The sequence below is a fragment of the Gryllotalpicola kribbensis genome (assembly GCF_039538245.1).
Classification (GTDB): domain Bacteria; phylum Actinomycetota; class Actinomycetes; order Actinomycetales; family Microbacteriaceae; genus Gryllotalpicola; species Gryllotalpicola kribbensis.
Map to the genome: position 1 here is coordinate 54,505 of NZ_BAABBX010000002.1, position 55,199 is coordinate 109,703.

The 55,199-nt window shown below is 71.1% G+C and carries 56 protein-coding genes (2 of these 56 only partly in view); 23 read left to right on the top strand and 33 right to left on the bottom strand.

Annotation, left to right across the window (positions count from 1 at the left end; all coding sequences use genetic code 11):
- From ABD716_RS01510 to ABD716_RS01525, 4 genes are all read right to left on the bottom strand, one after another.
- Positions 1-391 carry the start of an aldo/keto reductase gene (locus ABD716_RS01510; RefSeq protein WP_344773067.1) on the bottom strand. The gene continues 731 nt to the left of window position 1, outside the view, so 391 of the gene's 1,122 nt are visible here — the first part of the coding sequence; the start codon lies at positions 389-391; the stop codon falls past the left edge of the window.
- Positions 392-604: 213 nt separating this feature from the next.
- Positions 605-2,863, bottom strand: coding sequence for a polyribonucleotide nucleotidyltransferase (locus ABD716_RS01515; protein ID WP_344773069.1), 2,259 nt, complete (start codon positions 2,861-2,863; stop codon positions 605-607).
- 232 nt (positions 2,864-3,095) lie between these two features.
- On the bottom strand, positions 3,096-3,872 hold the full coding sequence (locus tag ABD716_RS01520; RefSeq protein WP_344773071.1) for a fructosamine kinase family protein: 777 nt from the start codon (positions 3,870-3,872) through the stop codon (positions 3,096-3,098).
- Positions 3,873-3,891: 19 nt separating this feature from the next.
- Positions 3,892-5,097, bottom strand: a complete 1,206-nt coding sequence (locus ABD716_RS01525; protein ID WP_344773073.1) for an MFS transporter — start codon at positions 5,095-5,097, stop codon at positions 3,892-3,894.
- Between the two features lie 90 nt (positions 5,098-5,187).
- On the opposite strand from ABD716_RS01525, the gene ABD716_RS01530 reads away from it, so the two are divergent.
- Positions 5,188-6,090, top strand: a complete 903-nt coding sequence (locus tag ABD716_RS01530; RefSeq protein ID WP_344773075.1) for a LysR family transcriptional regulator — start codon at positions 5,188-5,190, stop codon at positions 6,088-6,090.
- Here ABD716_RS01530 and ABD716_RS01535 read toward each other — a convergent pair.
- From ABD716_RS01535 to rpsO, 3 genes are all read right to left on the bottom strand, one after another.
- Positions 6,072-6,569 (bottom strand): VanZ family protein, encoded by a 498-nt coding sequence (locus ABD716_RS01535; RefSeq protein ID WP_344773077.1) that lies wholly within the window; start codon positions 6,567-6,569, stop codon positions 6,072-6,074. The two genes, ABD716_RS01530 and ABD716_RS01535, sit on opposite strands and share 19 nt — an antisense overlap.
- Positions 6,569-7,177: a hypothetical protein gene (locus ABD716_RS01540; RefSeq protein WP_344773079.1), complete on the bottom strand. Its 609-nt coding sequence runs from the start codon at positions 7,175-7,177 to the stop codon at positions 6,569-6,571. Before ABD716_RS01540 ends, ABD716_RS01535 begins: the two co-directional genes overlap by 1 nt.
- Before the next feature lie 137 nt (positions 7,178-7,314).
- Positions 7,315-7,584 (bottom strand): 30S ribosomal protein S15, encoded by a 270-nt coding sequence (rpsO, locus tag ABD716_RS01545; protein ID WP_344773081.1) that lies wholly within the window; start codon positions 7,582-7,584, stop codon positions 7,315-7,317.
- A gap of 162 nt (positions 7,585-7,746) precedes the next feature.
- Between rpsO and ABD716_RS01550 the strand changes: the two genes are divergently transcribed.
- Positions 7,747-9,741, top strand: a complete 1,995-nt coding sequence (locus ABD716_RS01550) for an acyltransferase family protein (protein ID WP_344773083.1) — start codon at positions 7,747-7,749, stop codon at positions 9,739-9,741.
- A gap of 9 nt (positions 9,742-9,750) precedes the next feature.
- Entirely contained in the window at positions 9,751-11,097 is a 1,347-nt protein-coding gene (locus ABD716_RS01555; protein WP_344773085.1) for an MFS transporter, read from the top strand.
- Positions 11,098-11,153: 56 nt separating this feature from the next.
- Here the strand turns inward: ABD716_RS01555 and ABD716_RS01560 are convergent, their stop codons facing one another.
- From ABD716_RS01560 to ABD716_RS01570, 3 genes are all read right to left on the bottom strand, one after another.
- On the bottom strand, positions 11,154-11,528 hold the full coding sequence (locus ABD716_RS01560; protein ID WP_344773087.1) for an FKBP-type peptidyl-prolyl cis-trans isomerase: 375 nt from the start codon (positions 11,526-11,528) through the stop codon (positions 11,154-11,156).
- Positions 11,529-11,714: 186 nt separating this feature from the next.
- Positions 11,715-12,887 carry a PrsW family intramembrane metalloprotease gene (locus ABD716_RS01565; RefSeq protein ID WP_344773089.1) on the bottom strand — a complete coding sequence of 391 codons (1,173 nt, stop codon included), beginning with the start codon at positions 12,885-12,887 and terminating at the stop codon, positions 11,715-11,717.
- A gap of 7 nt (positions 12,888-12,894) precedes the next feature.
- Positions 12,895-14,277 carry an FAD-binding oxidoreductase gene (locus ABD716_RS01570; RefSeq protein ID WP_344773091.1) on the bottom strand — a complete coding sequence of 461 codons (1,383 nt, stop codon included), beginning with the start codon at positions 14,275-14,277 and terminating at the stop codon, positions 12,895-12,897.
- 51 nt (positions 14,278-14,328) lie between these two features.
- On the opposite strand from ABD716_RS01570, the gene ABD716_RS01575 reads away from it, so the two are divergent.
- Positions 14,329-15,123: a glycosyltransferase family 2 protein gene (locus ABD716_RS01575; RefSeq protein WP_344773093.1), complete on the top strand. Its 795-nt coding sequence runs from the start codon at positions 14,329-14,331 to the stop codon at positions 15,121-15,123.
- On the opposite strand, the gene ABD716_RS01580 is transcribed toward ABD716_RS01575, so the two are convergent.
- The 5 genes from ABD716_RS01580 to ABD716_RS01600 form a co-directional block, all read right to left on the bottom strand.
- Positions 15,110-16,015: an alpha/beta fold hydrolase gene (locus ABD716_RS01580; protein ID WP_344773095.1), complete on the bottom strand. Its 906-nt coding sequence runs from the start codon at positions 16,013-16,015 to the stop codon at positions 15,110-15,112. The genes ABD716_RS01575 and ABD716_RS01580 overlap by 14 nt on opposite strands.
- Positions 16,012-16,908, bottom strand: coding sequence for an alpha/beta fold hydrolase (locus tag ABD716_RS01585; protein ID WP_344773097.1), 897 nt, complete (start codon positions 16,906-16,908; stop codon positions 16,012-16,014). Before ABD716_RS01585 ends, ABD716_RS01580 begins: the two co-directional genes overlap by 4 nt.
- 93 nt (positions 16,909-17,001) lie before the next feature.
- Positions 17,002-18,396 (bottom strand): aspartate ammonia-lyase, encoded by a 1,395-nt coding sequence (locus tag ABD716_RS01590; RefSeq protein ID WP_344773099.1) that lies wholly within the window; start codon positions 18,394-18,396, stop codon positions 17,002-17,004.
- A gap of 19 nt (positions 18,397-18,415) precedes the next feature.
- A complete protein-coding gene (locus tag ABD716_RS01595; RefSeq protein ID WP_344773101.1) occupies positions 18,416-19,834 on the bottom strand; it encodes an aldehyde dehydrogenase family protein in 1,419 nt (472 codons plus the stop codon).
- Between the two features lie 10 nt (positions 19,835-19,844).
- Positions 19,845-21,260, bottom strand: a complete 1,416-nt coding sequence (locus ABD716_RS01600) for a serine hydrolase domain-containing protein (protein ID WP_344773103.1) — start codon at positions 21,258-21,260, stop codon at positions 19,845-19,847.
- A gap of 39 nt (positions 21,261-21,299) precedes the next feature.
- Here ABD716_RS01600 and ABD716_RS01605 point away from each other — a divergent pair, with 39 nt between their 5' ends.
- Together ABD716_RS01605 and ABD716_RS01610 are read left to right on the top strand one after the other, a co-directional pair.
- Complete coding sequence (locus ABD716_RS01605) at positions 21,300-22,607, top strand: uracil-xanthine permease family protein (protein ID WP_344773105.1); 1,308 nt, start codon at positions 21,300-21,302, stop codon at positions 22,605-22,607.
- Positions 22,608-22,704: 97 nt separating this feature from the next.
- Positions 22,705-24,618 (top strand): APC family permease, encoded by a 1,914-nt coding sequence (locus tag ABD716_RS01610; protein ID WP_344773307.1) that lies wholly within the window; start codon positions 22,705-22,707, stop codon positions 24,616-24,618.
- On the opposite strand, the gene ABD716_RS01615 is transcribed toward ABD716_RS01610, so the two are convergent.
- Positions 24,587-25,522 (bottom strand): alpha/beta hydrolase, encoded by a 936-nt coding sequence (locus tag ABD716_RS01615; protein ID WP_344773107.1) that lies wholly within the window; start codon positions 25,520-25,522, stop codon positions 24,587-24,589. The two genes, ABD716_RS01610 and ABD716_RS01615, sit on opposite strands and share 32 nt — an antisense overlap.
- 43 nt (positions 25,523-25,565) lie before the next feature.
- Positions 25,566-25,982, bottom strand: coding sequence for a hypothetical protein (locus ABD716_RS01620; protein WP_344773109.1), 417 nt, complete (start codon positions 25,980-25,982; stop codon positions 25,566-25,568).
- 161 nt (positions 25,983-26,143) lie between these two features.
- Here ABD716_RS01620 and ABD716_RS01625 point away from each other — a divergent pair, with 161 nt between their 5' ends.
- Entirely contained in the window at positions 26,144-26,596 is a 453-nt protein-coding gene (locus tag ABD716_RS01625; RefSeq protein ID WP_344773110.1) for an Hsp20/alpha crystallin family protein, read from the top strand.
- 68 nt (positions 26,597-26,664) lie between these two features.
- Here ABD716_RS01625 and ABD716_RS01630 read toward each other — a convergent pair whose 3' ends face one another.
- Positions 26,665-27,621 (bottom strand): NADP-dependent oxidoreductase, encoded by a 957-nt coding sequence (locus ABD716_RS01630; RefSeq protein ID WP_344773111.1) that lies wholly within the window; start codon positions 27,619-27,621, stop codon positions 26,665-26,667.
- A gap of 97 nt (positions 27,622-27,718) precedes the next feature.
- Here ABD716_RS01630 and ABD716_RS01635 point away from each other — a divergent pair, with 97 nt between their 5' ends.
- Entirely contained in the window at positions 27,719-29,869 is a 2,151-nt protein-coding gene (locus ABD716_RS01635) for a S9 family peptidase (protein ID WP_344773113.1), read from the top strand.
- Between the two features lie 34 nt (positions 29,870-29,903).
- Positions 29,904-30,560: a hypothetical protein gene (locus tag ABD716_RS01640; RefSeq protein WP_344773115.1), complete on the top strand. Its 657-nt coding sequence runs from the start codon at positions 29,904-29,906 to the stop codon at positions 30,558-30,560.
- Positions 30,561-30,776: 216 nt separating this feature from the next.
- Here ABD716_RS01640 and ABD716_RS01645 read toward each other — a convergent pair whose 3' ends face one another.
- Positions 30,777-31,802, bottom strand: a complete 1,026-nt coding sequence (locus ABD716_RS01645; RefSeq protein ID WP_344773116.1) for a 6-phosphofructokinase — start codon at positions 31,800-31,802, stop codon at positions 30,777-30,779.
- Positions 31,803-31,842: 40 nt separating this feature from the next.
- A complete protein-coding gene (locus ABD716_RS01650; protein ID WP_344773118.1) occupies positions 31,843-32,478 on the bottom strand; it encodes a CYTH domain-containing protein in 636 nt (211 codons plus the stop codon).
- Positions 32,479-32,558: 80 nt separating this feature from the next.
- Between ABD716_RS01650 and ABD716_RS01655 the strand changes: the two genes are divergently transcribed.
- Complete coding sequence (locus tag ABD716_RS01655; protein WP_344773120.1) at positions 32,559-32,795, top strand: hypothetical protein; 237 nt, start codon at positions 32,559-32,561, stop codon at positions 32,793-32,795.
- Positions 32,796-32,807: 12 nt separating this feature from the next.
- On the opposite strand, the gene ABD716_RS01660 is transcribed toward ABD716_RS01655, so the two are convergent.
- The 5 genes from ABD716_RS01660 to ABD716_RS01680 all read right to left on the bottom strand — a co-directional run bounded on the left by ABD716_RS01660 (position 32,808) and on the right by ABD716_RS01680 (position 37,578).
- The gene (locus ABD716_RS01660; protein ID WP_344773122.1) at positions 32,808-34,973 is read right to left on the bottom strand and encodes a DEAD/DEAH box helicase; all 2,166 of its coding nucleotides are present in this window, start codon (positions 34,971-34,973) and stop codon (positions 32,808-32,810) included.
- Between the two features lie 201 nt (positions 34,974-35,174).
- Positions 35,175-35,510 (bottom strand): DUF6804 family protein, encoded by a 336-nt coding sequence (locus ABD716_RS01665; RefSeq protein ID WP_344773124.1) that lies wholly within the window; start codon positions 35,508-35,510, stop codon positions 35,175-35,177.
- Between the two features lie 74 nt (positions 35,511-35,584).
- On the bottom strand, positions 35,585-36,025 hold the full coding sequence (locus ABD716_RS01670; protein WP_344773126.1) for an RbsD/FucU family protein: 441 nt from the start codon (positions 36,023-36,025) through the stop codon (positions 35,585-35,587).
- A 116-nt stretch (positions 36,026-36,141) separates the two neighbouring features.
- Entirely contained in the window at positions 36,142-36,660 is a 519-nt protein-coding gene (locus ABD716_RS01675) for a GDSL-type esterase/lipase family protein (protein WP_344773128.1), read from the bottom strand.
- Between the two features lie 69 nt (positions 36,661-36,729).
- A complete protein-coding gene (locus ABD716_RS01680) occupies positions 36,730-37,578 on the bottom strand; it encodes a LysR family transcriptional regulator (RefSeq protein WP_344773130.1) in 849 nt (282 codons plus the stop codon).
- A 96-nt stretch (positions 37,579-37,674) separates the two neighbouring features.
- Between ABD716_RS01680 and ABD716_RS01685 the strand changes: the two genes are divergently transcribed.
- Entirely contained in the window at positions 37,675-38,979 is a 1,305-nt protein-coding gene (locus ABD716_RS01685) for an MFS transporter (RefSeq protein WP_344773132.1), read from the top strand.
- Between the two features lie 31 nt (positions 38,980-39,010).
- A complete protein-coding gene (locus ABD716_RS01690; RefSeq protein WP_344773134.1) occupies positions 39,011-39,964 on the top strand; it encodes an ROK family protein in 954 nt (317 codons plus the stop codon).
- 22 nt (positions 39,965-39,986) lie between these two features.
- On the opposite strand, the gene ABD716_RS01695 is transcribed toward ABD716_RS01690, so the two are convergent.
- From ABD716_RS01695 to ABD716_RS01715, 5 genes are all read right to left on the bottom strand, one after another.
- A complete protein-coding gene (locus ABD716_RS01695; protein WP_344773136.1) occupies positions 39,987-40,919 on the bottom strand; it encodes a bifunctional riboflavin kinase/FAD synthetase in 933 nt (310 codons plus the stop codon).
- Positions 40,916-41,425, bottom strand: coding sequence for a hypothetical protein (locus tag ABD716_RS01700; RefSeq protein WP_344773138.1), 510 nt, complete (start codon positions 41,423-41,425; stop codon positions 40,916-40,918). Before ABD716_RS01700 ends, ABD716_RS01695 begins: the two co-directional genes overlap by 4 nt.
- A gap of 111 nt (positions 41,426-41,536) precedes the next feature.
- Positions 41,537-41,899, bottom strand: a complete 363-nt coding sequence (locus ABD716_RS01705) for a hypothetical protein (RefSeq protein ID WP_344773140.1) — start codon at positions 41,897-41,899, stop codon at positions 41,537-41,539.
- Positions 41,900-42,826: a tRNA pseudouridine(55) synthase TruB gene (truB, locus tag ABD716_RS01710; protein WP_344773142.1), complete on the bottom strand. Its 927-nt coding sequence runs from the start codon at positions 42,824-42,826 to the stop codon at positions 41,900-41,902.
- Positions 42,823-43,434 (bottom strand): TetR/AcrR family transcriptional regulator, encoded by a 612-nt coding sequence (locus ABD716_RS01715; RefSeq protein WP_344773144.1) that lies wholly within the window; start codon positions 43,432-43,434, stop codon positions 42,823-42,825. The genes truB and ABD716_RS01715 overlap by 4 nt, the downstream gene beginning before the upstream one ends.
- A gap of 73 nt (positions 43,435-43,507) precedes the next feature.
- On the opposite strand from ABD716_RS01715, the gene ABD716_RS01720 reads away from it, so the two are divergent.
- From ABD716_RS01720 to ABD716_RS01730, 3 genes are all read left to right on the top strand, one after another.
- Complete coding sequence (locus ABD716_RS01720; RefSeq protein WP_344773146.1) at positions 43,508-44,959, top strand: DHA2 family efflux MFS transporter permease subunit; 1,452 nt, start codon at positions 43,508-43,510, stop codon at positions 44,957-44,959.
- A gap of 72 nt (positions 44,960-45,031) precedes the next feature.
- Complete coding sequence (locus ABD716_RS01725; protein WP_344773148.1) at positions 45,032-46,021, top strand: ketopantoate reductase family protein; 990 nt, start codon at positions 45,032-45,034, stop codon at positions 46,019-46,021.
- Between the two features lie 10 nt (positions 46,022-46,031).
- Positions 46,032-46,562 carry a DEAD/DEAH box helicase family protein gene (locus ABD716_RS01730; RefSeq protein ID WP_344773150.1) on the top strand — a complete coding sequence of 177 codons (531 nt, stop codon included), beginning with the start codon at positions 46,032-46,034 and terminating at the stop codon, positions 46,560-46,562.
- Here the strand turns inward: ABD716_RS01730 and ABD716_RS01735 are convergent.
- Entirely contained in the window at positions 46,559-46,975 is a 417-nt protein-coding gene (locus ABD716_RS01735; protein WP_344773152.1) for a TIGR03668 family PPOX class F420-dependent oxidoreductase, read from the bottom strand. The genes ABD716_RS01730 and ABD716_RS01735 overlap by 4 nt on opposite strands.
- A gap of 234 nt (positions 46,976-47,209) precedes the next feature.
- On the opposite strand from ABD716_RS01735, the gene ABD716_RS01740 reads away from it, so the two are divergent.
- Positions 47,210-47,464 (top strand): hypothetical protein, encoded by a 255-nt coding sequence (locus ABD716_RS01740; protein ID WP_344773154.1) that lies wholly within the window; start codon positions 47,210-47,212, stop codon positions 47,462-47,464.
- On the opposite strand, the gene ABD716_RS01745 is transcribed toward ABD716_RS01740, so the two are convergent.
- Positions 47,448-48,017: a nucleoside/nucleotide kinase family protein gene (locus ABD716_RS01745; RefSeq protein WP_344773156.1), complete on the bottom strand. Its 570-nt coding sequence runs from the start codon at positions 48,015-48,017 to the stop codon at positions 47,448-47,450. The genes ABD716_RS01740 and ABD716_RS01745 overlap by 17 nt on opposite strands.
- 77 nt (positions 48,018-48,094) lie before the next feature.
- On the opposite strand from ABD716_RS01745, the gene ABD716_RS01750 reads away from it, so the two are divergent.
- From ABD716_RS01750 to ABD716_RS01780, 7 genes are all read left to right on the top strand, one after another.
- Complete coding sequence (locus ABD716_RS01750) at positions 48,095-48,970, top strand: HhH-GPD family protein (protein WP_344773309.1); 876 nt, start codon at positions 48,095-48,097, stop codon at positions 48,968-48,970.
- Positions 48,971-49,056: 86 nt separating this feature from the next.
- Positions 49,057-50,013 carry a J domain-containing protein gene (locus ABD716_RS01755; RefSeq protein ID WP_344773158.1) on the top strand — a complete coding sequence of 319 codons (957 nt, stop codon included), beginning with the start codon at positions 49,057-49,059 and terminating at the stop codon, positions 50,011-50,013.
- 67 nt (positions 50,014-50,080) lie between these two features.
- Entirely contained in the window at positions 50,081-51,073 is a 993-nt protein-coding gene (locus ABD716_RS01760; protein ID WP_344773160.1) for a siderophore-interacting protein, read from the top strand.
- Between the two features lies 1 nt (position 51,074).
- Positions 51,075-52,079 (top strand): FecCD family ABC transporter permease, encoded by a 1,005-nt coding sequence (locus ABD716_RS01765; protein WP_344773162.1) that lies wholly within the window; start codon positions 51,075-51,077, stop codon positions 52,077-52,079.
- Positions 52,076-53,131 carry a FecCD family ABC transporter permease gene (locus ABD716_RS01770; protein WP_344773164.1) on the top strand — a complete coding sequence of 352 codons (1,056 nt, stop codon included), beginning with the start codon at positions 52,076-52,078 and terminating at the stop codon, positions 53,129-53,131. The genes ABD716_RS01765 and ABD716_RS01770 overlap by 4 nt, the downstream gene beginning before the upstream one ends.
- Entirely contained in the window at positions 53,128-53,967 is an 840-nt protein-coding gene (locus ABD716_RS01775; protein WP_344773166.1) for an ABC transporter ATP-binding protein, read from the top strand. Before ABD716_RS01770 ends, ABD716_RS01775 begins: the two co-directional genes overlap by 4 nt.
- Entirely contained in the window at positions 53,964-54,986 is a 1,023-nt protein-coding gene (locus ABD716_RS01780) for an iron-siderophore ABC transporter substrate-binding protein (protein WP_344773168.1), read from the top strand. The genes ABD716_RS01775 and ABD716_RS01780 overlap by 4 nt, the downstream gene beginning before the upstream one ends.
- A gap of 149 nt (positions 54,987-55,135) precedes the next feature.
- Here ABD716_RS01780 and rbfA read toward each other — a convergent pair whose 3' ends face one another.
- Positions 55,136-55,199, bottom strand: partial view of a 30S ribosome-binding factor RbfA gene (gene rbfA / locus ABD716_RS01785; RefSeq protein ID WP_344773170.1) — the final stretch only. It continues 377 nt past the right edge of the window; the window shows 64 of its 441 coding nt (coding positions 378-441); its start codon lies beyond the right edge, outside the window; the stop codon is at positions 55,136-55,138.

Genomic DNA, 55,199 nt, shown 5'->3' on the forward strand with positions numbered 1-55,199 from the left:
CGCCGTCGCGCTGCAGGGACGGCGTGAGCATGGTGATGATCTTGTGCGGGCGGTTCGCCGCGAGCCAGCCGCCGACGAGCTCCTGGCTGCGCCCAGAGCCGTCGTCGTCGCCGACGTCGTAGAGGCTGCCGCCGCGTGTCACGAAGCGATGCAGGATGCGCGCGGCGGTCACCTCGTCGACCGTCGCGAGCCGGGCGGTGCCGAGCGTGAGGGGAAAGGCCGAGAGGTCGGTCTCGCCGATGAGCCGCTCGGCGATGATCGGCACGGGGCGCGTGGCCGCCGTGTCGTCTGCCTGGAACAGCGCGTCGGAGTCGGGCTCTGAACGCCCCGCCGCACCGCGCGAGGAATGGCCGAGGTGCTCTCGCGCGGCCACCGGCGAATAGTCGCTCACGCGCACCCCCTTCCCCTCTGGGAAGAGTGCCCCCGCACCGCCCCCATGCGATGAGGTTATGTCACGCCGCCGACATCGGGAGGGCGGAATCGCGCAACCGTTATGAAAAGTTCCCCAGCCGGACAGCGCAGTGTCGCAGCGCAGGGTGAGACGGCGGATGCCTGCCCCGAGAGTCTCGGGGCAGGCATCCGTTCGTCAGTGGATCGACGCGCCTTACTCGGCCGCGGCGGCCGCCTCTGCGGCCGGCGCCTCAGCCTCGGCCTCGGCGACCACCGGGGCGAGCGAGAGCTTGCCGCGGTCGTCGATCTTCGTGATCTCGACGAGGATCTTCTGACCGACGCCGAGCACGTCCTCGACGTTCTCGACGCGCTTGCCGCCGGCGAGCTTGCGCACCTCGGAGATGTGCAGCAGGCCGTCCTTGCCGGGCAGCAGCGAGATGAACGCGCCGAAGGTCGCGATCTTGACGACCGTGCCCAGGAACTGCTCGCCGACCTCGGGGTTGGTCGGGTTCGCGATCGCGTTGACCTGCGCACGCGCGGCCTCAGCGCTCGGCCCGTCGGTCGCGCCGATGTAGACGGTGCCGTCCTCTTCGATCGAGATCTCAGCGCCGGTCTCGTCCTGGATGGCGTTGATCGTCTTGCCCTTCGGGCCGATCAGCTCGCCGATCTTGTCGGTCGGGATCTGCACGCTGATGACGCGCGGAGCGGTCGGAGCCATCTCATCGGGGCCGTCGATCGCCTGGTTGATGACGCCCAGGATCGTGATGCGGGCGTCGTGCGCCTGCTGCAGGGCGCCGGCGAGGACCGACGACGGGATGCCGTCGAGCTTGGTGTCGAGCTGGATCGCGGTGACGAACTCGCTCGTGCCGGCGACCTTGAAGTCCATGTCGCCCAGCGCGTCCTCTGCGCCGAGGATGTCGGTGAGAGCGGCGTACTTCGTCTCGCCGTCGACCGTCTCGGAGATGAGGCCCATCGCGATGCCCGCGACCGGCGCCTTCAGCGGCACGCCCGCATTGAGCAGCGACAGCGTCGAGGCGCAGACCGAGCCCATCGAGGTCGAGCCGTTCGAGCCGAGCGCCTCGGAGACCTGACGGATCGCGTAGGGGAACTCCTCGCGCGACGGCAGCACCGGGACGAGCGCGCGCTCGGCCAGGAAGCCGTGGCCGATCTCGCGTCGCTTCGGGCTGCCCACGCGGCCGGTCTCGCCGGTCGAGTAGGGCGGGAAGTTGTAGTGGTGCAGGTAGCGCTTGCTCGTGACCGGGGTCAGCGAGTCGATCTGCTGCTCCATCTTCAGCATGTTCAGCGTGGTCACGCCCAGGATCTGGGTCTCGCCGCGCTGGAAGATGGCCGAGCCGTGCACGCGCGGGATGACCTGCACCTCGGCGTCCAGCGGGCGGATGTCGCGCAGGCCGCGGCCGTCGATGCGGACGCCCTCGGAGAGGACGCGCCCGCGCATGACCTTCTTCGAGACCGACTTGTAGGCGGCCGAGACCTCACCGAGGGCCGACTCGGGCAGCTCGCCCGCCTCGACCTTGGCGGCGATGCCCTCCTTGACGCGCGCCTTGAGAGCGTCGTCGGCGTTCTGGCGCTCGATCTTGTCGGCGATCTGGTAGACCGGGCCGAGCTCGGCGAGGGCCAGCGACTCGACGGCCGCATAGGTCTCGGCCGTGTAGGGCAGGAAGACCGGGTAGTCCTGGACCTCCTTGGCGGACTGCGTGGCGAGCTTCGCCTGCGCCTCCACCAGGGTGCGGATGAACGGCTTGGCGGCCTCGAGACCCTGCGCGACGACGTCCTCTGAGGGCTTGGTCGCGCCGGCCTTGATGAGGTCCCAGCTGTGCTCGGTGGCCTCGGCCTCGACCATCATGATCGCGACGTCGTCGTTGCCGGCGGCATCGGTCACGACACGGCCCGCCACGACGATGTCGAACACGGCGTTCTCAAGCTGCGAGTGCTTGGGGAAGGCGACCCACTGGTCGTCGATGAGCGCGAGGCGCACACCCGCGATCGGCCCGCTGAACGGCAGGCCGGAGATCTGGGTCGACGCGGAGGCCGCGCTGATCGCGAGCGCGTCGTAGAACTCGTCGGGCGCGATCGAGAGGACGGTGATGACGATCTGCACCTCGTTGCGCAGCCCGTCGACGAAGGAGGGGCGCAGGGGGCGGTCGATGAGACGGCAGACGAGGATCGCCTCGGTCGAGGGGCGGCCCTCGCGGCGGAAGAACGAGCCGGGGATCTTGCCCGCGGCGTACGAGCGCTCTTCGACGTCGACGGTCAGCGGGAAGAAGTCGAACTGGTCTTTGGGCTGCTTGCTGACGCTCGTGGCGGACAGCAGCATCGTCTCCTCGTCGAGGTAGGCGGCGACGGCGCCCTGCGCCTGCTGCGCGAGGCGGCCGGTCTCGAACCGGACGACGCGCTTGCCGAACTTGCCGTTGTCGAGCACGGCTTCGGCGAACTTGATTTCGGGACCTTCCATTGAGGTCGTACTCCTTTGAGTTTTCCGCGCCGCCGTGTTGCGGACGCGGGCGTACACGAGGAGCAGGGATCGGACAGGAGTGAGCGCGGGGCTGTGTTCCTCACACCCGTGCTGGCCACCAGTAGAAGAGCGCGGATGCCTCGCCAGCGCGCGAGATCTCCGAAATCCACCACCGAGGACCAGCTTCCTGTCGGCCTGCCCCTACACGCGGGATCCTATCAGGAGGGCCGAATCAGACGCCGGGAAGGGCGAGCACCGCGCGCGCCGCCGCGGCGAGCTCGACGCCGTAGCCGCGACCGTAGCCGGCCGCGTGCACCGCCAGCGGGTGCAGCTGGTGCACGGGAATCCGATCGCGCCAGCCCGCGCGCAGCGGGTGGACGGACTCGTAGCCCGCGACGATCTCGCCGAGGTGCGGCGCGCCGAACAGGGCGAGCATGGCGAGGTCGGTCTCGCGGTGGCCGCCGTGGGCGGCAGGGTCGATCAGCACTCCCCCGGCGTCGTCCCACAGCAGATTGCCGTTCCACAGATCGCCGTGGATGCGCGCGGGCGCCTCGTCGTCGTCGAACGCTCCGCTCGCCACCCGCTCGCAGGCCTCGCGGATGCCGCGGGCTTCGGCGGCCGTCACGCTGCCGGCTTCCTCGGCGAGGTCGAGGAACGGCCGGACACGCTCGCGTGCGTAGAAACCGCCCCAGCTCGACTCGCGCGCGTAGAGCTGCGGCCGCCGGCCGATGAACCCGGGGCCGTCCCATCCGCGCGGGGGCGCCCCGAAGGCATCCGCCCCCGCACCGTGCGTGCGCGCGAGCGCCGCGCCGAATGCGCGCGCCGCCTCCGGCGTGGCGCGCGCCGGTCGGATGCGCTCGAGCTCGATGCGCCCCGGGGAGACGGCGATGACGGCGGCGACGCGCGCGCCCCCTGTCGCCGTCGCCTCGGCCAGCCACCGCAGCCCGGCCGCCTCCGACTCGAAGAATCCGTCGGGGGCGGCCGGGTCCTGCTTGACGAGCGTGTCCATGCGCCCAGTCTCGCGCGCCTCAGCGGCGGCGCAGCAGAGGCACCGCGGCGAGCACCACGATGACGAGCACGGCGAGCGCGAAGACGACGAGCACCCGCGAGATCGGGAAGAAGGCGAGCGCGACACCCACCGCGATCACCGGAGCGCTGAGCCCGGCGTAGGCGGCGAGGAACATTCCGGCGAGCACCTCGCCGCGGTTGTCGGGGCGTGCGGATGCCGCGGCCACCCCGATCGACGAGGCGAAGACGAGCCCGACCCCTGCGCCCGCGACGATGCCGCCGACCAGCAGCAGGGCGAGCGACGGCGCGATCCCCACGACGGCGACGAGGGCGAGACCGACGACCATGAGCGCGATGCCGAGCTGCAGCTTGCGGCGGCCCTGAACGCGCGCGAACGCGAACTGCGAGGCTGCGCTCGCGCCCATGACGCCGAAGACGACGAGCCCGGCGATCAGGTGCCCGCCGAGGTGCAGCAGCCCGATCACGATGCTCGCGGTGAGCGCGGTGAAGAAGCCGAGCGCGCTGAAGGCGGCGGCCGCGCCGATCGCGGCGGCGACGAAGGTCGCGCGGGCCTCGGGCGGGACGCTGACCCGCTGCGGTGCGTAGCGGCGGCGCGAGCTCGCCACATCGACCGTCTCGGGAACGAAGATCGCGAGCACGACAGCGGCGACGAGCAGAACGAGGAAGACCACGAAGGGGGTGACGATCGGGGCAGGCAGGAACTGCGCGATCAGGCCGCCGAAGAGCGGCCCCAGCGCCAGGCCGCCCGTGTTGATGACCGTCGCTGCGGTCGCGGCCTTCGCGCGCTCCTCGTGGGGGTGCGAGACGGCGCGCAGCTCGGCGAGATAGGCCGTCGCCGTGGCGGTCAGCGTGCCGACGCCGACGCCGGAGACGAAGCGGGCCACGAGCAGGCCCGGCAGATCGTTCCACACGAGGAACAGCACGGCGGCCACCGCCTCGATCGCGACCGAGGCGATCAGCAGGCGCCGGCGCCCGAGCCAGTCGCTGACGTGCCCCGCGAGGTACAGCGCCACCATGACGCCGATGGCGTAGGCGGCGAAGACGAGTGTCACGACGAAGCCGCCGAAGCCGTCGCGCTGCTCGTAGATCGGGTACAGCGGCGTGGGCACCGTCGTGAAGGCCATGGAGAAGAGAAACGCTCCGGCGACGATCCAGAAGCCGGTGTGGTGCGCGGTGCGCGTGGCGGGCGCGGTCAGTGTGCTCATGCTCGCGACAACCATCGGGCAGAGCGCAGTATTCATCATCAGGAGCGAAGATTCTTGGACAGACAAATCGCCATCTTCGATAATGCAGCTATGGACGCCCGCCAACTCGAGATCTTCGCCGCCGTCGCCGAGGAGCGCAGCTTCACGCGGGCGGCCCGCCGCCTCTTCGCTGCGCAGTCGACGGTCTCCGCCGCGATCCGCGCCCTTGAGACCGAGCTGGGCGCGCCGCTCTTCGAGCGCTCGACGCGCTCCGTCGAGCCGACCGCGCTCGGCGAGGCCACGCTCGCCGACGCGCGCGCGGCGCTGGAGGCCATCGACCGGATCCGGAGCGCGGCGGCGCCGGGTGCGGCAGGGCTTCGCGGCCGCGTGCGCCTCGGGATGTTCTCGAGCCTGGAGTTCTTCGACCTCCCCGGCCTGCTCGGGCGCTTCCACCGCGAGAATCCGCTCGTCAACCTGCGACTGACGGTCTCGCCCACGGGCTCGACCGGCCTTCTCGACGATGTGCGCCGCGGGCGCCTCGATCTCGCCCTCGTCGGCATGCCGCCCAGCGAGCTGCAGGGCCTCGATGCCGTCCGGCTCGGCGAGACCGGCTTCGTCGCGGTGCTGCCGACGGCGCATCCGCTCGCCGACCGCCGCACGATCACGCTCGAAGCGCTCGCCGACGAGCGCTTCGTGGACACGCCGCCCGGCTTCGGCAACCGCGTCGTGGTCGACCGCGCGTTCGACGCCCTCGGCCGCCCACGGGCCGTGATCGCGGACGTGCCCGAGCTGCCGGCCGTGCCGCGCTACGTGGCGGAAGGGCTCGGGATCGCCGTCGTGCCGACCCTGACTCCCGTCGCCGTGCCCGGCGTCGTGGCGGTGCCGCTGCGCGGCGGCCCGACCTGGACGCTGTCCGTCATCGCCGCGCCCCGGCGGGGCGACGCCGCCGACGCTCTGCTCGCGCTGCTGACGACCCGGCGCGGCACCGTGACCCCTCAGACCACGTTGCGATAGCGCGACAGTTCTGCCTCGAGCTCGCGGATGCGGTGCCGATCGCGCTCGCGCCGATAGGCGGGGATCGTCACGATCAGAGCGACGACGACGCCGAGCACGCCGCCGATGCTGTTGGAGGCGAGATCGCGGACGTCGGACACGCGGCCCGGGATGTAGCGCTGCGCCGTCTCGATCGCGCCGGTCATCGCGACGCACAGCAGAACAGCCGCCCACCAGAAGCGGCGCCCGAGTAGCAGCACGAGGAACAGGCCGATCGGCGCGAACATGGCGACGTTCGCCGCGAACTCGACATGGTTGTAGGTGATCGCGTCTGCCACAGAGGGCCAGTGCTGGCGGGTGATCGTGCGCGCGGCCCGGATCGCGAGCACCACCCACTGCTGCCGCTGATTGTCGAGCGGCTGCGGCCCCAGCGTGACCCAGGCGACGACCGCGAGGTAGACGATCGTCAGCGGCGCGAGAATCGGGTGGCGGCGGAACATCAGGCGGCGACCCCCTGGCGGCCGGCGCGCAGCCCTTCGAGGCGCACATCGAGCGCGAACGAGCGCTCGGCGCCCGACACCACCGCGGGCACGACGGCGTAGCGCCCATGGGCGCCCAGCTCGTCGAGCTCGCTCTGCCACGCGACCTGGGCCTGGTCGCCCAGCCGGCCGACATGATGGAACCCGTCGTCGGAGAGCAGATAGACGGCGACGTCGCAGCGCAGATTCCACCAATTGCCGGCGCCCGGCACGAGCAGGGCGCGCAACTCGCCCGACGTGCGCGCGATCGCGGCGCCGATGCCGATCTGATGCCGGCGCACGTCGGCGACCGTGATCGGATGCCCCATGGCGGGCACCTCGACGAGGTCGAGCCCCTCGAGCGTGGCCAGGTGCCCCTCTGCCGTGAAGTTCGGCCCGCGCCGACGCGCCGAGACGACGACGCCGACCACGAGCGCTGCCGCGAACAGCACGGTGACGACGATGCCGGCGACGTAGGCGGCATCCGCGCCCATGTCGTGCAGCGAGCCGGTGACGAGCATGAGCAGCAGCAGGGCGACCCACGGCAGCGGCGCCCAGCGCAGGAAGGGCTTACGACGGGGCCGAGGCATCCTGCCAGGTTAGCGGCGCACGGCTGGGCGAGCGCCGCACGGCACGTGTGAGACCGGTGGCCGAGAGGAACGAGAAAGGCCGCCGCCCCAGAAGGGGCGGCGGCCTTTCGAAGCCATGAGAGGCGGTCGGTCGATGCTTATCGACGCAGACCCAGCCGCTCGATCAGCGCGCGGTAGCGCGCGATGTCGATCTCCTGCAGGTAGCTGAGGAGACGGCGGCGGTGACCGACGAGGATCAGCAGACCACGACGCGAGTGGTGGTCGTGCTTGTGCTCCTTGAGGTGCTCGGTCAGGTCCTTGATCCGCTTGGTGAGGATCGCGACCTGGACCTCAGGGGATCCGGTGTCACCGGGGTGGGTAGCGTACTCGTCGATGATCGCCTTCTTGGCCTCTGCATCAAGCGCCATGGATGGGATCCCCTTTCTCTCGCTGCGCGGTGCCCGGGGCGGGATGCCTGAGCTCTCTTTTTCCGCGGCCGTTGGACGGCAACCTTCACAGTCTAACAGAGTGCATGACCGCCTCTCGATGCGGCCGGCGGGTTCACGTTCGAGTCACCTCGCGTTGGCATGATGCCCGCCGTGCAGGCGATGCGGTGGGACATCCAGGGGCTTCGGGCCGTGGCGGTCACGGCTGTCGTCCTCGATCACGCGGCGATGCCCGGCGTCGGCGGCGGCTACGTCGGGGTGGACGTGTTCTTCGTCGTCTCGGGCTTCCTCATCACCGGCCAGCTGGTCCGTCGTCTCGACGAGACGGGTCGCGTCGGCTTCGCCGACTTCTACGCGCGCCGTGCCCGCCGCATCCTGCCCGCGTCGCTCGCCGTCCTCGCCCTCACGGCGCTCGGCGTCTTCCTGTTCGTGCCGCCCACCCTGCGCGCGCAGGCGATGGCGGATGCCGCCGCCGTGGCGCTCTATGCACCGAACTACGTCTTCGCCGCGCGCGGAACCGACTACCTCGCGAACACGACGCCCTCGGTGTTCCAGCACTACTGGTCGCTGGGTGTCGAGGAGCAGTTCTACCTGATCTGGCCGGCCCTGCTCGCCGCAGGCTGGCTTCTGCTGCGCCGCCGGCGGGGCGCGGTCGCCGGCGCGCTCGGCCTGTTCGCCGCGCTCTCGTTCGCCGCCGGGCTCGTGCTCACGCAGACGGATCAGCCCTGGGCGTTCTTCGCGCTCTGGCCGCGCGCGTGGGAGCTGGCCACGGGCGGCGTGCTGGCGCTCGCCGCTCCGGCGGTGAGGAGGGTGCTGCGACCGCGGGTCGCGACGCCGCTCGGCTGGGCAGGGCTCGGCGGGATCGTGTCGGCCTGCGCGCGGTATGGCGCCGACACGGCCTTCCCCGGCTCTGCGGCGCTGCTGCCCGTGCTCGCCACCGCCGCCGTGATCGCGGCGGGAGAGGTGCCGGCGCACGGCGGCGTCGGCTCGCTGCTGTCGCTGCGGCCCGTCGTGTTCGTCGGCACGATCTCGTACTCGCTGTATCTCGTGCACTGGCCGCTCGAACAGCTGCCGCAGGCCGCCGTCGGGTACGAGCGGCCGCTGCCGCTCGCCGTGACGCTCGCGCTCGCGGCGCTCGCGGTGCCGATCGCATGGCTGCTGCACCGGCTGGTCGAGCACCGCGTGCGGCATGCGGCCGTGCTCACCGCGGCGCGCCCGCGCCGCAGCCTGCTCGCGGCGCTCGCCGGCAGCGGGGTGCTCGCTGCGGCATCCGCCATCGCGGTGCTCGCTGCCGCCGACCCCGTCCTGCATTCCGGCCGCGACGTCGCAGAGCAGCCGCCCACCGTTCCCGTGCATGCGACGCCGTTCGTGCCCGCGAATCTCAAGCCGACGCTCGCCGCCGCGCCCGACGACAACCCGTCGCTGTATGCCGACGGCTGCGAACTCGACTTCTCGGCGTCGCGGCCGAAGCCGTGCTCCTTCGGCCCGGCCGGGGCGCCCACCGTCGTGCTCTGGGGCGACTCGGCCGCGGCACAGTGGGCACCCGGGCTGCAGAAGGCCGTCGAGTCATCCGGCGACCGCCTGGTCACACAGACCAAGAGCGGCTGCGCGTCGACGCTCGTCGTGCACGTGCGGGCGGGCGCGCCGTACCCGTCTTGCGACGCGTGGCGCGCGAACGTGCTCGCGCAGCTCACGGCGCACCCGCCCGCCGTGATCGTGCTCGCCGACTACGCGAACGAGGAGCTGCCGAAGGGCTCGAGCGCCGAGAAGGTATGGGCCGCGGGCCTCGAGGACACGATCGCCCGGCTCCCCGCGCAGTCGCGGGTGCTGCTGCTGGCCGACAGCCCGGACTTCGGCACCAGCCCCATCGACTGCCTCTCTCAGCACCTCGACGACGCGACGGCCTGCGCGCGGCCCGCCGCCGAGGCGCTGAGCTCGCCCGGCCGGGTCGCGGCGTTCCGCGCCGCCACGACGACGCGGGCCAGGCTCATCGATCTGACACCCTATTTCTGCGCCGACAGCTGCCCCGCCATCGTCGGCGACTCCCTCGTCTACCGCGATTCGCACCACCTCACAGCGAGTTACGCGCGCAAGCTCGCGGCGCCGCTCGCAGCACGGCTCGCGCCCTATCTGCCATAGCCTTGATCGGTGAGCGACCCGGACCATCCCGCCCCCGTCACCGCCGTCGAGAAGCCGCGCCGCTCACTGTTCGTCGACCTCACCCCGCTCAGGGAGAGCCCGCCGTTCGCACGGCTGTGGGGCGGAAATGCGATCGCCGGGATCGGCAGCCAGATCACCGTCGTCGCGGTCGGCCTGCAGATCTACGACCTCACCGGGTCGACGCTCGCGGTCTCGCTCGTCGCCCTGTTCGCGCTCGGGCCGATGGTCGTGTTCGGCCTGTACGGCGGGATGCTCGCGGACGTGTTCGATCGGCGCAGGGTGGCGCTGATCTCGGCGCTCGTCGCCTGGGCCTCCACGGGCGGCATCTGCGCGCTCGCCTGGGCCGGCTCGGAGGCGGTGTGGCCGCTGTACCTGCTCACGATGGCGAACACGGTCGGTGCCACCGTGTTCGCCTCGGCCGACACGGCGATCACTCCCCGCCTGCTGCGCACCGAACTGCTGCCCGCGGCATCCGCCCTGAACGGCATCTCCTCCGGCATCACGATCACGGTCGGCCCCGCGGTCGCCGGCGTCCTGGTCGCCGCGGTCGGCTATGGCCCGACGTTCTCGATCGACGTCGTGACGTTCACCTGCGCGTTCCTGGCCGTCGTGCTGCTGCCGCCGATCGTGCCGGAAGGCGGCGCCGAGCGCCCGGGACTGCGATCGCTCGTCGAGGGAGCGCGGTTCCTGCGGCGGGCGGCCAACATCCGCACCTCGTTCATCGCGGACATCATCGCCATGACCTTCGGCCAGCCCCGTGTGCTCTTCCCCGCCGCGGGTGCGGTGCTGATCGGCGGCGGGGCGGTGACGGTCGGTGTGCTGACCGCCGCCTACGCCGTCGGCGGTCTGCTCTCGAGCGTCTTCTCGGGGCCGCTCGGCCAGGTGAGGGCGCAGGGCCGTGCCGTCGGGCGGGCCATCACGGTCTACGGCTTCGCGATGCTCGCATTCGGGCTCGTCCTGCTCGTGCAGAGTCTCGAGGGGCACGGCCGGGTGTCGCAGCAGTGGAACGGCGTGCACCTTCCTGCGCTCGCCGCCGCCGCTGCCGCGCTGCTGGTGGCGGGCGGCGCCGACAACGTGAGCGCGATCTTCCGGGGCACGATCCTGCAGGCATCCGCCCCCGATGCGATGCGCGGCCGCATCCAGAGCGTGTTCATCGTCGTCGTGACGGCCGGCCCGCGCGTGGGCGACCTCTACATCGGCCTCATGAGCGTCATCGCGGTCGCCCTCTGGCCCGGGCCGGTGCTCGGCGGCATCCTCATCGTCGCCCTGATCTTCGTGCTGATGCGCACGCAGCGCTCGTTCCGGCACTACGACGCCGCGCACCCCGTGCCCTGAACGACGTGTGCCCGTTCCCAGACCGGGAACGGGCACACGCAGAGCTCGGGAACGGGCTACTTCACGCCGAGCAGGTCGATGACGAAGATCAGCGTCTGGCCGCCCAGCGGGTGACCGCTGCCGGCGGGGCCGTACGCGAGGTGCGGCGGGATGGTCAGCTTGCGGCGACCGCCGACCTTCATGCCCGGGATCCCTTCCTGCCAGCCGGCGATGAGGCCGCGCAGCGGGAACTGGATCGACTGGCCGCGGCTCCACGACGAGTCGAACTCCTCGCCGCTGTCGAAGCCCACGCCGACGTAGTGCACGTCGACCGTGGCACCGGGAACGGCCTCTGCGCCGCTGCCGACCTCGAGGTCGACGATCTCGAGCTCGGTGGGAGCGGGACCTTCGGGGGCCTCGATCTCGGGCTTGGTCTTTTCGGTATCTGCCATGTCGTCCATCAAAGCGGTTGCCCCGTCGCCGATGCAAAGCGATCAGCGGATGCCCAGCCGGTATTGCCTGTTCGCGGCCCGCGCGGGACAATGGGGGCAGGAACTCGCCGACGTCTCGCGTTGCAGGCACAGCCGCACCAGGGTCGGCGAGTTTTCATGTGCGGCGGGCGCCGCCCCGGCATCCCGTCACCCGGTGAGCACGCGCTGACGATCCTCGGTCACGGCACGCAGCAGCCGCACCTCGTCGCGCTGTGCACGCGCCCTGCCGTGATCGCTCTGGATGCGCTGGCGCGAGTAGGCGAGCTGCGTCGCATCGCGGATGAAGCGCCGCATCGCCCGCCGCGCTCGCGGGCCCCTCCCCTTGGCCCACAGCCTGGCCTGCCGGCGGCCCCCGCTCGTGCCGAGCAGATCGACCTCGGCGGGGGTGAACCAGCCGGCGCGTGCGTAGAGCGTCAGAGCCTGGTAGGTCAGCTGCGCGTCCCGGCGCCGCGCGAGCAGCACGAAGACGGCGACGAGCGCGAAGATGGGCAGCTCGACGATCAGGTAGAAGAAGAACGCGCCGTTCTCGTTCAGGGCCGAACCCAGGTTGAAGCCGGCGTGCAGCACGATGGCGAGCGCGAGACCGCCGAGGAACAGGGCGGCGGTGCGCCCCGCCCGCAGGCCGCCGCGGGCGGCGGTGCCGAGCGCGATTCCCGTGCAGGAGGTGAAGGTCAAGTGCGCGAACGGCGACAGCACGCCGCGCACATAGAAGGTGTATGCCAGGTCGCTGTCGCCGCCGTCGCGCAGCGCGAGGCCGAAGTACTGGATGTTCTCGACGAAGGCGAAGCCCGCCGCGATGGTCGCGGCGTAGACGACGCCGTCGACGGGCCCGTCGAAGGTGCGCCGCGCGATGAGGAAGATCAGCAGCACGCCGACGCCTTTCGCGACTTCTTCGACCACAGGCGACTGCACCGTGATCATGAAGAACTGCGTGCGGCTCACGCCGAGGTGATGGCTGTAGACGTTGAGCGTCTCGTCGACGATGAGCGCCGTCAGGATCGACACCCCCGCACCCCAGAGGAACGCGAAGACCCGGGCGACGAACGGCTCAGGCTCCCACCGGTCGACCCAGCGCACCACGGCGAGCACCGCGACGAGCGGCACCAGGGCGATCAGCCCGTTGAGCACGACACCGCCGACGCCGAGCACGCTCACCAGATACGAGACGACCCAGAGCACCGCCATCGCGCACACGGCGATGCCGATCGTGACGGCGGCGACCATCGGCGCGTTGCGCGGCCGCCTCGCGAGAGCGGGCATGACCGACGCGATCGGCCCCGTCGCCGAGGTCGGCGGCGCGTAGGGGTCGGCGGCGTTCATCGGAACCTCACTCGATGGTCTCGAACACCTTGCCGGGGTTGAGGATGCCCCGGGGGTCGAAGACGGCCTTCACTTGGCGCTGTAGAGCATACGAGTCGGGGCCGAGCTCGTCGATGAGGTGGTGGCGTTTGAGGATGCCGACGCCGTGCTCGCCCGTGAGGGTGCCGCCGAGCTCGAGCGCGGCGCGGAACATCGCGTCGGCCGCCGCGCGGACCTTCGGCGTGAGCACCCCGCCCTCGATGACGAAGTTCGGGTGCAGATTGCCGTCGCCCGCGTGCGCCACGGTCGGGATGCGCACGCCGTACTCGCGCGAGATCTCCGCGATCGCGTCGAAGGCGTCGGCGAGGCGCGAGCGCGGCACGGAGACGTCCTCGATGAGCACCTCGCCGCGAGCCGCGAGAGCCGGGTGGAAGGCGCGGCGGATGCCCAGCAGCTGCTCGCCCGTCGCGGCATCCGTCGACACGCGCGCCTGCCCGCCCGCCTGCTCGATCAGCTCGACGGCGCGCAGCACGGTGTCGGCGGCGGGCGACTGGTCGAACTGGACGAGAAGGAACCCGTCGCCGGCCGCCGGCCCCATCGCGTCGCGGATCACCGCGTCGCCCAGGTACTCGCGCACGGCGTCGAGCGCCTGGGCGTCGACCAGCTCCATGACCGCGGGGCGGAGCCGGGCGCCGACGACCGCGGTCGCGGCGGCGGCTGCCTGGCGCACCCGGGGGAAGAAGGCCCCGATCGTGACGACATCGCCGGCGGGCCGGGGCAGCACGCGCACGGTCGCCTCGACGACGACGCCGAGCGTGCCCTCGGAGCCGACGAACAGCGCCGTGAGGTCGTAGCCCGTGACACCCTTCACGGTGCGGTGGCCGGTCTCGATGAGGCGGCCGTCGGCGAGCACCACCTTGAGGGCCAGCACCGCCTCGCGCGTGACGCCGTACTTGGCGCACAGCAGGCCGCCCGCGTTCGTCGCGATGTTGCCGCCGATCGACGAGATCGCCTTGCTCGCCGGGTCGGGGGCGTACCAGAGCCCGAACGGGGCGAGGGCCGCATCGAGGTCGGCGTTGATGACCCCCGGCTCGACGACCGCGAGCTCGTTCGCCGGGTCGATCTCGAGGATGCGGTTCATCTTCGCGACCGAGAGGACGACGACTCCCGTGTCTCCCACGGCTCCCGCGGCCAGCCCGGTGCCCGTGCCGCGCGGGACGACGCCGACACGCGCGTCGTTCGCGAGCCGGAGGGTCGTCTGCACGTGCTCGATGCTTTCGGCCTCGACCAGCGCGAGAGGGGTGCCGGCGGCGAGGAATCCTGACTTGTCGGTACGCACGGCGTCGAGACGGGCGGGGTCTACGGTGACCGCCTCGCCCAGCTCGGCGGACAGTCGGGCGAGGAGATCCATGCCCCGATGCTATTGCCGACTTAACATGGAGGGTGGAGAGGAGATCATCGCGTGAGCACACTCACTGTCGTGATCCCCGCGCTCGACGACGCCGACATGCTGCGTCACGCGCTCGCCGCGTTGGCCGGGCAGACCCGGCCCGTCGACGAGGTCATCGTGGTCGACAACGGCAGCACGGATGCCACCGCAGAGGTGGCTCGCCAGGGCGGCGCTCGGGTCCTGTTCCAACCGCGCCGCGGCATCATGTCGGCCTCGGCGACGGGCTATGACGCCGCCACGACCGACTTGATCGCGCGCATCGACGCGGATTCCCGGCCGCCGGCCGATTGGGCGGAGCGCGTCGTCGCGGAGTTCGAGGCGTCCCCGAGCATCGGCGTGCTCACGGGGCCGGGCGCCTTCTACGGCCCGCATGCCTGGGCGAACTGGCTCGGCGAGCACCTCTACATCCCCGCGTACTTCCACATCGTGGGGCCGTGGCTCGGCGGCCCGCCGATCTTCGGGTCGAACTTCGTGATGAGGTCGTCGGTGTGGGCGCAGGTCAGCGACCTCGTGCACCGCGACGACCCCCGCATCCACGACGACCTCGACCTGTCCCTGCATCTGCCGCCCGATGTCGTCGTGCGCTACGACGAGAGCCTGCGCGTCGGGGTGTCGGCGCGCCCGCTCGAGAGCTGGCGCGGCATCGGGCGCCGCCTCGCCTGGGCCTACCACACCTTCGCGGAGCACTGGCCCGAGGCGTCGCCGTGGGCGCGGCGCGCGGTGCGACGCGACTGGACGGCGGAGCGCGCAGCGGGCAGGGAGCAGCCGAGTGAGCCGGAGGGAAGCGGCGAGCTCAGCGCGCGCTGAGCTTCTCGCTGGTGCGGAACAGCTGCACCATGTCGAGCGCGAGCTGGTGCGGGGTCGTCTCACAGGGGCTGTGCCCGGTGGCGTAGACCGCGACCGAGGCGCCGATGCGACCCGCGAAGCGCCGGTAGAGCTTGGCCCGCCACAGATCGTGCTCGCCGGCGACCACGAGCTTCGGGATCGCGGACTCGCGCAGCGGCCGGTACAGGTTGGGGGTCTTCATCATGAGGCCGACGATGCCGTCGACGCTCTCGCGCCGGGTGTGGTCGAGGCGCGCGTTCGCGAACGCGAGCCGTTCCGGGGTCACCTTGCTGAAGTTGGTGCGGACGTTCCAGATCATCACCCCGCCGAAGAAGTGCTTGGTGAAGAACGGCAGCCGGGCGATCCAGCCGACCGAGCGGATGCCGCCGAAGACCTGGCCCGCGAGGGGCGGGGTCGCGAGCAGGGTCAGCGTGCGCACCAGCTCGGGGCGCTGCACGGTCACGATCTGAGCGACGATTCCGGCGAACGAGAAGCCGAGCAGGTGGGCGGGCGTGCTGCCAGCCTCGAGGAACGCGATCATGTCGTCGACGAACAGCTCGTAGCTCCAGCCGTCGGCGCCCGCGGGGCCCGCGTCGGCGGACTCGTACTGGCCGGGCAGGTCATAGCTCTGCACGAAGTAGCCCTCGCTCGCGAGGATCGGCGCGAGCAGCGCGAAGTCCTCTTTCGAGCCGGTGATACCGGGAACCATGACGACCCGCTCGCCCTCGGGGTCGCCGAGGTCCCACGCGGCGAGCGAGCCGCTGGGCGCCGCGAAGCGGTACGCACGCGTCCCCTCGGGTGCGACGGACCAGTCGATCGAGGGCAGCGCCTCGTCGAGCCCGTAGGCGGACTCGGCGGTCGTGGGAAGGCTCATGCGAGTTGCTCCGCGCGTCGGAAGGTCGCGACCATGTCCAGCGCAAGTTGGTTGGGGGTCGTCTCGCACGGGCTGTGACCCGTGCGGTAGACAGCGAGTTCGGCTCCGATCCTATCGGCGTACTCAGCGTGCAGCCGGACCGACCACAGGTCGTGCTGGCCCGTGGCGACGAGCAGGGGCACCCCGGCCGTGGCGACCGCAGCCGTGACATCCGGTGTGTTCATCATGAGCGCGATGATGTCGTCGACGCTCTCGCGGCGCGTGACGGCCAGGCGTGCGCGCACGAACTCGAGCCGACGCTCGTCGACGCCGTTCTTGTTGGTCTGGATGCCCCAGATCATCAGCCCCGCGCCGACGTGCGGCGATGCGAACCGTGCGAACGGCCCGACGATCTTGACGCCGCGGAAGACGTTGCCGGTGAGGGGCGGGCTGGTGAGCAGGGTGAGGCTGCGGAACAGCTCGGGGCGGCCGGCGAGCGCGAGCTGCGCGAGGATGCCGGCGAAGGAGTACCCGAGCACGTGAGCCGGCTCGCCCGCCTCGAGGAACGCGATGAAGTCGGCGAGGTAGAGCGGGTAGTCCCACCGGCCGGTGCGCGTCGAGGGGCCGGCGCCCGCGGACTCGTACTGGCCGGCGAGGTCGTAGGACTGCACGAAGTAGCCGGCTTCGACGAGCGGCGGGGCGAGCAGGACGAAGTCCTCTTTGGAGCCGGTCGCGCCGGGAACGAGCACGACGCGGGGGTTGGCGGGGTCGCCGATGGACCACGCCGCGAGGGTGCCGCTGGGCGCCTCGAAGCGGAAGGCCGTCGCGCGCGGGTCGGGCTGCGACCAGTCGATGGGCTGCAGCAGGGCATCGAGTCGCGCGGCGTGCCCGCGGGTCTCGACGGCCGTTTCCATAGCTGACATTCTGCTCTTCCACACGGATCCCACTCATCACCGTGCCGACGTGCGTCAACCGCGCCCGCATGCGCCGCATTCCCGCGGCCGCTCTCACTCCCCCGCAGACGCCCCCGAGAGCCGCTCGGGCGCGAGCTCGATCTCGACCTGCTCGCGCGTCATGAGCCCCGACTCGACCACGAGGTCGGCGATGCTGCGCCCCGTCAGCAGGGCGGTCTTCGCGAGCGCGGCGGATGCCTGATAGCCGATGAACGGCGTGAGCGCGGTGACCACGCTGACACTCGAGCCGACCATCGCCGCGAGCCGCTGCTCGTTCGCGGTGATGCCGTCGACGCAGTTGACGCGGAGCGTGAGGAACGCCTGCCGCATCCAGGTGATCGACTGCAGCAGCGAATGCGCGATGACAGGCTCGAAGGCGTTCAGCTGCAGCTGCCCCGCCTCGACCGCCATCGTGACGGTCGTGTCGGCGCCGACGACCGAGAACGCGACCTGGTTCACCGCCTCGGGGATGACGGGGTTCACCTTCCCCGGCATGATGCTCGACCCCGCCTGCTTCGGCGGCAGGCTGATCTCGCCGAGCCCGGCCTGCGGCCCCGACGACAGCAGCCGCAGGTCGTTGCAGATCTTCGACAGCTTCACCGCGGCGCGCTTGAGGGCCGATGAGAAGGTCATGAACACCCCGGTGTCGCTCGTGGCCTCGATGAGGTCGGTCGCGGTCACCAGGTCGAGTCCGGCGATCTCGGACAGGTGCCGCCGCACCGCCGCCGCATAGCGCGGGTCGGCGTTGATGCCCGTGCCGATCGCGGTGGCGCCGAGGTTGATCTCGGACAGCAGCGGCAGCGTGTCGGTGATGCGGTCGATGTCTTCGGACATCGTGGTCGCCCAGCCGTGGAACTCCTGCCCGAGCGTGAGCGGCACGGCATCCTGCAACTGCGTGCGGCCGATCTTGAGCACGTGCGCGAACTCGCCGCCCTTCGCCGCGAACGCGTCGCGCAGTGCGCGCATCTCGCCGAGCATGCTCGAGAGGGAGAAGATCATCGCGATCTTGATCGCCGTCGGGTACACGTCGTTGGTCGACTGGCTGCGGTTGACGTCGTCGAGCGGGCTGAGGAATCCGTAGTCGCCCTTGGCGTGGCCGCCCAGCTCGAGCGCGCGGTTCGCGATGACCTCGTTGGCGTTCATGTTGGTCGACGTGCCGGCACCGCCCTGGATCACGCCCACGATGAACTGGTCGTGCAGCCGCCCGCCGATCACCTCGGCGCACGCCGCGTCGATCAGCGCGGCCTTCTCGGGTGAGAGCACCCCGAGCTCGAGGTTCGCGCGCGCCGCCGCCTGCTTGACCGAGGCGAGCGCGACGACGAGCTCGGGATAGACCGAGATCGGCCGCTTGCTGATGGGGAAGTTGTCGACGGCGCGGGCGGTGTGGATGCCCCAGTACGCCTCGTCGGGAATCTGACGCTCGCCGAGCGAGTCGGTCTCGGTGCGCACGACACCTGCCCTTTCCTGCTCAGCTGAGCTTGCCGAGCACTCTGCGGATCAGTCTCTCGCGAGCGGGGGTGTACGGCGGTGCGATCAGCTGGATCGTGTCGGGCTTGAGCGGCTTGCTGAGCACCGCCTTCTCGTGGCTGAAGGTCACCAGCGACCTGCGGCCGTGGTAGGCGCCTGCGCCGCTCGCCCCGACGCCGCCGAAGGGCAGCCCGTGCACGCCGATGTGGCCGAGCGGGATGCCGAAGCCGAGCGCCCCCGACGAGGTCTCGGTCAGGAAGCGGCGCCGCGTGCGCGCGTCTTCGCTGAAGACGTAGAGCGCGAGCGGCTTGTCGTGGGCGTTGATGAAGCGGATGGCGTCGCTCGGCCCGTCGACGGTCACGAACGGAAGGATCGGGCCGAAGATCTCCTGCTGCATGACGGGCGCGTCCCGGGCGACGCCCGCCAGCACGGTCGGGGCGATGTAGCGCTCGGCGGCGTCGGTCTCGCCGCCGCTGACCAGCTCACCCGCGCCGAGCAGCCCCGAGAGCCGCTCGAAGTGCCGGTCGTTGATCACACGCCCGAAGTCAGGGCTCTGCTTCGGATCGTCGCCGAAATACCGCGCGATCCACGTGGCGATGAGGGGGCCGAGTCTCTGCTGCACGGCCTCGGTCGCGAGCACGTAGTCGGGGGCGATGCAGGTCTGGCCGGCGTTCAGGAAGCGGCCCCAGACGATGCGCGCCGCCGCGGCATCCAGGTCGACCGTGTCGTCGACGTACGTGGGCGACTTGCCGCCCAGCTCGAGCGTGACGGGCGTGAGGTTCTTGGCCGCCGCCTCGAGCACGATGCGGCCGACCGCGCCGTTGCCCGTGTAGAAGATGTGGTCGAGCCGCTGCGCGAGGAGCTCGGTGGTCTGGGGCACGCCGCCCTCGACCACGGCAACCGCGGTCTGGTCGAGGTAGCGGGGCACGAGCTCGCCGAGCACCCGGGCCGTCGCCGGAGCGAGCTCGCTCGGCTTGAGCACGACCGCGTTGCCGGCCGCGAGCGCGCCGATCGCCGGGGCCAGGGTGAGCTGGACCGGGTAGTTCCAGGGGGCGATCACCGCGACGACGCCGAGCGGCTCCAGCACCGTGCGCGCCGTGGCGGGCAGCAGCGCGGCGGGCGCCGGCACCCGGCTCGGGCGCAGCCAGCGCCGCAGGTGCTTCCGCACCGCCGCGACCTCGGCGAGGGTGAAGCCGATCTCGGAGTACTGCGCCTCGGCCGGCGCCTTGTGCAGGTCGCTCCACAGCGCCTGCTCGAGCGCGGGCCCGTTCTCGCGCAGCAGGGCGGCGAGCGCATCGAGTTGCGCAAGCCGCCAGCGCAGCGGCTTGGTGCGGCCTTCCTCGTAGCTCGCGCGCAGTCGCGCGATCGTGTCGGCGACGGATTCCTGTGCCGCCCCCTCCCCCGCAGGAGTGCTCGTCATGCGCGCCAGCCTAGCCTTGTTGACCAGGCGTCAATAGCAGGTCCTCGCGGGAGCGCAGACCGAGATCGGGCGCGAACGCCGCGGTGAGACGCGGCCCCTCGGGGCTGTTCGGCTCGAGCCGCCAGACCCAGCGGAACGGCGTGCCCGTGAGCTGCAGATGCAGTTCGAGCACTCCCCTAACCCAGCCCGCCCGCGCGGCGCACGGCACCTCGGGCAGCGACTCGAGCGGCGAGGCGGTGCGCCCCGGAAGCCACTCGCGCCGACCGGCTGCGATGCGCTGAGCGCCGTCGGCTCCGACGAGCTCGAAGGTGATCGCGTCGTCGTCGAAGGCGAGCGAGATGCGCTCGACGCCCGACTCGTTCGCGGGAAGCTCGAAGACCCGCCCCGCGAGGGACGCCTCGGCCGCGTCATCCCTCTCGTCCACACGGGGCTCGGGAACGCGCCTGCCGGCGAGCTCGTGGACGTCGCCGTCGGGCTCGTCGGACGGCCGGAACCCGGCGGCGACGCCCGGGAGCAGTTCTGACCAGATCGCCTCGAGAATGCGGTTCGCGTCGGCGGCGCCCGAGGTCGTGGCGACGACCAGCTCGAGCTCGGGCACGACGACGGCGAACTGGCCGCACATGCCGTCGGCGCGGAATCCGTGGCTCGAGCGCCACAGCTGGTAGCCGTAGCCGATGCGCGACTCGTGGCTCTCGAACCAGGGGTTCCTCGTCTGGCTGGCGCTCGCCTCGTCGACCCAGTGCGCGGGCACGAGCTGCCGCCCCTCCCAGCTGCCGCGCTGCAGCAGCAGCTGCCCGAACTGCGCGAGCTGCCGGGTCGTGAGCTTGAGGCCGGTGCCGCCGTGCTCGATGCCGCGCGCGTCGCGCTCCCAGTGGGGCGTCGACCACCCGAGCGGGCCGAACAGCCGCTCGTCGAGGTACCCGGTGAGGCTCACGCCGGCGCGGCGCACGACCGCCGCTGCGAGCACGTAGGTGCACGCTGTGCTGTAGACGAAGTGCGTGCCCGGCGCGTGCGTCACGGGCGACTCGAAGAAGAGCTCGAGCCCATCGCGCTCGGGCAGGGCGCGCAGCACGCCCCACAGGTCGTCGGGGTGCCCGCTCGTCATCGTCAGCAGGTGCCGCACCGTCTGGCCGGGGATCTCGCGGAACTCGGGGAAGATCGCGTGCGTCGGCTCGTCGAGGGCGAGCAGCCCCTCGTCGATCGCGAGCCCCACCGCCATCGAGGTGAACGCCTTGCTCACCGAGAACATCATGTGCGGCTCGTCTGGCCGGTACGGATGCCACCACCCCTGCGCCACGACGCGCCCGTGCCGCGCGACGACGAGGCCGTGCACACCGAGCCCCTTCGTGTCGATCGCGTCGGCCAGCCGCACGATCGCGGCCGGGTCGATACCTACGGATGCCGGGCTCGAATGCTCCATCGCCATGGGTTCGACGTTACCCGCGCGCTCCGACAAGATGGCTCCATGCCACAGCCGCGCCGCCTGCCCTGGACCCTGCACGCCGACGGCAGGACGATCGCCCCTGACGCCATCGTCGGCCCCGGCGAGCGGCTCAGCTGGCCGCGCACGATCGGCATCGGCGCACAGCACGTCGTCGCGATGTTCGGCGCGACGTTCCTGGTCCCCGTGCTCACCGGGTTCCCGCCTGCCACGACCCTGCTGTTCTCGGGCGTCGGCACGCTCCTCTTCCTGCTGATCACCAAGAACCGGCTGCCCAGCTACCTCGGCTCGTCGTTCGCGTTCCTCGCGCCGATCGCGGCGGCGATGGGCGCCAAGTACCAGCACCTCGATCACCTGCCCGCCGCCCTGTTCGGCATCGTGGCCGTCGGCGTGCTTCTCGCCATCGTCGGGCTCCTCGTCATGGCCACGGGCACGGCCTGGATCGACGCGCTCATGCCCCCCGTCGTGGCGGGCGCCATCGTCGCGCTGATCGGCTTCAACCTGGCGCCGACGGCGGGGTCGAACTTCACGCAGGCGCCGCTGACGGCCGGCATCACGCTCGCGGCGATCATTCTCATCGCCGTCCTGTTCCGCGGGCTGCTCGGGCGGCTGTCGATCTTCCTCGGCGTCGTCGTCGGGTGGATCGCGGCCGCCGTTCAGGGGCAGGTGGATTTCTCGGCCGTCGGCACGGCGGCCTGGTTCGGCCTTCCCCGGTTCCACCTTCCGGCGAATCCGTTCGACGGCTCGCTGCCCACCTGGGGGCTGCTTCCGGCCTTCCTGCCCATCGTGCTCGCCCTGATCGCCGAGAACGTCGGGCATATCCGCGGCGTGGCAGCCATGTCGGGGCATCCCGAGCTGGGCAGGCTCACCGGCCGCGCCCTGTTCGCCGATGGCCTCTCGACCGTGATCGCCGGCATGTTCGGCGGCTCGGGAACGACGACCTACGGCGAGAACATCGGCACGATGGCCGCGACCCGCGTGTACTCCACGGCGGCGTACTGGGTGGCCGGCGTCATCGCGATCCTGCTCGGCCTGTGCCCCAAGATCGGCGCGATCATCTTCTCGATCCCGAGCGGTGTGCTCGGCGGCGCCACCGTCGCCCTCTACGGGCTCATCGGTGTCATCGGCATCAAGATCTGGATCGACAACAGGGTCGACTTCTCGCGCCCCCGCAACCAGTTCACCGCGGCCATCGCGCTCGTCATCGGCATCGCCAACATCCCGCTCACGCTCGGCGCCGTGCAGATCACCGGGATCGCGTTCGGCGCCATCGCAGCGGTCGTCGTCTACCACGTCATGACCTGGGTCGGCACGCGCCGGGGCACGGCCTGACCGCTTGGCGCGGCGCTCACCCCTGTCCCGTACTATCGCGCCTGTGACCAACGACACCGCGCCCCGCCCGACCGTGCGGGAGTGGTTCCTGACCGGCATGACCGACATCCGCGGCACGCAGGTCGGGCCGCACGCGAGGGAGTCAGAGAAACCCGCATCGTGGTGGCGCGTCATGTGCCTCACCGGCGTCGACTACTTCTCGACCCTCGGCTACCAGCCGGCCATCGCGGCGCTCGCAGCCGGCCTGATCGCGCCGTTCGCGACGGTCGTGCTCATCGTGCTGACGCTGTGCTGTGCGCTGCCCGTCTACCGGCGGGTCGCACGCGAGAGCTTCCGCGGTTCCGGGTCGATCGCGATGCTCGAGCGCACCCTGCCGTACTGGTGGGGCAAGCTGCTCGTGCTGGTGCTGCTGGGCTTCGCCGCGACCGACTTCATGATCACGATGACGCTGTCGGCGGCGGACGCCTCGGCGCACGCCCTCGAGAACCCGCTCACCCCGCACTGGTTCACGGGCACCGGCTGGCAGATCGGCGTGACGCTCTTCCTGCTCGCGCTGCTCGCCGTCGTCTTCCTGCGGGGCTTCCGCGAGGCGATCGGCATCGCCGTCGTGCTGGTCGCCGTCTACCTCGCGCTCAACGCCGTGGTCATCGTCGTCGCGTTCCTGCACATCGGCGCTCACCCGGTCGTCGTCGACGACTGGTGGGCGGCGATGTTCCGCCAGAACGGCAACTGGGCGCAGGTCATCGGCATCTCACTGCTCGTCTTCCCCAAGCTGGCGCTCGGCATGTCCGGCTTCGAGACCGGGGTGGCGGTGATGCCGCAGATCAAGGGCGGCCCCCACGACACCGGGAAGCTGCCGATGGGCCGCATCCGCGGCACGAAGCGCCTGCTCGCCACCGCCGCTGCGATCATGAGCGCGTTCCTCATCACGTCGAGCCTCGCGACGACGCTGCTCATTCCCCAGAAGGCCTTCCAGGCGGGCGGCCCGGCGAACGGCCGCGCCCTGGCCTATCTCGCGCACGAGTACCTCGGGCCGGCGTTCGGCAGCGTCTACGACCTGTCGACCATCCTCATCCTGTGGTTCGCCGGGGCATCCGCGATGGCCGGCCTGCTCAACCTGGTGCCGCGCTACCTGCCGCGCTACGGCATGGCGCCGCAGTGGGCGAGCGCGGTGCGCCCGCTCGTCGTCGTGTTCGCCCTGATCGGCTTCCTGATCACCCTGGTCTTCCGCGCGAACGTCGACGCGCAGGGCGGGGCGTACGCCACGGGCGTGCTCGTGCTGATGTGCTCGGCCGCCCTCGCGGTGACGATCTCGGCGTTCCGCCACCGGCAGCGCGCACGGATCTGGTCGTTCGGCTTCGTCACCGTGGCGTTCCTGTACTCGACGGTCGTGAACGTCATCGAACGGCCGGACGGCGTGCGCATCGCCGCGCTGTTCATCCTCGCGATCCTCGTCATCTCGCTCGTCTCGCGCGCCAAGCGCTCGTTCGAGCTGCGAGCCTCAGACGTGACCTTCGACGCCGTCGCCGAGGCGTGGCTGCTGGAGGACGCCGAGGACGAGTCCGGTGTGATCCGCATCGTCGCGCACGAGCCGGGCCCCGACACGAAGGACGAGTACAGCGCCAAGAGCAAGTCGGAGCGCTACTTCAGCCACATCCCGCAGGGCGCCCGGCTGCTCTTCATCGAGGTGCTGCCGAAGCCGCGCGTGCAGCAGGACGCCTCCGACTTCGTCGAGCCGCTGCTCGTGCGGGGCGTCGAGAAGCACGGCTACCGCGTGCTGCAGCTCGAGAGCATCTCGGTGCCGAACGCCATCGCCGCGGTGCTGCTCGAGATCCGCGAGCTGACCGGCATCGTGCCGAGCATCTACTTCCAGTGGAACGAGGGCAACCCGATCTCGAACATGGCGCGCTTCCTGCTCGACGGCACCGGCGAGATCGCGCCCGTCACGCGCGAGGTGCTGCGCGAAGCCGAGAAGAACCCTAAGCGTCGGCCGATCGTACACGTGAGCTGACCTGCCCGATGAAGTGCTGGAGGCGCTCGTACACCTCGACCGACTCGGGGTGGCCGGCGTCCTGCTGCCACGTGTGCTCGGTGTTGCGCGCGTCCCAGCCGTAGCTGACGAACTCGACTGGGATGCCCGCGCGCTCCGCCGCCTTCACGAAGTTGACGTTCGCGCGGTAGAAGATGTCACGCTCGCTGGTCGTGACGAGCACCGGCGGGAAGCTTTCGTCGACCCATTCGATGGGACTCAGCCAGCGCGATGCTCGCTGCAGCGACGCCGGCTTCATGCGGTGCCTGCGATAGCCGGGAAGCAGCATGCGCACGAAGTCGTGGCTCATGATGAACCCCGGCTCGAAGACGACGGAGAAGTCGACCGCGCCGCAGTGCAGCACCAGGCCGCCGAGCTCCTCGCGGGTGACGGCGGGGCGCAGGCGGAAGTGCGAGGCCAGCTCGGGCCGGGTCGTGGTCGCGCCGAGCAGGGCGGCGATCTGCGCCCCGGCGGAGTCGCCCCCGAGCACGATCGTGCTCGGGTCTCCGCCGTGCTCGGCGATGTGGGCGACCACCCAGCGCAGCGCCTCGTTCGCGTCGTTCAGCATGTGCCGCATGCCGAAGCCGCCGCCGCGCAGTCCGGCGCGGCGATAGTTGACGTTCACGACGACGATGCCGGTGGCCGCCTGCACGGCGCAGTACTTGGTGAGCGCCGACTTGTCGCCGCTCGTCCAGCCGCCGCCGTGGAAGTAGACGTACACCGGGAGCGCCGCGGTGTCTCCGGCTTCGCGATGCGGCGTCAGCACGTCGAGCCGGTGACCGGGGTGGCCGTCGCCGACGTAGTCGACGTCGAGGAGGTAGTCGACCGTGCTCACCGGCGTCGCGTTGAGCTTGCGCGACTGCCACGGCGCGAAGGGCAGCATCATGGCGGTCCATAGCCAGGGACCGACCGGGAAGGGCGCCGAGCGGCTACCGGAGCGCCGTGACATCGATCAGCGCCAGAAGAGCGAATGCATATGCGGATGCCGCGTCGGCGGCCTCGAAGTCGTGGTCTGCGCCACCGCTGTGCGTCGTGACGCGCCAGGCGCCGTCGGGACGCGCGGTCAGTGCCCGGAACGCGCCGCCGAGGCGCTCGCGCAGCTGATCCTCGCGAGGCAGCCACAGCGCCTGCTCGAGCGCGACGGAGTCGAGCGCCCACTCGGTCGTTCCGTTGAAGCCGAGGATCGTGCCTGTGTCGAACTCGTGCGGCTCGATGGTCATGTCCGAGACGGTGAACGTCTCGTCTGAGGCGAATTCGGGGCCTTCGATGCGGAAGAAGTCGCCCGGAGCGGGATGCCATTCCAACCCGGCATCCCGCAATTGCCGAGCGAGTGAGCTTCCGATCACACGCTCATTATGACCCCGCGAAACCGACCGGGAGCCGGGTGCCCGCTGAACGTCGGGTATGGCGGAATGGATCTGGCACTCTCGGTGTTCGAGTGCTAATGTCAGTCCTAGTTGAGTCGAGGTGGCTCAACCTTGGGACTACAGAGAAGGAGCTGATTCACATGGCAATGAACTTCGATCCCTTCCGCGAGTTCGACCGCCTGGCGGGCTCGTTCCTCGACCGCCCCGCCGGCCCGCGGCTCATGCCGATGGACCTCTACAAGGACGGCGAGACCTACGTCCTGTCTGCTGACCTGCCGGGCATCGACCCGGGCTCGGTCGACATCGACGTCGACGGCCAGCTGCTGACCATCCGCGCCCAGCGCACGCTGGCGACGGGCGAGGGCGTCAAGTGGCTGACCCGCGAGCGCCAGGGCGGCACGTTCCTGCGCCAGCTGAGCCTCGGCCAGGGCATCGACACCGAGAACATCACCGCCGACTACTCGAACGGCGTGCTCTCGATCACGATCCCGATGAGCGAGAAGGCCAAGCCGCGCAAGATCGCCGTGAGCTCGCGCGCCGAGACGACGCACCCCGCCGTCGAAGAGGCGCACAGCGAGCCCGCTGGCGCATAAGCACGGAAGCAGAAGGACCCCGGTTCGCCGGGGTCTTTCTCGTATCGGGGGCGGATGCCTCGCCTGCGCTACCTCGTCACCGCGACGAGCTTGCCGCGCACGTGGCCGGTCTCGAGGCGCGCGTATGCCTCGGCGAGCCGCTCGATCGGGTAGATCGCCTCGATCGGCACCGTGACCTGCCCGTCGGCGACGAGGCGCACGATCTCGCCGAACTGCTCCATCGTCGCCTGCGGGTTGCCGACGCCCTGTGCGCCGCGATGGCCGCGGGCGGCGATCGTGTTGATGCGCTCGAGCGGCACGCCCAGGGCGAGCGCGGCGTCGACCGAGTCGGGCCCGTTGTTGTCGAGCGCGGCGGTGAAACCCTGGGGCGCGGCATCCCTCAGCCTCTCGACCAGGCCGTCGCCGTAGGCGACGGGCGTGACGCCCAGCTCGCGCAGGAACTCGTGGTTGCGCTCGCTCGCCGTGCCGATCACGGTCGCGCCGCGGAGAACCGCGAGCTGCGCCGCGATCACGCCCACTCCCCCGGCGGCGGCACTCACGAGCACCGTATCGCCGGGGCCCGCGCCGACACGGTCGAGTGCCGCGATCGCCGTGCGCCCTGCGACCGGCAGGGCCCCTGCCGTGTCGTAGTCGAGCGCCTCTGGCTTCTCGATGAGGACGCCGTCGCGCTCGGCATCCGCGCCTTCTGCGGCGATGATCACGAAGTCGCCGATCGCGCGGTGGCGGCGCCCGCCGAGCACGGCCTCGCCGAGCCTAAAGCGGGTGACGCCCTCGCCCACCTCGTCGATGTCGCCCGCGAAGTCGAACCCCACCCCCGTGCCACCAGGCGTCGCGGCCGGGTCCGTGATGCCGTAGTTGGCCGCGGACTGCGCCGAGTGCATGATCTTGTAGTCGACCGGGTTGAGCCCGTTGGCGCACACGTGCACGCGCACCTCGCCCGGGCCGGGGTGCGGGGGCTCCTCGTCGACGATGCGCAGCACCTCTGCCGTCGGGCCGAATCGGTCGAATCGCGCAAATCGGGCCATAGAGCCAGCCTCTCATCTTGCGGCGGGCGGGTGCGGCGCCCGGCCGCCTGGACCGCCGCGGCGGCCTCCTCGCCGATCGTGGCCTAGCGTGGTGAGGGTGACCGACAACGCACCCGTTGCCAAGAGGATCCCGACCGAGCGCACCTTCCACGGCGACACCGTCGTCGACGACTACGAATGGCTGCGCGCCAAGGACGACCCCGAGGTGATCGCGCACCTCACCGCAGAGAACGCCTACGCCGAGGCGCGCAACGCGCACCTCGCGGGCCTGCGCGAGACGATCTTCGACGAGATCAGGTCCCGCACCCTCGAGACCGATCTCAGCGTGCCCGTGCGCGAGGGCGCGTGGTGGTACTACTCGCGCTCGTTCGAGGGCAAGCAGTACGGCGTGCAGTGCCGCGCGCCGATCGCCGGCCCCGACGACTGGACGCCGCCGCAGCCGGCCGAGGTGTCGGCCGAGGTGCCCGCCCTGCCCGGCGAGCAGGTGCTGTTCGACGCGAACCTCGAGAGCGAGGGTCACGAGTTCTTCTCGCTCGGAACGTTCGACGTGTCGGCTGACGGAGCTCTGCTCGCGTACGCCGTCGACGTCGAGGGCGACGAGCGTTACCTCCTCCGCGTGCGCGACCTCGCGACCGGCGCCGACCTCGACGACGAGGTGCCCGGCACCGCCGCCGGCGCCTTCTTCAGCCCCGATGGCCGCTTCGTGTTCTACACCACGGTCGATGACGCCTGGCGCCCGGACACCGTCTGGCGGCACGCGGTCGGCACGCCGGCATCCGCCGACGTGAAGGTCTTCCACGAACCGGACGAGCGCTTCTGGGTGGGCGCCGGCCTCACCCGCAGCCGGCGCTTCATCGAGGTGGGCGCGTCGTCGTCGATCACGAGCGAATCCTGGCTGATCGATGCGGATGACCCGACCGCCGCGCCCCGCATCGTGTGGCCGCGCCGCGAGGGCGTCGAGTACTCGGTCGACCATGCCGTCGTCGGCGGCGAGGACAGGCTGCTGATCCTGCACAACGACGGAGCCCTCGACTTCGAGCTCGTCGACGTGCCGGCATCCGACCCCACCGCGACGCCACGCGTGCTGATCGCGCATGATCCGGCCGTCCGCCTCGACGACATCGATGCGTTCGCCGAGCGCGTCGTCGTCGAGTATCGGCGCGAGGGTCTCACCCGCCTGGGCCTGCTGCCGATCACGGAGGACGGCTACGGCGCACTGACCGAGGTGCCCTTCGACGAGCCCCTCTACACCGTGCGGGCCTCGGGCAACCCCGAGTGGGAGCAGCCGACGATCCGGCTCGGCTATGGGTCGCTGGTGACGCCTTCGACCGTGTACGACCTGGTTCCTTCGACGGGCGAGCTTCGGATGCTCAAGCAGCAGCCGGTGCTCGGCGGCTACGACCCTGCGCGCTACGAGCAGCGGCGCGAGTGGGCCGTCGCCCCCGACGGAACGCGGGTGCCGATCTCGCTCGTGTACCGCCGGGACCTCGTCTCGCCGGGTGCCGCGCCGGCACCGCTCGAGCTGTACGGCTACGGCTCGTACGAGCACAGCATCGATCCCGCATTCAGCGTCGCCCGCCTGTCGTTGCTCGATCGCGGCGTCGTGTTCGCGATCGCGCACGTGCGCGGCGGCGGCGAGCTCGGCCGCTCCTGGTACGAGAACGGCAAGAAGCTCGCGAAACGCAACACCTTCACCGACTTCGTGGCGTGTGCGCGCCATCTCGTCGACACGGGGTGGACGTCGCCCGACCGAATGGTCGCCGAGGGCGGCAGTGCGGGCGGCCTGCTGATGGGAGCGGTCGCCAACCTCGCACCCGAGCTGTTCGCGGGCATCCTCGCCGACGTGCCGTTCGTCGATGCGCTCACGTCGATCCTCGACCCGTCGCTGCCGCTCACCGTCATCGAGTGGGACGAGTGGGGCGACCCCCTGCACGACGCCGAGGTGTACGAGTACATGCGCTCGTACACGCCGTATGAGAACGTGCGAGCGGATGCCGCATATCCTCCGATCCTCGCCGTGACCAGCCTCAACGACACCCGCGTGCTCTATGTGGAGCCGGCGAAGTGGGTCGCTCGTCTGCGCGCGCTGGGCGCCGATGCGCTGCTGAAGATCGAGATGGTCGCGGGCCACGGCGGCGTCTCTGGCCGCTACAACGCGTGGCGCGAGCGCGCGTGGGAACTCGCCTGGCTGCTCGACCGCCTCGGCCTCGCGCCCGCTGAGGATCCCGTCAGAGCTGTGGAAAGCTGACGCGCCGGCCTGCAGAGCACGCCACAGTGAACGGATGCCCCGCGCTGCGACTCGCTCTCTGTTGTGTTCTTTCGGCCACATCGCCACGCATGCCGAACTCCTCGAGGAGTTCGACGGCCAGGAATCTGCGATCCTCCCCTTTCGCATGAGCTACGGACGCTCCGAGCTTCTGCGGATGGGGGTTTACGTCTGCACCCACTTGACCGATCTCGAAAGGCTCGCGGCATGGTGCGGCGGGCAGCTCGACTGCGTCACGGTTCTGGCCGAGAGCGGGTTCTCAGTCGGCGACGGCGGTGAGCCGCACCTGAGGCTGCGGCGCGGTCAAGGTGGCGCTTCGGGCCGCCGACGCGCGGACGCGCCAATGGCGCACGTGCACTGGAGCAGGTTGCGCACGCCGGTTCCGTCGCGTGAGCAGGCAAAGCGCCTGGCGCGCTCAGGCGGACAACCGGATCGCCTGCGGGTTCCCCCGCGTGAAGCTCTGCGCCAGGCGATGACGACGTGCTTGAGCTATGCGGAGAGCGCGCAGCTGCTGGAGGCGATGTCTGAAGCCGGATTCCCGGCGGAGGACATCGCCCACGCCATCGCTGCTGCGCCGCGACGCGTCCACCTCGCCCTGCGGCGCCTGGACGCGGTTCCAGCGCCGGTCCGAGACGTCCTGTCGGATTCATATGAACGAGAGAACCACTTCTGAGCGCGACAGAACCATTGGTGCTCCAGCAGAACCATCTCTAGCGATAAGCACACCATTGGTGCTGCCGTGGATCCGTTGGCGCTTGTCGAGAACCAACGGCGCAGGCGCGGAACCAACGGTGCTCGGCCAGCACCAATGGTTCTGGGGTGCGAAGAAAAGGTTCTCTCGTTCAAGTGGAACGAAGGGGACGGCCCGAGGCGGAGCGCCGGAAGACGGTCAGCCGAAGAGGAGGGCCGCCTCTTCCCAGCGGCGGCGCGGGACCGAGTTCAGGCTGCGGGTCGCCTCGGTGATGCTGACGTCGACGACGTCCGTGCCGCGCAGAGCGACCATCGTGCCCCAACGCGCTTCGGTCACGGCATCCACCGCCGCCATCCCGAAACGGGTCGCCAGCACCCGGTCGAAGGCACTCGGCGCACCGCCGCGCTGAATATGCCCGATCACCGTCGCGCGCGACTCGATGCCCGTGCGCTCCTCGATCATCGGCGCCAGGATGTCGGCGATGCCGCCGAGCAGCGGGCGCCCGAAGGGGTCCAGGCCCTTGTGCGAGTGCGCGCCGTCCATCGTCGGCAGGTGGAAGCCCTCGCTGACCACGATCACGGGGGCGCGGCCGCGGTCGCGCACCGACTCGACCCATTCGCAGATCTGCTCGATCGTGGTGCTCACCTCGGGGATCAGGATGGCGTGCGCGCCCCCGGCCATCCCCGCGTGCAGGGCGATCCAGCCGACGTAGCGGCCCATCACCTCGACGACCATGCAGCGCTGGTGGGACTCGGCCGTGGTGCGCAGGCGATCGATCGCCTCGGTCGCGATGCCGACCGCCGTGTCGAAGCCGAAGGTGTAGTCGGTTGCCTGCAGGTCGTTGTCGATCGTCTTCGGGACGCCGACGATCTTCAACCCGTCATCGGAGAGGCGCCGCGCGGCAGCAAGCGTGCCTTCGCCGCCGATCGCGATGATCGCGTCGATGCCGTTCTTATCGAGCACCTTCTGGATGTTCTCGGGGCCGCCGCCCGCTTCGTAGGGGTTCGTGCGACTCGAGCCGAGGATCGTGCCGCCCTCTTTCGAGAGGCCGCGGACGCGGTGGCGGGGCAGCTCCATCAGGTCGCCCTCGACGACGCCCTTCCAGCCCCACTTGAAACCCAAGAAGTCGTGGCCGTACACGCGGTCCCCCTTGAGCACGGCACCCCTGATGACCGCGTTGAGCCCAGGGCAGTCTCCACCGGAGGTGAGAATTCCGATTCGCATGGCAGCTCCTTCTGCTTGGAGACTATCGATCGATCGGCCCCTAGCGGGACAGTCCCAGCGCCCTCGCGAGCTTTGAACCGGATGACGGAGGCTGCGCCCCCGCCGCGACGAGCCGCTCTTCGACCGCATCGAGCAAGGCCGCGCGATCGGATGCCTCGCCCGCGCTCCCGCCCGGAAGAAGCTCGACCTCCCACTCCTGCCAGCGCCGTTCCGTTCCGCTCGTCGGCCCCTCGCGCAGGTCTGTGGCCACGACGTGATCGTCGGCGAGCTCGATGAGGGGCTCGCCGGCGCTGTCGCGCAGCACGGTCGCGATCCGGTGATTGCGAATGCGCGCGATCGGTACGAGCCGTGCATCGCCCACGAGCTCGGCCAGCGCCGCGCGCACCTCGTCAGGGATCGCCTCGCCCTCACCCGGCTCGAACTGCTGCTCGCGCCGGCCTTCGGCGAGCGGCGGCCACTTGATGTGCCAGCCGGCGTCGTGCCCGCCGAGCCGTCGCCGCACGGCCACGCGTGCGTTCGCGAGCGTCAGCTCGGGGGTGTCGAAGTACGTGGCGTCGAGGTCGAACGCATCCGGAGCGTCGGCGGACGCGACCCGCGCGACACCGATCAGCGACGGCATCCGCGCCTCGTCATCGACGTCGTACTTGCGCTCGATCTCGACCTCGCCACCACTCATGTGAACAGTTTGGGCCATGCCGTCGGCGGAACCGGAATCGGGTATTGGCCTGCCGCAGGGCCCGGCGTACCCTGCATCCCATGAGCGACAGCCGACCCAGCGAATTCGACGAGGACGACGTCGATCTCGAGGACGAGGCTCCCGAGGACGTCGAGGACTACGAGCCCGAGGTGGAGAGCTACGACGAGGACGACATCGACCTCGACGACGACTTCGAGTCCGACGAAGAGGTGTTTCCCGACGACGAGCGCCCCACCGGCTATGACGATGAGCTCGACGAAGAAGACGAGGAATTCGACGACTTCGACGACGAATAGCGCCGACTGCGGCTAGTTGAGCGCGTCGCGCAGCAGCCCGACCAGTGCGTCGAGCTGAACGGATGCCTCGGAGCCCGGCTCGACGTCGATGCCGTCGAGCGCCCGCAGCGCAAGGCCCTGCTTGGCGTCGATGAGCTCGGCGATCTTCGAATCGATCGTCTGCGCCGCGATGATGCGCCACGCGGTGACGGGCTCTTCCTGGCCGATGCGGTGCACGCGGTCGATCGCCTGCGTCTGCTCGGCGGACGTCCACGACAGCTCGGCGAGCACGACGTTCGACGACACCTGCAGGTTGATGCCGACGCCGGCCGCGGTGAGCGAGCAGACCACGACGGAAACCTCGGGGTCGTTCTGGAACGCGTCGATCGCCTTCTGGCGCTCGATGGCGCTCTGGTCGCCGCGGATCGAGACCGCCCCCAGCTCGCGGGCCGCGAACAGCGCCTCTGCCTGATCCATGACGTCGATGTGCTTGGCGAAGAAGACGACCTTGCCGGTCGAGCGGGCGAGCTGCGCCGCGTAGTCGGCGGCGAGGCCGGCCTTCGCCTGGCCGATGCGGCGGACCATGGTGAAGACGTTCTCGCCGGTCTTCGCCCCCTTCGACTCCTCGAGCTCCGCGTGGGCCACGACCCTGATGAGGTGCTCGCGCCGGGCATCCGTGCCGCCTTCGACGCCCTCGCCGACGCCGGCCGCGAGCGCGCGCTCATAGCGCGCCACGAGGCGGGCCGCGAGCTCGCGCTCGGCCGCCTTGATCGAGCGGCCCAGCTCGTCGTCGAGCTCGACGGGCATGTCGACGATGCGCCGCGACGGCAGGTCGGCGGCGACGTCGATCTTGCGGCGGCGCACGATGCCGAGGTCGATCACGATCTCACGGGCCTCGGGGTAGAACTCGTGATCGGCGGGCGTCAGGCCGGTCTCTTCGAGGCGGTCCATGAGCTCGCGCGTGGGCTTGGTGCCGTCGATCCAGCCGAGGAACTGCCAGATGGCGCGGAAGTCGTCGATGTCGTTGATGAGCGGGGTGCCGGTGAGCGCGATGAGCAGCGGCTCGCCGCCCGGTGCGGTCTTGCGGATCGTGTCGGCGAGCGCCAGCACGTGCTGCGAGCGCTGGGAGTGCAGGTTCTTGATGAAGTGCGCCTCGTCGACGACCATGCCCTTGAAGCCCATCTGGGCGATCCAGGACAGGTGGCGGTCGAGCACCTCGTAGTTGACGACGACGATGTCGGCGAACGCGTCGAGACCGGCTCCGTCGCCATGGATGACGGTCGCGCGGCGCTGCGGCGTCCACCGCTCGACCTCGCGCGCCCAGTTCATCTTCACGACGTTGGGGACGACGGCGAGCAGCGGGTATGCCCCTGCGACGGATGCCGCGAGCAGGGACTGCGCGGTCTTGCCGAGGCCCGGCTCGTCGGCGAGCAGGAAGGTGCGGTGGCCGAGGCGGGCCGACTCGATGAACTGCGCCTGGTGGTGCATGAGCTCCATGCCGGGCGGGGCGTAGCGGTCGATCTTCGGTGCGGGCGGCAGCTCCATGCTGGCGATCTGGCCGCCTGCGCCCTGCTCGAACGACTTGAACAGGGGGCCGAGAAGCTCCCACGAGTCGAGGCGCCGGCGCGGCGCGGGCTGCGCCTGCTCGGCGTAGCGGGTGAAGTCGGGCGCGAGGAACGGATTCGACAGCTGCCGCGCCTTGACCGACTGCGGCACGACCTGCTTCTCGGCCAGCTCGGCCGAGAGCACCGGCTTGTTGTCGAGCACCTTCGGCTCTTCGACGACGATGACCAGGTCGTCGGGGCTGAGCGCGGTTCCGGACTCGAGCAGCCAGTCGCGGCGCATCTTCTGCGCGGCGGCCGACGGCGAGGCATCCGTCTCGAGCAACTGGATGAGGCTCGTGTCGCGCGCCGCCGTCTTGGCGAGGATCTGCGCGATGCCGTCGAGTCGCTTGAGCTGCTCGGCGCGCTGCGCCTCGGTCAGCTCGGGGTCGGACTTGGCGCGCGCGCGCTCTTCGCGCATGAGCAGCGCGATGACCTGGAACTTGGTCCGGTTGGTCGGCCCGAGCTTCTTGCCGCCCTGCGCCTTGGCTTCCACCTCGCGCACGCGGCGGGCGAGGACGGGGATGAGGCCGTCATTGTTCTGATGACGGCGCCCGGAGCGTCGCTGCTGCGCGACGCGCTCTCCGGTCTGGGACATGTGCCTCCACGATCTGCGGGCCCCGACGGGAGAACCCCGGGAGCGGCCCGATGTACGGGGCGGATTCCGGGGCCGTGGCACGAACGAGCAGCGAAAGCCTCTCGGGCCGCGGCGGAGCGGGAATCCGCGCGATACCTGATTCTACCCCAGCCGCATCCTCGGCCGGCGAGCACTCACCGCGCGCGCCGCCGAGCCGGCCGGTCAGGAGCTCGGCGTGACCCTGATGATGACGCCGGCGGCGATGAACGTCGCGGCGCCGGCGATGCTGAGCCCCTGGAAGGCGACGTCAGGCAGCGGCAGGGGGAAGACCGGGTTCCAGACCACGACGATCGCGGCGAGCCCGGCGACGAAGGCCCACTGCTTGCCCTGGATCGCGAACCACCCCGTGATCGCCGCGAGGATCGCCGCGGGGTACTCGATCCAGGTGTAGTTCTCGGACCCGATGAGGGCAAGGCCCGCCATCAGGACGATCGCCCCGAGGAAGCCGGGCGCGAGCGCGAGTCGGGCGGGCTGGGGTGCGTTCGTGGGGCGTGCCATGGCGAGGGGAAGCCTATCGGGTGCGGCCTCCTGCCCCGCTGAGCACGGGCCGCCACGAACGCGACCCCGACAGCTCAGACGGCGGCGAGCGCCTCGCCCTTGCGCAGCAGGAATGCGCTGGGCTCGCCGTCGCAGCGCGACCGCACGGTCACCTCGGACTGACGCGCGAGCGTCGCGAAGTCGGCCTCGTCGAGGCGCGACATCGGCACGCGGCGCAGTTCGGCGTCGGCCGCGATGCCGCAGACGGCGAAGACCACATCGGGCAGCTCGTCGACTTCCTCGGCATTGTCGAGGTAGACGATCGGCGCCCCCGAGCGGTCGAGCGGCAGCACGCTGAGGATCGCCGTCACGGCGGCCTCGGTCGAGACGTGCGTCAGATCGATCACGGTGTGGTCCGGGCCACGCTGCGGCGTCGTGGCGCCGCCTGCCGTGAGGGTCAGCCACTGGCCGGGCTGCATGTCGTCGAGAACCGACAGGAGCGCGCCGGACAGGATCGGGTCGAGGTTTTTGAGCACGACGGTGCCTCTTTCAAAAGTCGTGAAACTGACTCTCCTCAACCCCGCTTGCGACACTAGCCGCGAGCATGGGGGCAGCAGAATTCCCCCAAGAGGGGGACCGGCTTCGCGACCCCTCAGACGGCGAGCACGGGCCGCAGCACGGCGAACCAGGCCTCGTAACCGGCCTCGGTCAGATGCAGGCCGTCGACGGTGAACTCGGGCTTGAGGCCGCCGTTCTCGTCTGCGAGCGCGGGCCAGACATCCACGTAGCTGCACGGCACGGTGGGCACATAGCGCTCGAGCTGCTCGTTGACGGTGCGCACGATGTGCGCGTATTCGGGCTGCCGGGGAAGGATGCTCTGCATCACGATCTTCGCGTCGGGCAGTTTCTCGCGCAGCTGGGCGAGGATCGCCTGGATGTTCTCGACCACCTCTTCGACCGGGAACCGCCACCCGAAGTCGTTCGTGCCGATCTCGACCACGACGGTCGACGGGCCCGCGGCGACGACCTCGTCGAGGCGGTCCATGAGGTCGTGCGTGGTGTTCCCGCCGACGCCGAAGTTGATGACGTTCTGGCCCGGCAGCAGCTTCTGCCAGTCGCCGTTCTCGGTCAGGCTGTCGCCGACGAATGCGGTCACCGTCGCTTCGGTCATGTCCATGGCCTCCCTACGAGTACCTAAGGTAGCGAACTCGGGGGCGCGCGGAGGCGCGGAACGCCCACCTCAGTGCACGAGGGTGCGGCCCATGATCGCGCTGCTGAGCGCCTCGACGGGCTCGGTGGCCGACCGCGGGTTCGAGATCAGGGTGAAGTCGACGTCGCCGATCTCGGGCAGCCCGAGGCGATTGCTCACTTTCACGAGATCGCCGGGAATCAGCGTGCGCGGGAACACCGCGACCCCGAGCCCGGCCCTGACCGCCGAGAGCACGCCGTTGACCTCGCGCGTGTTGCAGGTGATGCGCCAGGTCCGACCGGCGCCCTCGAGCGCGTCGATCGCCATCCGCCGGCTCATCGACTGCTCCTGGTACGAGACGAGCGGCACGGGCTCGTCCAGCCCGAGCTGGATGCCGTCGAGGCCCATCCACACCATCTGGTCGGTGCTGACCTTGGTGCCCTCGCCGACACCTGGGGTCTGCTTGATGAAGATGAGATCGAGCTGACCCGAGCTGAGCCGGCGATGCAGGGCCCCCGACTGCCCGACGGTGAGCTCGAGGTTGAGCTGGGGATGCAGCGCGCGGAAGTCCCTGAGGATGCGGGGCAGCTGCGTCATCGTGAAGTCGTCCGCGGCGCCGAAGCGCAGCCGCCCGCGCATCGCCTTGCCGCTGAAATAGCTCTCGGCAGACGCGTGCGCCGCGAGGATGCTGCGCGCGAAGCCCGCCATGGCGTCGCCGTTGTCGGTGAGGCGCACCTGGCGCGTGTCCCGATCGATCAGGATGCGGCCCGCCTGCGACTCGAGGCGCCGCACGTGCTGGCTGACCGTGGGCTGGCTGAGCTGCAGGCGCTGCGCGGCTCGCGTGAAGCTGCCCGTCTCGGCGACCGCGAGGAAGCTGCGCAGCAGCACGGGATCGAACATGGGCGGCACCCTTCGCGAGCTATTACGTTTCCCAATGGGAGTTATTGCCACCATTCTAAGGACTTATCGAATCGATCCGACTAGCCTTAACGGGCTGTGACTGCGACGCCTGCGAATCCACCGACCGAACCGATGCTGGTGCTGTCCGGCCGCCCGCGCTGGCGCGACATGTTCGCTTCCCTGAAGGTCCCGAACTACCGGCTGTACGCAAGCGGTCAGATCGTCTCGACGACCGCCCAGGGCATGCAGCGCATCGCGCAGGACTGGATCGTCCTGCAGCTCTCGGGCAACGTCGCCGACGTCGGCATCACCGTCGCGCTGCAGTTCGCGCCCATGCTGGTCTTCGGGCTCTACGGCGGCGTGATCGCCGATCGGTACCCCAAGCGGCGCATCCTGCAGGTGACGCAGACGATGATGGCGCTGCTCGCCGCCACCATGGCCGCCCTCATCTTCACCGGCTCGATCCAGGTGTGGATGATCTGGTGCATCGCCCTGCTCGGCGGCTTCGCGACGCTCATCGACAACCCGGCCCGCCAGTCCTTCGTCTCTGAGGTCGTCGGGCCGGCGCTGCTGCGCAACGCACTCAGCCTCAACTCCTCGACGTTCCAGCTCGGCGCCCTGATCGGACCCGCGGTGGGCGGCATCCTGCTGTCGGCGGTCGGCGGCGGCTGGTCGTTCGCGATCAACGCGCTCGCCTGCCTCGGCACCGTGTTCGCGCTCGGCCGACTCGACGGCTCGCGGCTGCTGCCGGCACCGAAGGCGCCGCGGCGCAAGGGCCAGCTGCGCGAGGGCCTCGAGTACGCGGCCCGCAAAGACGAGATCCTGTTCACCCTCATCGTGCTGACGTCGGTGGCGCTCTTCGTCTACACGATGCCGGTGCTGCTCACCGCCTTCGCCGACCACGTCTACGACGTCGGCTCGTCGGGCTACGGCATCTTCAACGCGCTCGTCGCGCTCGGCGCGCTGAGCGGTGCGCTGCTGTCCAATCTGCGGGCATCCGTCAGCCTGCGCACGGTCATCGTCGGCGCCGTGATCCTCGGCTTCGTGCAGGCGCTCGCCGGTCTCGCGCCGCAGCTCGGCATCTTCGCGGTCCTTCTCGTCGGGGCCGGGATGTCTCAGCTGCTGTATTTCATCGCGTCGAACTCCCTCGTCCAGATGTCGACGAACATCGCGATCCGCGGCCGCGTCATGGGGGTGTTCGTGCTCATCCAGCTCGGCGGCCAGTCGATCGGCGGCCCGCTGATGGGCTGGATCGTCGACAACTTCGGCCCGCACGTCGGCATGACCGTCTCCGGCACCATGCCGCTGCTCACCGCGCTGGTGGCGGGTGTGGTGCTCGTCAAACGCCGCGGCCAGACGGTCTCGGGCGCGGCGCGGCGCCTCGTGCAGCGGCACGTCTGAACGGCCCTGTCGAGCCAATAGGCTGGGAGGCATGCCTGATTCCGTCGTCCTCGCCGTCGACTTCGGCGGCACCAAGGTCGAGGCCGCCCTCGTGCGCCCCGACGGCACGCTCGTCGTAGGGTCGCGGCTCCGCGCGGCGACCGGCCGCAGCGCCGAGCTGCACGACCTCGAGGCGTCCGTCGCCGAGGTCGTGCGACACGCGCTCGGCATGCTGGGCGAGCTCGGCAGCGAGGCCCGGCTGATCGGCGTCGGCATCGGCTGCGCCGGGCCGATCGACCGCGAGGCCGGTGCGATCTCGCCGCTCAACGTGCCCTCGTGGCGCGGCTACCCGATGCGGGCGCTGGTCGAGCGCATCGTGGCGGACGCCGGGCACCGGGTCCCCGTCGTGCTCGAGATGGACGGGGTCGCCATCGTCCTCGCCGAGCACTGGGTGGGGGCGGCGCAGGGCGCGCAGAACGTCATGGGCATGGTCGTCTCGACGGGTGTCGGGGGCGGCATCATCGCGGGCGGCAAGGTCGTCGTCGGGAAGACCGGCAACGCGGGGCACATCGGCCACGTCGACGTCGCAGGCTTCGAGGGCGAGAACACCTTCGGCAACGCGCACGTGCTCGAGGCGATCGCGAGCGGGCCGCACACCGTGGCGTACGCGCGGCGGAACGGCTTCGCGGGCACGACGGGCGAGGACCTCGCCGCCGCCTACGCCGCAGGCGACCCGGTCGCGCGGGCGGCGATCGAGCGCTGTGGGCGCGCCGTCGGCCAGGCGATCGCGAGCGCCACTGCCCTGCTCGACCTCGAGGTCGTCGCGATCGGCGGCGGCTTCTCGCAGGCGACGCCCGATCTGTTCGACTTCATTCGGGCCCAGATCGCGACGCACCACTTCGACTACGTCCGCAAGGTGCGCGTCGTGCCCTCCGGTCTCTCGGGCGAGGGCCCGCTGATCGGTGCCGCCGCCCTGATCTACCGCGCAGACCTCATCCCCGCTTAGGCGCAGCCCGCTCGCGGTCGCCTCAGGCCGCCAGGATGCGACGGGCGACCCGAACGTCGTCGGCGATCTGCTCGATGAGCGCCGGGATGCCGGTGAAGGCGGTCATGCCGCGAATGCGCGCGACGAACACCACCTCGACCTCGTGGTCGTACAGATCGATGGTGTGGTCGATGACGTGCGCCTCGACCTGCTTCTGGGGCACGCCTTCGAAGGTCGGGTTGTTGCCGACCGAGATCGCGGCCGGGTAGCGCGTGCCGTTGTCGACGAGCCACCCGGCATAGATGCCGTCGGCCGGGATCAGGCCTTCGGACTGCGGGGAGAGATTCGCGGTGGGGAATCCGAGCTCGCGCCCGCGCTTCGCGCCGTGGACGACCAGGCCGCGCAGCATCGGCGCACGGCCGAGCAGCCGCTCGGCCTGCTCGACGTCGCCTTCGGCGAGCAGTTGGCGGATGCGCGTCGACGACACCCGCTCCCCCGCGGTGCCGACCACGTCGTCGATCAGCTCGACGGTGAATCCGTGCTGCTCACCGAGCGCCCGCAGCTGCGCGACGTCGCCCGCGTTGCCGCTGCCGAAGCGGAAGTCGCTGCCGACGAACACGCGCCGGGCGTGCAGCGCCTTCACCAGGTACTCGGTGACGAAGCGCTCGGCACTGACCCGCGCGAAGGTCTCGTCGAAGCGCACCACGAGGGTCGCGTCGACCCCGGTCTCGGCGAGCAGATCGAGCTTCTGGTCGAGGCTCGCGAGCGCGTCAGGGCAGCGTTCAGGCGCGATCACCTCGAGCGGGTTCCGGTCGAAGGTGACCACCGCTGAGACGAGTCCCTCGGCCCGCGCCGCGGTGACGAGGCGGCCGATGACCGCTCGGTGCCCGGAGTGCACGCCGTCGAACTTGCCGATCGTGACCGCGCTCGGCCCGAAATCAGGGCCGATCTCGGACTCGGAGTGGAAGACCCTCACGCTGCCGCCTTTCCGCGGGAATCGGCGCCGGCTCGATCGGGGCGCGGGCGGGCCGGATGCGTCTTCAGCCACCACATTCCCGCCAGCGGAAGCACGAGCGGGACGAACCAGTAGCCCTGCCCGAAGACCGTCCACACGGTGGCGGTGTCGCCGAAGGCGTCGCCCGAGTCGAGGCCGAGCGCGTCCGGGAAGAACGTCGTGATCGCCCCGATCACCACGACGCCGGCGAACTCGACCGAGACGGTGACCCAGGCGATGCGGTGCCAGACGCCCCGGTGCACGATGAGCGCGACCATCGCGAGCACGTAGACGAGCGCGGACACCCCTGAGATCGAGATCGCGATCGGCGCCTTCGAGAAGTGGTCGATGATCTGGAAGGCGCTGCGCCCGACCGCCGCCATCACGAGCACGGCGTACACGGCGACGAGCACCGTGAGGGTGCCGGTGCCGACCAGGCGCGGCATTGCGGCCGAGAGCCTCTCGGTGACGGATCTGGACTCGGACATCGCAAAGTCGATTCTAGTTCGGCTCGTGGTCGCGCTCCGGCGCCGCTGCTCGCTTCGCTCGCGCCAGGGTGATCCGTCCGTGCGGTTCGCGGCATGCCACCGGCATGCCGCTCACGCGCCCGTCCAGATCACCCACATCCTGTACAGCATCACGGCGACGGCGAGCCCCGCGACGCCGAGCACGACGACGCTCCACCGCCCGCGCTCGACGAGCGCCCACACCATCGCGAGCAGCGGCACGAGCACGATGGCGACCTGGTACATCCAAAACTCGAGCAGGCTGCCCGTCGGGTGGTTGCCGACCGCCGGCGCGATCGCGGACGTGACGAGCTGCGCGATCAGCAGCAGCGCGACGAACGCGATCGGGCCCATGCTGAGGTCGCTCGGCGTGCGCCCGATGAGCCCGAGCACGAGGCAGAGCACCCCCGCGGCGAGCGCGATGACGATCTGCGTGAAGGTGAACCACTCGACCACTCAGGACTCCTGACTCGGGAAACCGGTCTCGACGCGCACCACGCCGGTCGCCGACACGGCGGCGAGGGCGACGAGGCGGCCGGCCCCGTCGATCGCGGCGCGGATGCCCGGGGCGCCAGGCGCGGCGACGTGGAGCTTCTTGCCGTGCCCGAGGTCGATCGCCTGCTGCGCGTCGAGTTCGAGCACGGGGAACAGTCTGGCAGCGGCGTCCGCCGGCGTCAGCAGCACGTCGGGCACGGCGACGTCGCCACCGGCCAGCGCGTCGAGCGGGGTCGCGGCCGCGACGGCGAAGGGCCCCACCGAGGTGCGTCGCAGCATGGTCAGGTGGCCGCCGACCCCGAGCGCGGCGCCGAGGTCGCGGGCCAGCGCGCGGATGTAGGTGCCGGAGGAGCAGGCGACCGTCACGTCGAGGTCGATCAGGCCCGGCATCCGCCTCGTCTCGCGCAGCGCGAACTCGTGGATCGTGACAGGCCGCGCAGCAAGCTCGACGTCTTCGCCCGCGCGAGCGCGCGCGTAGGCGCGCTTCCCGTCGACCTTGATCGCGCTCACCGTGCTCGGCACCTGCTCGATGGGCCCGGTGAGGGCGCGGATGCCTGCGCCGATCGCCTCGCCCGTGACGGCGTCGACCGCGTCGGCCTCGGCGCGCGCCGTGACGTCTCCCTCGGCGTCGTCGGTGACCGTCGACTCCCCCAGGCGGATCGTGGCGTCGTACACCTTGTCGGTGCCGACCACGTGCGTCAGCAGCCGCGTCGCCGAGCCGACGCCGACGATGAGCAGGCCGGTGGCCATCGGGTCGAGGGTGCCCGCGTGGCCGACCTTCCGCGTTCCCGCGGCGCGGCGCATGCGCGCCACCACGTCGTGGCTCGTGAGCCCCTGCGGCTTGTCGACGAGGACGACGCCGTTCGGCGGCGGGGACACCGGGCTCACGGGGCGGCCTTCGTCGGCGCCACAACCAGGTCGAGCTTCTCGCCGAAGGCGCAGGCGAGCAGCTCCCGCGCCGTCTCGTCGGACTCGTAGAGCCCCGTCATCTGCAGCGTGAGCAGCGTGTTGAGCAGCATGCCGCCTGCGAGGAAGTCGCGCACCTCTTCCGGGCTCAGCCCCGCCTCGTCGCGCAGCAGCCGGTAGATGTCGAGGAAGCCCTCGCGCGCATACCGGCCGATCACGGGGTCGTGGCCGAGCAGGAAGCCCTGTGCGAGGGGCAGCACGATGTCGCCCTCGCCGACGAGGTCGACATAGGCGCGGCCGAGGAACCTCTTGAGCCCCTGGTTGTCGAGCGCCTTCACCTCCGGGCGGGCGAGCGCGGCGCGCAGCCGCGTCTCGAGGCTGTCGCGAGCGCGCAGCAGCAGCTCGCAGAACAGCTTCTCCTTGCTGCCGAACATCCGCACGACGTAGGGCTGGCTGATGCCCGCCGCCTGGGCGACCTGGTCGGTGGTCGTGCCCGCATAGCCCCGCTCCCCGAACACCCTCGCGGCGGCATCCAGGATCTGCTCGCGGCGCTCCGCGGCGGGAATCCGCTCGCTCCTCGACTCGCTCATGCTTGACAGGTTATCAGTCGATAACTTATCGTCTCGGCTTGTAATCATTCAATTACCACTCTTGGAGAACGACATGACTGTTCCCGTCGCGACCGAGGCCGCGCAGACTGGCGGGGTGCCCCCGCTCGCCCGCCGCCGGCCGCTGTGGCTCGTGATCGCCGCGGCCTCGCTGCCCATGTTCATGGGCACGCTCGACAACCTGGTCGTCACGAACGCCCTGCCGGTCATCGGCCGCGACCTGTCCGCCGGCATCGACGAGCTCGAGTGGGTCATCAACGCGTATGCCCTCGCCTTCGCGAGCTTCATCCTGACCGCCGCAGCGCTCGGCGACCGCCTGGGCCGCCGCAGCGTCTTCGTGGTGGGCATCGGGCTGTTCACGGTCGCCTCAGCGCTGTCGGCGCTCAGCACCGAGCCCTGGCAGCTCATCGCCGCCCGCGCGCTGCAGGGCGTCGGGGCGGCGGCACTGATGCCGCTGTCGCTCACGATGCTCGCCGGCTCGGTCAGCGAGAAGGCGCGGCCGGCCGCCATCGGCGTGTGGGGCGGCGTCGCCGGCCTCGGCGTCGCGCTCGGCCCGCTCATCGGCGGCGCGGTCACCCAGGGCTGGGCCTGGCAGGGCATCTTCTGGGTCAACGTGCCCGTCGGCATCGTCGCGGTGCCGCTCGTGCTGTGGGCGCTGCCCAACAGCTTCGGGGCGAGGCTGCGCAGCGACCTGATCGGCCTCGTGCTCGCCGGCAGCGGCGTCTTCGGAATCGTCTACGGCATCGTGCGCGGCAACGACGCCGGCTGGGGCAGCGGCGAGGTGCTCACCGCGCTGATCGGCGGCGGCGCGCTCATCGCGGCGTTCATCTGGTGGGAGACCCGTGCGGCGGCCCCGATGCTGCCGCTGCGCCTGTTCCGCTTTCCGAGCTTCACGATCGCCAACGCCGTCGGCCTGATCTTCAGCTTCGGCATCTTCGGGTCGATCTTCATCCTCATCCAGTTCCTGCAGGTGGTGCAGGGCAAGAATCCGCTCGAAGCCGGCGATATGACCATGCCGTGGACCCTGCTGCCGCTCGTGATCTCCCCGCTCACCGGCTTCCTGCTGGTCCCGAGATTCGGGCCGCGGCTTCCGGTCGCCGCGGGGCTCGCCATCTCGGCGGCGGCGATCGCCTGGATCGCGCTGATCATGGCGCCCGACCTCACCTTCGCGCACATGGTGCCCCCGTTCCTGCTCGCCGGGCTCGGCATGGGGCTCATCTTCGCCCCGTCGTCGACGGCGGTGCTCATGGACATGCCCGCACCCGATCACGCCAAGGCCTCTGGGGCGAACTCGACGCTGCGCGAGATCGGCACCGCCCTCGGAATCGCGGTGCTGACCGCCGTCTTCACGGGCGCGGGCGGCCAGCTGACGCCGACCGGCTACGTGGATGCCGCGCAGAAGGCGGTCCTCGTCGGGGCCGCCGTGCTCGCCCTCGCGGCCCTCGTCTCGCTCGGCTTGCCCGGACGCCGGGCGGTCGCCGCGACCTCACTTTCCCCCGAAGTGTGAGTTCGGGCTGTTGATTCGCGGCCGCAGGCACCCGAACTGACACCTCGGGTGCCTGCGCCGTAGGGTGGGTGCGTGCGTGTCGGGGTGATCGGAGCCGGAGCCGTCGGCGGCACCATCGCAGCACTGCTCGACCGCGCCGGCCACGAGGTCGAGGTCACCGCGCGCGGCGCCACCCTCGCCGCGATCGCCGGTGCCGGGCTGCACCTCGACGGCGCGTGGGGCGAGCACACCGCGCGCGTCTGCGCCGCCGAGACGCTCACCCGCACCCCCGAGATCGCGTTCCTGACGACGAAGGCGCAGGATGCGGCATCCGCCCTCGCCGTCAACCGGGACCACCTCGAAGGCGTGCCGCTCATCGTCGTGCAGAACGGGCTCGAGGGCCTCGACACGGCGCACCGGGTGCTGCCCGGCTCACCCGCGTTCGGCGCGCTCGCGCTGTACGCCGCGCAGAACGTCGAGCCCGGGCGCGTGACCATCACGGCCGCGGGCACGACCGTTGTCGACCGCTCGCGCGAGGCGACGGCGCTGCTGGCCTCGGTCATGCCGGCGCAGGTCACCGACGACTTCCGCGGCGCACAGTGGACCAAGCTCGTGATCAACATGGTCAACGGCACGCCTGCCGCCACCGGTCTGTCGGTGCAGCAGACCGTCGCCGATGCGCGGCTGCGGCCGATCGTCACCGGCCTCATCCGCGAAGCAGCCAGGGCCGGGCTCGCCCACGGCGTGCACTTCGACACCATCCAGGGCCTCTCGCACACCGGCGCGCGCTTCGCCGCCGCCGCCCCCCTGTGGGCCGCGCAGGTGCTGCCGCGGCTGATGGCGCGCCGCATGGGCTCGGTGCCCAACCTCGGCTCCACCCTGCAGAGCCTGAAGCGCGGGCAGCTCACCGAGATCGACTTCCTGAACGGCGCCGTCGTCGCCCAGTCCGCAGAAGTCGGCCTGCGCGCGCCCGTCAATCAGGCGATCGTGGATGCCGTGCACGAGGTCGAGCGCACGCGCCGTTTCCTCGAGCCGGGCGAGTTGGCCGAGCGGGTGCGGGCCGAGCAGTCGGCGCGGCGCTAGGGTCCGTCTCATGATCGTGTGGATCAACGGGACCCACGGCGTCGGCAAGACCACGACGAGCGCCCTCGTGCAAGAGCTGCTGCCCGATTCGCGCGTGTTCGACGCCGAGAAGGTCGGCGGCGTGCTCATGGACATCACGCCGGGGCTGCCCGAGACCGACAACTTCCAGCACTGGGACCCGTGGCGCCCGCTCGTCGTCGAATTCGCACGGCGGGTGCTGGGCTACGTCGGCGGCACGCTCGTGATGCCGATGACGGTGCTGGTCGAGGACTACTGGCGCGAGATCAGCGACGGCCTTGCCGCCTACAGCATCCCGGTGCGGCATTTCGTGCTGCACGCCGACGCGGACACGCTGCGCGCCCGCATCGACGGCGACACCGTGATGGGCCCTTCGTGGTTCCGGCACGCCTATGTCGAGCCGTATCTCGAGGCGGCGCGCAACTGGCTGCACGCCGACGCCGAGGTCATCGACACGACCGGCATCACGCCGGCCGACGCCGCGCGTCGGATCGCGGACTCCGTGCGGGCGGGCGGCAGCTAGGCAGCCGACCAGCCCGCCCACCGGTCGACGCGGATGACGATGACCGGCCCGTCCGGTCGTCGCGTGCGGTACTGGCGATAGCGCGCGGCGAGCGCATCGAGGGGATGCCGCATCGCGTCGGCATCCTCGATCACTTCGGCCCTGCCGTCCACGCGCACCCACCACAGCTCGTGCCACTCGTCGCTGTACTCGTCGGCGAGCAGCGAGACGCGCGGGTCGCGTGCGATGTTGGCGAGCCGCCGCAGCGCGCGGCTCGACTTCGGCTTATGGTCGACGGCCGTGTAGATCAGGTCGCCCTCGACGGCGAAGGTGATCGGCACGAGATGCGGCGCCCCGCTCGCGCCTACGGTCGCGAGGCGCAGCGACCGCGCCCCACCCAGGCGCGCCCGCGCCTCGCTCTCGGCCAGCTTCATGGCAACGATCCTCCTCCTGGTGCGTAGGCTGGCGGCACGGTTCGGGAGGTGCGATGCCGGCGATGGGGTGGACGCTGCTCGAGCGACTCGTGCACCTCGATGTCTGGGCACGCACCGCAGGCGCGGAATCCATGAGCCCGCTCACCCGGCTGACAGGCGCGGTCACCGAGCCCATTCCTGCCGCGCGCAGTCGACGAGAGGCATCCGATAGATCTCGTCGCAAGGAGCTCCGCCATGCCTGTGCGCGCATTCCAGCGCATCACTCGACGTCTCATTCTGTTCAGCGGCTGGACGTGGGTCGCCGCCGGCTCACTGGTCGGGTTCGAGGCGCTCGACGTCGTCTTCGGGGCGTTCGCACTCGCGCCCGAGCTGCTTCCGCTCGTCATCCTCTGCCTCGCCCTCGCGTGGCTCTTCCGGCGTCGGCTGCGCAGAGCGTGGTCACGCATGCGCGCGCGGATCAGGCTGTCGCGGCTCAGCAGGAGTCGCTGAGCACGCGCTTCGGCAGCTCGGGCGTCGAGGTGTCGATGACGGCGGATGCCAAGAAGAACGGCGTCTCGGCCGCGAGGTACGCCTCATCGGCCTGTGCCTGCTGGGCATCCACATAGATCAGGAAGTGCCAGATGCCCTTCAGCGAACCGAGCAGGTAGGCGCCGTCGACGATCAGCACGGCGTCGGCCGGGGCGGTCTTCCATTCGGAGAGCGCCGGCACGTCGCGCGCCGCGTCGAATGCGGCCGTCTGGAAGCCGGTGCTGCCGGCGAGCCGCCAAGGGTCGAGCAGCACGCGGCGGAACGTCGTCTCGTCGTAGGCCTCGTCGCCCCTGCCGCGCGCGGCCCGCGGCTTGAGGAAGTCGCCCATCGACGCGCGGAAGGCGGGCATGCCGCCGTCGTCGAAGACCGCAGCGAGATCGTCGGCGACCTCGTGGGAGCCCGTTCCCGGGAACCCGTCGACACCGATGATGCGCCGCCCCCGCGGATAGTTGTTCAGGATCTCGTCACGCAGACCGCGCAGGAACTCGACGCGCGGAGTGGACACCAACTGCATGTTTCGAGCGTACGCCGCCGAGGCGGGCGGCACTCGGCCCGCCGCGGCCGACGTAGTCTCGAACGGTGCCCGAGACGATGACCCCGATGCTGAGCGAGGCCGTCAACGACTGGTTCCGGTCGAACGCCCGCGAGCTGCCGTGGCGTGAGCCGGGATGCTCCGCCTGGGGCATCCTCGTCTCCGAGTTCATGCTGCAGCAGACGCCCGTGGCGCGCGTGCTGCCCCAGTGGCAGGCGTGGCTCGAGCGCTGGCCCGCGCCGGCGGCCCTCGCGGCGGTTCCGGCCGGTGAGGCGGTGCGCGCGTGGAACCGGCTCGGCTACCCGCGGCGAGCGCTCTGGCTGCATGCCTGCGCGGTCGCGATCACCGAGCAGCACGGCGGCGAGGTGCCGGCCGAGGTCGACGAGCTGCTGGCCCTGCCGGGAATCGGGCCGTACACCGCCCGCGCCGTCGCCGCCTTCGCCTACGGAGTGCGGGTGCCGGTCGTCGACACGAACGTGCGCCGGGTGCTCGCGCGGGCGGTCGACGGGCAGGCCGAGCCCGGCCCGCCCTCGGCGACGCGGGACCTCGCGGCGATGGCGGCCGTGCTGCCGCCGGGCGACACCGAGGCGCGCACCTTCAATGCGGGCGCGATGGAGCTCGGTGCGATCGTCTGCACGGCTCGCGCGCCCCGGTGCGCTGACTGCCCGCTCGCATCCTCGTGCGCATGGCGGCTCGCCGGCTACCCGGCGTACGAGGGGCCGCGGCGCGCCGTGCAGAAGAAGTACGAGGGCAGCGACCGGCACGTGCGCGGGCTGATCATGCGCGAGCTGCGCGCGGCCCACGTGCCCGTGACGGATGCCGAGCTCAGCGGCCTCTGGCCCGATGCGGTGCAGCTCGCCCGCGCGCTCGCGGGACTGCTCGCCGACGGGCTCGCCGTGCGAGACGCCGACGGCGGCGGCTATGTGCTGCCGTAGCGCCCCCCCGGTCACGAGGGGTGCTGTGGAGGCATCCCTCACACGGCATGAAGCTCCTTCTGTGACAGCGCGGCTACTCTGAGTCGGTGCCCGAATCCCCGCTCTCCGCCTCGCCGTACGAGGTGCTCGGCGTCGACGCGCGCGCGAGTGACGACGAGCTGAAGCGGGCCTACCGAAAGCGCCTGCGTGAGACGCACCCCGACACGGGCGGCTCGGCGGCCGAGTTCCGCGCCGTTCAAGAGGCCTGGGAGCGCATCGGCACCCCCGAGGCGCGGGCAGCGTTCAATCGGCACCGGTCCCCGTTCAACGGCGCAGGCGCCGGCGCCGAGCCGACGGGCGACGACGATGAGCGCGTGTGGGCGAGCTCGCGCACCGAGGGAGCTCGCCGCGACACCCGGCCGCGGGCGCGCTCCTACGGGCACCCGGGCGGCTGGCGTCGCGAGCGGTTCCTGGCCATGATGCGCGAGTGGGCCGGGCGCGGCCCCGAGCTCGACGACCCCTACGACCCCACGCTCGTCCGATCGGCGCCCTACGAGATCCGGCACACGCTGGCCGACGCCCTCGCAGAGGAGGCGACGGCGCGCGCCACGGCCGAGCTCGGCATCGGCTACACCGTGTGGCACGACGTGTTCGCGCACGACGGCGGCAAGATCGACCACCTCGTCCTCGGCCCGACGGGGCTGTTCGCGCTGCAGTCCGAGGACTACGGCGGCCGCGTCGCGGTGCGGCGCGGCGAGCTCGTGCCGGCCGAGCCGGGGGTGCAGCTCGACGGCCGACCGGCCCACGACCTCGCCGACCGCGCACGCCACCTCGGTCGCGGCCTCGGGGTGAAGTTCGCCGGCGCCATCATCGTGCTGCCCGACGATGCGCTCGAGCAGCCGATCGCCGAGATCGGCCGCCATCGGGGCGTCGCCCTGCTGGCAGTGCAGCGCTCCGTGCTCGGCCACCTGCTGCGCTCAGGCGTTCCCGGGGTGCCCCGCGCCGTCGGCCTCGACCTCTTCGAGGTGCGCAGCCGCCTGCAGCGCGGCGTGCGATTCATCTGACCGCCCGCCGGGTACATCCCCATTTCGACTTGCGCGAACGGATGCCTTCGCGTTAGCTATTTAGGTAATGCTTACCTTACCCGCCGACAGCGCCGACCGAGCACGACCCCACCGGGTCCGCGACGACCGCCCCGCCTACCGCCCGTTCCGGGCGACGGTGCGCTCGGTCGCGCGCCTGTCGCCGTCGTTCCTGCGGGTGACCTTCGCGGGCGACGAGCTCGCCGGCTTCGGCACGGCCGGGCTCGATCAGCGCATCAAGCTCGTGCTGCCGCTCGAGGGCGACGGCGCCCCTTCCGGCTACGACCACCTGGGCATCTGCGCCCCCGACGCGATCGCGAACGGCAGCTGGTACGAGCTGTGGCGGGCCGCCCCCGCCGAGCTGCGCAATCCGTTCCGCACCTACACCGTGCGCTCGGTGCGGCCGCAGGAGCGCGAGCTCGATGTCGACTTCGCGGTCCACGGCGACGGCGGCCCGGCGAGCCGTTGGGTGCGGTCGGCGCGAGCGGGCGACGAGATCGTCATCGTCGGGCCCGACGACGCATCGAAGGGCTGGCGCAGCGGGCTCGACTGGCACCCGGGCAGCCGTGACGAGCTGCTGCTCGCCGGCGACGAGACGGCCGTTCCGGCCGTGTGCTCGATCCTCGAGTCGCTGACGCCGGGGGTGCGGGCGACCGCGTTCCTCGAGATCCCCGAGAGCGCCGACGCGCTCGACGTCGCGCTCGCCTGCTCTGACCACACCGTCACCTGGCTGCCCCGCCACGACGGCCCCCGCGGCGAGCGCCTGGCCGCGGCCGTGCGCGAGTGGGCGCTGGCGCGACGCCACCTGCTGACGCCGGCCGCCCAGCCGCAGGCATCCGTGCTCGATGAGTCCGACGTCGAGGCGGGCCTCGTGTGGGATGCGCCCGACGCCCGCGACGAGACCGGCTTCTACGCCTGGATCGCCGGCGAGACCCAGTGCGTCGTGAGCCTGCGCCGCTTCCTCGTCAAAGAGCTGGGCGTCGACCGCAGCCGCGTCGCCTTCATGGGCTATTGGCGCCAGGGCCGAGCGGAGCTGTCCTGACATGTCCTCCCCCCGCGCGGCCACGACGCTCGTGGTCTGCTTCGTCGCGCTCGCCCTGCTCACCCTGTTGAGCCTCGCGCTCGGCGCTCAAGCGCTCTCACCCGCCCAGCTGGTGCACGCTCTCGCGCACCCCTTCGACGGCGACCAGGCCGACCGCATCGTGATCGGCCTGCGCCTGCCGCGCACGGCGGTGGCGCTCGTCGCGGGTGCATCGCTCGGGCTCGCCGGCGCCGTGATGCAGGGCGTCACCCGCAACCCGCTCGCCGACCCCGGACTGCTGGGTGTCAACGCCGGCGCCTCGCTCGCCGTCGTCACGGCGATCGGGGTGTTCGGCGTGGGCAGCGCCTCCGGCTACGTGTGGTTCGCATTCGGCGGCGCCGCGGTGGCCGCCGCCGTGGTCTACGCGATCGGGGTGCTCGGGCAGGGCGGCGCGACCCCCGTGAAGCTCGCGCTTGCGGGCGCCGCGCTGACCGCCACCCTGACCTCGATCGTCACGCTCGTGCTGCTCTCTCATCAGGACGTCTTCCAGCAGTTCCGCTTCTGGCAGGTCGGCTCGGTCGCGGGCCGCTCGCTGCACGACGTCGGCGTCGTCGCCCCGTTCGCCGCGGCCGGCGCCCTGCTCGCGATCATCGGCGGGCGGATGCTGGACGTGCTCGCCCTCGGCGACGACGCCGCGCGCGGTCTCGGCCTCAACATCCCTCTCGCACGCGCGATCTGCGCCGTCGCGGTGGTGCTGCTCGCGGGCGCCGCGACCTCCATCGCCGGCCCGGTCGTGTTCGTCGGCCTGGTCGCCGCCCACGCGGCGCGGCCCGTGGCCGGCCACGATCACCGTTGGCTCATCGGCCTCTCCGGCGTCATCGGCGCCGGCCTGCTCGTGGCATCCGACCTCATCGGCCGCTTCATCGCGCCGCCCGGTGAGCTCGAGGCGGGCGTGGTCATCGCGATCGTCGGCGCGCCGGTCATGATCGCGCTGATCCGCCGCCGAGGCGCGGTGATGAGCGCGTGAGCGCGCAGTCAGGGGTGACGGATGCCTGGGCCGCACCCGCCCGAACCGTGCACACCGCCCTCGCCGTCGGTCGCCGCCGGCGCCTCGTCACCGTCGCGGCCCTCGCCGGCGTCGTCGCGCTCATCGCCGTGCTGAGCCTGACGCTCGGCACGATTCCGGTCTCGCCCGCGCGCCTGCCCGCCGTGCTGGCCGGGCACGGCGACCCGCTCGAGAACCTCGCGGTGCTGACGCTGCGTCTGCCGCGCTGGACCACGGGCGCCCTGGTCGGCATCGCCCTCGGCCTCGCGGGGGCGCTCTTCCAGACCACTCTGCGCAACCCGCTCGCGAGCCCCGACATCCTGGGAGTCTCCGGCGGAGCGAGCCTCGCGGCCGTCACCGCCATGCTCGTCTTCCACGCGAGCGGCGCGGGCGTTCCGCTCGCCGCTCTGATCGGCGGCGCCGTGGTCGCCGCCGTCATCGGGCTGCTGTCGTGGCGCGAGGGCTTCGCGGGGCAGCGCTTCGTGCTCATCGGCATCGCGGTGGCCTTCCTCGCAAGCGGCGGCCTGTCCTATCTGATCACCCGGGCGGACGTGCGGGCGGCCCAGCAGGCGCTCGCGTGGACGGTCGGCAGCGTCAGCGACCCCAGCTGGGGCGAGACGGGGCTGCTGGCGATCGCTCTCGTCGTGCTCGTGCCCGTCGCGCTCTGGCTGTCCGTGCCTCTGCGCGTTCTCGCCCTCGGCTCCGACGCCGCGCACGGGCTCGGCGCGCACCCCCTCGGCACGACGGTGCTCGCGACGGCGGTCGGCGTCGCGCTGGCCGCCGTCGCCACGGCGGTCGCCGGCCCTGTCGCGTTCGTGGCATTCGTGAGCGCCCCGATCGCGCGCCGCCTGGTCGGCGCGGGCGGCCTGCAGCCCGTGGCATCCGCCCTCACGGGAGCGGCTCTCGTCACCGCGGCCGACTTCGTCGCGGCGCGGCTCGGGGACTTCCAAGCGCCCGTCGGCCTCGTCACGGGCGTCGTCGGCGCGCCCTACCTGCTCTGGCTGCTCACGAGGAAGGACGGTGCGATCGCATGAGCGACGCCCTCTCCCCCGCGACCCCGCGCACGCTCGCGGCCCACGGGCTGCAGCTCGGCTACGAGGGGCGCACGATCGTGCCCGACCTCGACCTCGAGCTCACGCCCGGGCGCATCACCGCGATCATCGGCGCGAACGGAAGCGGCAAGTCGACCGTGCTGCGGGGGCTCGCCCGCCTGCTGGCGCCCCGCGCGGGCAGCGTCACGCTCGACGGCGCCGACATCCGCGGCATCCCCGGGCGCCAGCTGGCGCGCATGCTCGGCATCCTGCCGCAGGAGCCCATCGCCCCCGAGGGCGTCACCGTCGCCGAGCTCGTCATGCGCGGCCGCCACCCGCACCAGGGCGTCTTCGGCGGCCGCAGCGCCGAAGACGAGAACGTCGTGGCAGAGGCATTGCGCCTCACCGACACCCTCGAGCTCGCCCCGCGGCGGGTCGGCGAGCTCTCCGGCGGCCAGCGTCAGCGCGTCTGGATCGCCCTCGCACTCGCCCAGAACCCCGACGTGCTGCTGCTCGACGAGCCGACCACCTTCCTCGACATCGCCCACCAGCTCGAGGTGCTCGACCTCCTGTGCGAGTTGAACGACCATCTCGGCACGACGGTCGTCATGGTGCTGCACGACCTCAACCTGGCGGCGCGCTACGCCGACGAGCTCGTGGTCGTGGCCGAGGGCCGTGTGCTCGCCACCGGCTCGCCCGCCGAGGTGATCACCGAGAGCGTGCTCGCGACCGCCTTCGGGCTCTCCGCCCGCGTCATCGCCGACCCCGAGACCGGTTCGCCGCTCGTGGTGCCCACGGCACGACGCACTCCCTCCCCACAACGAAAGGACCCCAGATGACCACACGACGCCTGCGCCTGCTCGGCGCGGCCGCCGCCGTCGTCGCCAGCGCGCTCGCCCTCACCGGCTGCGGCGCCTCCGGCGGCGGAAGCGACTCGAAGCCGAAGAGCACGGCCGCGACATCCGTCACGATCCACGACGCGTTCGGCGACACCGTGATCTCATCGAAGCCGAAGCGTGTCGTGACGCTCGGCTGGGGCTCCACCGAGGCGGCGCTCGCCATCGGCGTCGACCCGGTGGCCATGCCGTTCCAGGAATACGCCGGTGACAAGAAGGGCGTGCTGCCGTGGATCAACGACTACGTCGAGAAGCACGACCTCACGATGCCCACCGTGCTGCCGAACACGACCGACGACCCGCCCTATGAGGCGATCGCGGCCGCAAAGCCCGACCTGATCCTCGCGCCGTACTCGGGTCTCACGGCCAAGCAGGACCAGCTGCTGAAGGCGATCGCGCCGACGGTCGCCTACCCGAAGACCGCGTGGGCGACGCCGTGGAAGGACGTCATCTCGATCACCGGCAAGGCGCTCTTCGAGCCCGCGAAGGCGAAGAAGGTGCTCGCAGGCATCGACGCGCAGATCGCGAAGCAGGCAGCCGCGCACCCCGAGTTCACGGGCAAGACCATCGCCGCGGTGTGGGGCAGCGCCTCGGAGTTCGACGTGTACAAGAAGGCGGATTCCCGCGTGCAGTTCGCGCTGGACCTCGGGTTCACCTCGGCACCGAGCGTCGACGAGCTCGCCAACGGCGATCAGACCTTCTACTACGCGCTGAGCACCGAGAAGGTCGACCAGCTAAAGAGCGACGTGCTGCTCTCCTTCGCCTCGACCGACGCCGAGCAGCAGGCGTTCCTCACCTCGAGCTACGGCTCGGGGATGGAGCAGGTGAAGAAGGGCGCCGTCGCCCAGGTGACGGGCCCCGCCTTCGTCTCGGCGGTCTCGCCGCCCACGGCGCTCTCCCTCTCGTGGGGCCTGAAGGACTACGTCGCCGCCCTGTCAAAGGCGGCGAAGGCAGCCGAGTAGCGCGCTGCCGACACACTCCCGGCGGTTCTGGACGCCGGGCAGAGAGAGGCCCCGGGAGGATCGCTCCCGGGGCCTCTCGTCTGTCGTCTGCCGTCTCGCGCGCCGACAAGAATCACGAGCGGATGCCTCGGCCGAGGCATCCCTTTCGGCTATTCGCCCTCGTCCTCGTCGTCACGCGGCTTCACATACGGGTCCTCGTCGCCGGCGTACTGC

Coding starts and splice junctions, on each gene's coding strand:
- ABD716_RS01570 (WP_344773091.1), bottom strand. CDS start 14,277: ATGGATCTCCTCGCCCGACTGTCCGCCGAGCTGGGCGAGGCGGTCACC.
- ABD716_RS01605 (WP_344773105.1), top strand. CDS start 21,300: ATGCCACAGCCGCGCCGCCTGCCCTGGACCCTGCACGCCGACGGCAGG.
- rpsO (WP_344773081.1), bottom strand. CDS start 7,584: ATGGCGCTTGATGCAGAGGCCAAGAAGGCGATCATCGACGAGTACGCT.
- ABD716_RS01645 (WP_344773116.1), bottom strand. CDS start 31,802: ATGCGAATCGGAATTCTCACCTCCGGTGGAGACTGCCCTGGGCTCAAC.
- ABD716_RS01615 (WP_344773107.1), bottom strand. CDS start 25,522: ATGATGCTGCCCTTCGCGCCGTGGCAGTCGCGCAAGCTCAACGCGACG.
- ABD716_RS01675 (WP_344773128.1), bottom strand. CDS start 36,660: ATGACCGAAGCGACGGTGACCGCATTCGTCGGCGACAGCCTGACCGAG.
- ABD716_RS01580 (WP_344773095.1), bottom strand. CDS start 16,015: ATGAGCCTTCCCACGACCGCCGAGTCCGCCTACGGGCTCGACGAGGCG.
- ABD716_RS01665 (WP_344773124.1), bottom strand. CDS start 35,510: ATGGCACGCCCCACGAACGCACCCCAGCCCGCCCGACTCGCGCTCGCG.
- ABD716_RS01655 (WP_344773120.1), top strand. CDS start 32,559: ATGAGCGACAGCCGACCCAGCGAATTCGACGAGGACGACGTCGATCTC.
- ABD716_RS01715 (WP_344773144.1), bottom strand. CDS start 43,434: ATGAGCGAGTCGAGGAGCGAGCGGATTCCCGCCGCGGAGCGCCGCGAG.
- ABD716_RS01630 (WP_344773111.1), bottom strand. CDS start 27,621: ATGGCCCGATTTGCGCGATTCGACCGATTCGGCCCGACGGCAGAGGTG.
- ABD716_RS01600 (WP_344773103.1), bottom strand. CDS start 21,260: ATGGCGATGGAGCATTCGAGCCCGGCATCCGTAGGTATCGACCCGGCC.
- ABD716_RS01560 (WP_344773087.1), bottom strand. CDS start 11,528: ATGGCAGATACCGAAAAGACCAAGCCCGAGATCGAGGCCCCCGAAGGT.
- ABD716_RS01530 (WP_344773075.1), top strand. CDS start 5,188: ATGGACGCCCGCCAACTCGAGATCTTCGCCGCCGTCGCCGAGGAGCGC.
- ABD716_RS01700 (WP_344773138.1), bottom strand. CDS start 41,425: ATGTCCGAGTCCAGATCCGTCACCGAGAGGCTCTCGGCCGCAATGCCG.
- ABD716_RS01520 (WP_344773071.1), bottom strand. CDS start 3,872: ATGGACACGCTCGTCAAGCAGGACCCGGCCGCCCCCGACGGATTCTTC.
- ABD716_RS01730 (WP_344773150.1), top strand. CDS start 46,032: ATGATCGTGTGGATCAACGGGACCCACGGCGTCGGCAAGACCACGACG.
- ABD716_RS01760 (WP_344773160.1), top strand. CDS start 50,081: ATGCTTACCTTACCCGCCGACAGCGCCGACCGAGCACGACCCCACCGG.
- ABD716_RS01750 (WP_344773309.1), top strand. CDS start 48,095: ATGACCCCGATGCTGAGCGAGGCCGTCAACGACTGGTTCCGGTCGAAC.
- ABD716_RS01735 (WP_344773152.1), bottom strand. CDS start 46,975: ATGAAGCTGGCCGAGAGCGAGGCGCGGGCGCGCCTGGGTGGGGCGCGG.
- ABD716_RS01680 (WP_344773130.1), bottom strand. CDS start 37,578: ATGTTCGATCCCGTGCTGCTGCGCAGCTTCCTCGCGGTCGCCGAGACG.
- ABD716_RS01565 (WP_344773089.1), bottom strand. CDS start 12,887: ATGAACGCCGCCGACCCCTACGCGCCGCCGACCTCGGCGACGGGGCCG.
- ABD716_RS01775 (WP_344773166.1), top strand. CDS start 53,128: ATGAGCGACGCCCTCTCCCCCGCGACCCCGCGCACGCTCGCGGCCCAC.
- ABD716_RS01780 (WP_344773168.1), top strand. CDS start 53,964: ATGACCACACGACGCCTGCGCCTGCTCGGCGCGGCCGCCGCCGTCGTC.
- ABD716_RS01640 (WP_344773115.1), top strand. CDS start 29,904: ATGCCCCGCGCTGCGACTCGCTCTCTGTTGTGTTCTTTCGGCCACATC.
- ABD716_RS01540 (WP_344773079.1), bottom strand. CDS start 7,177: ATGCCTCGGCCCCGTCGTAAGCCCTTCCTGCGCTGGGCGCCGCTGCCG.
- ABD716_RS01745 (WP_344773156.1), bottom strand. CDS start 48,017: ATGCAGTTGGTGTCCACTCCGCGCGTCGAGTTCCTGCGCGGTCTGCGT.
- ABD716_RS01690 (WP_344773134.1), top strand. CDS start 39,011: ATGCCTGATTCCGTCGTCCTCGCCGTCGACTTCGGCGGCACCAAGGTC.
- ABD716_RS01535 (WP_344773077.1), bottom strand. CDS start 6,569: ATGTTCCGCCGCCACCCGATTCTCGCGCCGCTGACGATCGTCTACCTC.
- ABD716_RS01740 (WP_344773154.1), top strand. CDS start 47,210: ATGCCTGTGCGCGCATTCCAGCGCATCACTCGACGTCTCATTCTGTTC.
- ABD716_RS01585 (WP_344773097.1), bottom strand. CDS start 16,908: ATGGAAACGGCCGTCGAGACCCGCGGGCACGCCGCGCGACTCGATGCC.
- ABD716_RS01595 (WP_344773101.1), bottom strand. CDS start 19,834: ATGACGAGCACTCCTGCGGGGGAGGGGGCGGCACAGGAATCCGTCGCC.
- ABD716_RS01525 (WP_344773073.1), bottom strand. CDS start 5,097: ATGAGCACACTGACCGCGCCCGCCACGCGCACCGCGCACCACACCGGC.
- ABD716_RS01550 (WP_344773083.1), top strand. CDS start 7,747: ATGCCCGCCGTGCAGGCGATGCGGTGGGACATCCAGGGGCTTCGGGCC.
- ABD716_RS01515 (WP_344773069.1), bottom strand. CDS start 2,863: ATGGAAGGTCCCGAAATCAAGTTCGCCGAAGCCGTGCTCGACAACGGC.
- ABD716_RS01610 (WP_344773307.1), top strand. CDS start 22,705: ATGACCGACATCCGCGGCACGCAGGTCGGGCCGCACGCGAGGGAGTCA.
- ABD716_RS01765 (WP_344773162.1), top strand. CDS start 51,075: ATGTCCTCCCCCCGCGCGGCCACGACGCTCGTGGTCTGCTTCGTCGCG.
- ABD716_RS01625 (WP_344773110.1), top strand. CDS start 26,144: ATGGCAATGAACTTCGATCCCTTCCGCGAGTTCGACCGCCTGGCGGGC.
- ABD716_RS01650 (WP_344773118.1), bottom strand. CDS start 32,478: ATGAGTGGTGGCGAGGTCGAGATCGAGCGCAAGTACGACGTCGATGAC.
- ABD716_RS01720 (WP_344773146.1), top strand. CDS start 43,508: ATGACTGTTCCCGTCGCGACCGAGGCCGCGCAGACTGGCGGGGTGCCC.
- ABD716_RS01660 (WP_344773122.1), bottom strand. CDS start 34,973: ATGTCCCAGACCGGAGAGCGCGTCGCGCAGCAGCGACGCTCCGGGCGC.